Here is a 44,997-nt window from a genome sequence, read left to right on the forward strand (position 1 = left end):
AATAAACGGTGGGAGCAGAAGCAACTCCTTCGGAAATAAGCCGAAATTCACAAAAATTTGAAAAGCAATTTTCGTTAATTTCTTCTTATTTCTCGGAGTTAAACACTTCTGTCCCAACCTCAACCTCCGTTGATCGTGAAATCGTCTTGATTTTAGGATCAACGGGTTATTTGCGTTTACCACTACTAAATCGGGGGCATCGATGTACTAAATGTTTTTTTAATTGAGTTTCATGTGGAACGCATTTCTTTTGATTTATAAAAAACGGAGTGTTATGTTTGAATTGTTTAGAATAATTCTAAATAATTGGACAAGGAGGTTTCATCAATGGAAAAAACTAAAGTTATCATTGTCGGTGCATCACACGGAGGACATCAATCAATCTTAGAATTGTTATCTAGGTATGGAGAAGATGTCGATATTACTTTATTTGAAGCGGGTGATTACGTTTCATTCATGTCATGTGGAATGGAATTATATTTAGAAGATCAAGTAACAGATGTCAATGACGTACGAAATTTCAGACCAGAAAACTTTCCACAATCAAATGTTCATATTTTAAACAATCATCAAGTGACAGCAATCAATGCGGATAAAAAAACTGTGTCAGTTGTTCGTTCATCAGATGATCAAACAAAAGACTATGCATACGATAAATTGATTTTAAGCTCAGGTGTGACACCAAATTCATTGCCTGTTCCAGGAACTGATTTAGAAAACGTATACTTAATGCGTGGCTACGATTGGGCAACGAAAATCAAAGCAAAATTAACCGATCCGAACGTGAAGAAAGTTGCGGTAATCGGTGCAGGCTATATCGGGATCGAAGCAGCAGAAGCTTTTTGTAAAGCAGGCAAAGAAGTGACTCTATTAGATGTGATCGATCGTCCATTAGGCACTTATTTAGATAAAGAAATGACAGATATTTTAGAAGACCATCTAAAAGAAAAAGGAATCAACGTGGTAACTGGAGCGAAAATCAATGCGTTTACTGGTGAAGGTCAAGTAGCTGCTATCCAGACAGAACAAGCAGAGATCGCCACAGACCTCGTCATTCAAGCAGCTGGTGTCAAAGCCAATACGGAGTGGTTAAAAGGAGTAGTCGATCTAGACGAGCGTGGATGGATCATTACGGACGAGTATCTTCAAACAAATCTGCCAGATGTTTATGCAGTTGGAGATGCAACATTGGCTTACTCTGTTCCTGCACGTACAAAAATGCCAATTGCTTTAGCAACAGTAGCAAGAAGAGAAGCCCGCTATATCGTTCAGCATTTGTTTGAAAAAGTGCCAAACAAACCGTTTGGTGGCGTTGTTGGCTCCTCTGCATTAAGTGTATTTGATTATCATTTTGCTGCTAGCGGATTGAATAGTTTTACAGCATCAAAAGCAGGAGTCGCTATCCGTTCTTCTTACTATGAAGATACTTTACGTCCAAAATATGTTCCTGAAAAATTTGGCAATCCAAAAGTATCTGTCCAATTATTCTTTGATCCTATGACACATCAAATCCTTGGTGGTGCCGTCTTATCCACTTATGATGTCACAGCCCAAGGAAACGTTTTGGCTTTGGCTATCCAACAAAAACTAACGATCGAGGATCTAGCGGAAGCAGATTTCTTCTTCCAACCAGGTTTTGATCGCCAATGGAGCGTGCTTAATTTAGCAGCCCAACAAGCTTTAGGAGAAGAACCATTTGTTGAGTAGCTTAAAAAATTAGATTTTTTTCAAAGAAGCGCATTCAATAAAAAAAGTACAGAAGTTGCTAGACTTCAAGAACTACGAAGAGGTTTTTAATTAAGGAAGAGGATGAGACAAGAGTGAGGTTACTTTTGTTTCATCCTCATTTGTTTTCTAAAAAAATCTGGAGTTTGACCAGTTTCTTTTTTAAATAGTTTGAAAATAGAGGGAACGCTTTTATATCCGATTTTCAGGGCAATTGTGCTTAAACTATCTTCGGTTTCGTTCATGAGCCGTTTTGCTTCGGATAACCTTTTTTGATCAATAAGTTCTTGAAAACTACTCCCTGTTTTATCTTTAAGCAGATTACTCAAATAGTTTTTATTATAACCAAAAGTTTCACCTAATTTTTCTAAGGTAATATCTGTATAGTGATTGTTCAGGTGCTGAAGAATTTGGATCAATGGTTCATTTTTTGTTACGTTCTTATTTGTTGCCAAGACAGGTGCTTGGGTGCTTTCAACCATCAAGGCAGAAAACAAGAGGTTTCTCAGTAATGGGTTGGTTGCATTATCTGTTTGTTTGATTGTTAAAATCAGGCTTTCAATGATCTTTTTTGCTAATAACTGTTCAGACAAATCAAGTAAAATATAATTTGTGTGTGCTTCATCTCTATGAGGTGAGTGAAAGAAAAAATCGGTAATCAAATTTGTTGATTGAGGTAGATTAGGGAGTAACTCACTTTGCACAGAAGCAGAATCAATCAAAAAATTTACGAGGATATCTTCTTGTCCTACATAATCAATCTGTTGGATGACTTTTCTATCCAGCAAGAGTAAGTTTCCTTTTTTTAAGTGAAAGGTTTCGCCATTTAAGCGTTGCGTACAATTTCCATTGAACATATAATTCAACTCAATAAAATGATGGGTATGTGCAGGTGTGTAAGAATACCTTGCGTGTTTGGTGACAGCAATATTGCTCACTTGAAAAAAATCAGCTTTAGGAATTTCTGGAACTATCGAACGATGGTAATTCAAATTCATTGTATTGATGTTCTTTCCAGTCAATTTTTGTAATTTCTCTACTTCTGTTTCTTGAAATAATTCTTTTTTCCAGTCCATCCATCCTCCTATATTTATTAGAACTCTCGTTTAATTTACCACAAAAACCTGTAGATTTGATATAAACATTCTAGATTTTAGAAATTGTTTCCCTCTTATGAAAACGGTTAATATAAATGTGTGGAATGAAGGGGGAGACAAAATCAATGAGAAAAATAGGTTCAAAGAATTCATTGACTAAAGAATATAGCCAATTAGCAACGGCTGCTGGAATAGGTTCAATGTTAGGATCAGGATGTATTGTCGGATTGTCCGCAACGATTCCAATTTGGCAGAAAGGGTTAGAACTATCAACGGCACAAGTTGGTTTTATCTCTGGAGGCTTAACTTTCGCTATTGCTTTTGGGTCATTGTTTGCTGGAAAGCTATCGAAAGGAATGGGTCTATTTAAAGCATTTAATTGGATCAATTTGTTTTATGCCATTGGCTCTGCCATTTGTATTTTTTCAGTAGATTTTTACACTTTACTAAGTGGCGTGTTGATTATGGGGTTAGCTTCCGGGGCGGATCTACCCATCAGTTTGACTGTTGTTTCTCATGATGCACCTGACGAGAAGACTTCAGCAGAACTAGTATCTGCTACACAGATTTTTTGGCAAGTCGGTATTTTTATTTCTTATATTTGTTCTTTTTTACTGTCAGGGATCAGTGGTGTCTTAGGCGCTAGGATCGTTTTCTGCATATTATGTGTTTTTGCTATCATCACTTGGTTATGGCGGACATTTTCACAGAAATTCAAATACTTCCATTTAGAAGGAATCAAACGGCAAAAGGAAATAAAAAACGAGGCTACACAAGCTCAAACAGTTTCAATAAAATCGGTATTATTTGGGCAACAAAAGGATAAATATTTGAAATTCTTTCTAGCAATTCTTTTGTTTTATGTTTGTTGGAATTTGTTAGCGAATACATGGGGACAGTTCCAAACATACGCATTGACGAATGCGGGTGCTAGCCAAACACAAGCAACGGGGCTAGGAATTGTTTTAAATATCATTTCATTATGCACTACGATCTTATTTGCTTCAGTATCAGGAGGCAAGTATCGGAACAAGGCATTTTTTGTAGGGGCTATCGTTCAATTTGGCGCAATGCTCGGAATGGCATTGATTGGTGGAGGAGCTGGTTTTATCGCACTAGCTGTGACAATTGGATTTTATAATTTCGGTAATCCAATGGCAGGCGAGGCGATTTACAAAGTTTGGACACAAGAATCATTTCCAACGGAAGTTCGTGCTTCCATCCAGGGATTTATCAATGGTTTTTCTCGACTTTGTTGTGGATTATTCGCATTTATCACTCCTTTCTTAGTAGCACCTGGAAAAATTCAGACGTCCATGTATGGATTTGCAGGAATCGTAGTGGTTGCAACTATGGCGGGTATCTTCATGATGAGAACTCAGAAGAAAGAAGATAAGAAGGAAAACAGAGAACAAGGATCGTTGAACGCAAAAAGAGCATAGGAGTGAGGAAAATGATCGAAAACAATCAAGCAAGATGGTTATGGTATCCAGGCGATTTTGAAATACGACAAGGGTTACTACAAAATTTTTCGAGAGAAGAACGAGGTTATGATTGGCCAGCATATTGGAACATGGACGATTGCCATAGAAATGTGAAATTCAAACGTTATTATGAATTATCAGAAGAGACTTCTTTTATTGTTTATGTAACGGGTATCGGCTATGCAGAACTCAATGGGAAAAAATATTCTCTAGGTAAAGAAATTACATACCAACCAGGAAAAAATAAAATACGTGTATTTATAGGAAATACAGAAGGGTTACCTGCTGTTTTTATTGAGGGAGAAATAATCAAAAGTGATCTAGGGTGGGTAGCAAGTAATTTTATTGATGAGTCACCTGCTGGATGGAGTTCTTTGTATTTAACAAAAGACCATGATCCAAACCGTGTCTACTATGAATGTAAAGTAGTTTCAGCAGTTTCACAAGTTGAAAGACAGGGTGGGGTTCTAATCGACTATGGAAGAGCAATCTTTGGCACACTGGCCATTAACAAATTAGCTGTAAATGAACCTGTGACCATTTGCTATGGAGAATCAGAATCGGAAGCCTTGGACATCGAGATGTGTTATTACAAAGAAAACCAAGCAACAAGTAAAACTGTCCCAAGAAAACGCGCGTTTCGTTATTTGTTTATTCCAAATGTCACAAGTGAACAAGTTTCGATTGATGCAATACATGAGTATCTTCCATTACAAAATAAGGCGACTTTCCATTCAAATGACGAATTGTTGAATAAGATATGGTCTATTTCAGTTGAAACATTTACTTTGTGTAGTGGCTTATTCTTTATTGATGGAATCAAAAGAGACCGTTGGATCTGGTCAGGCGATGCGTATCAAAGCTATTTTATTAACCAATATCTCTTTTTTGATGAAGAGATCAATACACGAACAATGTTAGCTTTGCGTGGACAAAATGAGATGAAGCAACACATGAATACAATTGTTGACTACTCGATCTTGTGGGTTATAGCAATTGAAAATCACTATATGATGTCTGGAGACAAGACTTTCTTGAAACAGATTTATCCTAAAATGCAATCAATGATGAGTTATTTAGAAGCACAAACGAATCAACTTGGATTTATTTATGGGCGAAAGAAAGATTGGCTGTTCATTGATTGGAGTGAAATGGATCGTGAAGGGACATTAGCTGCTGAACAAATTTTACTACTCAAAGCCTATCAAACGATGCAACATTGTGCAGATATCTTGGGTGAAGAAAATGGCTACACAGAAAAATATGAACAATTAAAAGAAAATGTCATGACTTATTTTTGGGATAACGACAAACAGGCATTTATTGATTCCTACGAATCAGGAAACCGAAACGTGACTCGCCACGCCAATATCTTTGCTATTTTATTTGACTTAGTAGATCAAGAAAAGAAAGAACAAATTTTAGAGAATGTGTTGTTAAATGACGAAATCACTGAAATTACAACGCCTTATTTTAAATTCTTTGAACAAGATGCGCTTTGTAAAATGGGGCAAACAAATCAGGTATATCAAATCATGTGTGATTACTGGGGCGGAATGGTCGAAAAGAATGCTGTGACTTTCTGGGAAGAATATATTCCAGAGGAAAAGGGCGATGCAATTTATGAGATGTATGGGGATCCTTTTGGAAAAAGTCTATGTCATGCTTGGGGAGCAAGTCCAATCTATTTATTAGGCCGGTATTTTGCAGGGATCAAACCAACATCTCCAGGCTATCAGACATTTGCCGTTGAGCCGAAACTAGATACATTTACTACTTTAGATGTACAGTTTCCAATCAAAAACGGACTAGTGAAAATCAAAAAAGAAGAGACACAGTTGATTGTTAGTGCTACGAAAGCGGGAGGCATACTGAAATTTGATGGTAAAGAATATCCATTAGAAGTAGCAAAAGAATGTGTCGTGATGCTAGAGCCAGAGACAATCTGAGGAAGATTTAAGATGAGGTGGACAAAATGCAACGTACAAAAATCAGCCGACTTGAGAAAGTAGGATTTGCATTAACGAATTTAGGGAATATTCCGATCATGACATTGCTAAATACGTATCTTTTGATTTTTTATACAGATGTGATTGGTATAGCGCCTGCCACGGTTAGTACACTTTTCTTAGTTTCAAGATTACTTGATGGAATTAGTGATCCACTCATAGGCTTCTTTATTGATCGCTTTCCAACAACTAAATTTGGAAAATATCGACCTATTCTTATTATCGGAACGATGATCTGCTGTATCAATTATCTACTTGTCTGGTTTTCTCCACTTCTTTTTACGAGTCATAAAATCATTGCAATCAGTCTTTCTTACATTTTACTAGGTGTTACCTTTGACTTGATGGATATTCCTTTGAATAGTCTGCTTCCAGTTTTAACGAATCAAGAAAATGAGCGTAACATTCTTTCCTCAATAAAAGGAATTGCTTATACCGTTGGGCCAACACTTTTAAATGTGATTGCACCATTATTGCTTTCAATATATAGTGATGGCATTTCTGGTTACCTGGTGTTGATTACCGGTGCAGTGATCGTCGTTTTATTCTTTACGATAATAGGTACACTCGCCTTAAAAGAAAGAGTGAATAAAGAAGTTGTGGATTCCGTAAAGGAAAAAAACTATTCTTTAAAAGAAGTTCGGAACATTTTGAAGATCCGCCCGGTTGCAATCCTTTTTGTCAGCATGCTTTTTATTACAGCAGCAAGTAATATCTTCAATGGTTCACTGTTGTATTATCTAAATTATATGTTAAAGGATCCACGTTTACTAAGCGTTGCCAGTCTTGTTGGGCTCTTTGGCGCTTTAGGTGCAGGAATGATCGTACCTAAAGTTTCAAGAAAGCTAGGAAAGAAAAATCTATATACCTGTGCATTAGTGCTACTTAGTATAGCAATGGTATGTTTGATCAGTTTTCACGAGTCAAAAGTAATTTTTCTAATCGCATACGTTATGGTCCAAATAGGACTCGGTTTGACAAATACACTTCAATACAGTTTGTCAGCAGATAATGTAGATCTTATAAGGAAAGAATTGAGGATCGAATCGGCTGCTCTCATGGCCTCCTTCAATTCTCTGATCATGAAATTTGCAATGGCAGTGGGAGGAGCAGTACCTGGTCTGATTTTGACTTACACTGGATATGTCGCAAATAAAGAACAGATTGCCAGTGCTTCGATGGGAATTATTCTCACAACGTTTATTGTACCCTTGATATTGTATCTATGTACTGCGGCTATCTTTTATCTCGGATATTCTCCGTATCTATTCGCCAGAGTATCCAAAAAAAAATCTTCACTGGGTTAGGATGTTCTTCTTTTAGCTTTTGGATGTTAGAAGTATAAGAAAAAATTTTTATTGCCATCGGCATCGCTATCGTGGAAAATAGAATCCAGGGAGGCGGTGCCGATGTTTACATTTATCCAGTTAAAAGAATATCTGATGACAGATAATGAAATTGAGTGTCAACAGCGTCTAGATGGTAAAAATATCAACGACCAACATCTTCCTTATGAAGAAGTAGCAGTACCTAAAATGCCAAAAAAACAATTTTTCTCTGAAGGAAATATTTTTATCAATAAGCATCATCGCTACGCAGAAATGCCTGCACACACCCATGAATTTGTGGAATTTAATTATATGTTATCTGGTTCTTGTGTGCAGTATGTAAACGATAAAAAAATTGTGTTATCTGAGGGCGAGCTGTTGTTATTAGATAAAGAAATCGTTCAACGGATCGATCCATTGAATGAGGATGATCTTTTGATCAACGTTTTGTTAAAAGAAGAATCGATCACCACAGAAATTGTCATGAATATGGTGAAATCGCGTGGACTTGTGAATGAATTTTTACTAAATGCTTCACAAAAAGGGGGAAAACACGATGCGTTTATCCACTTTCATTGTGGGGATAACACAGAAGTGCAAGTTCTGTTGCATAAGATGATTATAGAATACTATAATAAACAAGATTATTATATGCGCGCACTCAATTTATTGTTGTCCTTATTATTGATCGAATTGACGCGTGATCTAGAAGAAGAGTACGTAAGTAATCGTGAAAATCATGAATTAATTGCTATTTTGCGCTATATCGATAGTCACTTTAGACATTTGACCTTACAAGAATTGGCAAGACATTTTGGGTATAATGCGAATTATTTGAGTAATAAACTAAAAAAAGAAACTGGCAGTTCTTTTCAGGAGTTAGTCAACTCGTTACGCTATAAAACAAAGATCGAATTGATGAGAGAAACGGATAAAAGTTTTGAAGATATCTCATACGAGATTGGGTTTGAAACAATTGCTTCCCTTTATAAATTAGTCGGAAAGTATACAGATCTAACGCCCAAAGAATTGCAGAAACGCCTTTTAAAGAAACAGTAAGTTATAAAATAGTGGGAGAATAAAATCAGTAATGTCTGATTTTATTCTCTTTTTTTGTAACTTTTCGTTTAGGTATTCTGTGATTTGGATAAAAAATCCTGTTTTTTTGCTATAGTCCAAATGACAGAATCCGTTTACAATTCAAAGTGTTCGAACAATCAAAATTATTAATAAGGAGTGTTCTACATGGTAAATCAAAAAAAATCAGCGACAGCTACGGTGAAAGAATATTCACCATTAGCAGTAGCGGCCGGTATTGGGTCGATGCTTGGCTCGGGTTGTATTGTTGGATTATCTGCTACGATTCCCGTTTGGCAAAAAGGATTGGAGTTAACGACTGGTCAGGTAGGGATCATCTCAGGTGGACTCACTTTTGCAATCGCTTTCGGTTCGTTGTTTACTGGACAGATTTCAAAGCTATTTGGACTTATTCGTGCATTTAACTGGATTAATTTATTTTATGCAATTGGCGCTGCTATCTGTATCTTTTCTTCTAGTTTCCCGATGCTATTGTTAGGAGTGATCATTATGGGAGTCGCATCTGGGGCTGACTTACCACTAAGTTTAACTGTGGTTTCTCATGATGCACCAGATGAACAAACTTCAGCACGATTGATCTCATCTACTCAAATTTTTTGGCAAGTTGGTGTATTTATTTCGTATATTTGCTCTTTTCTTTTATCAGGAGTTGAAGGTGTTTTAGGTGCACGGATCGTTTTTGCTATTTTATGTGCATTTGCTGTTTTTACTTGGATTTGGCGTGTTGTTTCTCCTAAATTTAGAAAATTCCATGAGGATGGGGAAGCTCGTCAAGCAATGATCAAAGTAACTGGCGAAACTAAGGATGTTTCGTTCAAAACAATTTTATTTGGTAACAATAAACAAAAATATTTAGGGTTCTTCGCTGCAATTTTAGTTTTCTATGTATGTTGGAATTTGTTAGCCAACACTTGGGGACAATTTCAAACATATGCATTGACAAATGCTGGTGCTAGTCAAGCCCAAGCGACAGGATTGGGAATTGCATTAAATGTGATTTCTCTGGTTACGACAATTGCTTTTGCCTCTGTAGCAGGGGGGAGATTTAGAAACAAAGCATTCTTCATCGGGGCGATTGTCCAATTTGGCGCAATGCTCGGCATGGCGTTGATTGGCGGTGGCGCAGGATTTATCGCTTTAGCCATCACAATCGCTTTTTACAACTTTGGTAATCCTTTAGCAGGAGAAGCAATTTATAAAGTTTGGACACAAGAATCATTTCCTTCAGAGGTTCGAGCATCACTGCAAGGATTTATCAATGGCTTTTCACGGATGTGCTGTGGATTATTTGCATTTGTGACACCGTATTTGGTAGCACCCGGACGTATCCAAACTTCAATGTTTGGTTTTGCAGGTATTGTGTTAGTTGCAACGATTTCAGGAATCATCATGATGCGCTTACAGAAAAAATATCCTGTCCTTCCAACGACTATCAAAGAAGAACAACACGAACAACAAGAAAAACTCACAGTATAAGAGCGCGAAGCAAAAAAGGGGAGCAGGAAAATGGCATTTACATTTCAAATAAACAATGACGTGACATGGAATCGAGAAGAACGGTTATTGAAAAAAGCACAAGAAAATCTACCAGAAATTTTAAAAACGGACATCCAACCAGTTGCTATCACGGAAATCATTGAAGATGAACATGGCTTGAATGGTTATTCAGCCGTAGTTAGCGAAAAGAAAATCAGTGATTTAGCGAAATATGGCTTAGGAAGAGATCAAAAAATTATCTTAGATCTAGGAGATCACTACGTTGGTCATTTTAGCATCGATATTACTTCAGTCGGTTCGCCTATGGATGCACCATTATATTTACGAGTGAAATTTGCTGAAGTACCGGCAGAAGTAGTTGCAGACTCCAATGACTATGATGGATGGTTATCAAAATCTTGGATCCAAGAAGAGTATATCCATCTAGATGTCTTACCTGCACGATTGGAATTGCCTAGACGCTATAGCTGTCGATTTATCGAACTAGCGGTAATTGATACGTCACCAAAATGGCAAGCAAGTTTTTCTAACCCAGTGTTTGTGGCAGAAAGCTGTGTAGCGATGGAACAACTTACATCGTTTGAGATCCAAGATGACGAGTTATCTACTATCTACGATATTTCAGTAAAAACTTTGTTTGACTGTATGCAAGAAGTTTTTGAAGATGGTCCGAAAAGAGATCGGCGTTTGTGGATAGGAGACCTACGTTTACAGGCCTTAGCAAATTATGCTACCTTCGGGGATTTAGCATTGACTAAACGTTGTCTATACCTGTTTGGAGGAATGACTACGACAGATGGAAAAATCCCTGCGAATGTTTTCACGGCTCCAAATTTGATTCCTGATGATACGTTTTTATTTGATTACAGCATATTTTTCGCTGTGATTTTAGCTGATTTTTATTATCAGACAAAGGACCAAGAAGTATTAAGTGATTTGTACCCTGCAGCAAAAAAACAAATCGATCAAGCTTTGACGTTAGTAGATGATGAAGGACGCCTGAATTTGTTAGACGAATGGCCTGTATTTATTGACTGGTCGAATGAATTTGAAAAGAGTACCGCAGGGCAAGCTGTCTTGATCTATGCACTGAAACGCTTTATCCAACTAGCAGAATGGATGGAAGAACCTGATCTTATCAGCTACCAAGAGCAACTAGCAGAATTAACAGTGTTTGCTCAAACTCAGCTGTTTGATGAAGAGAAAAATCAATTTATCATCGAGCAATCAAAGGAAATCAATGTAGCAAGCCAAGTATGGATGGTACTAGCAGAAGTATTTGACCAAGAAAAAAATAGCAAAATCATGGAAGAAATGATCTCTACACAATTTCCTATCACTGGGATTGCGACACCGTACATGTATCACCATGTTGTGGAGGCATTGTTTGTAGCGGGTCTGAAAGAAGAAGCGATTCAATTATTGAAAAATTATTGGGGGAAAATGATTGAACTGGGTGCTGATACATTCTGGGAAGCTTTTAAACCAGAAGAACCAGATTTTTCTCCATATGGAAGTCCGATCATGAGTAGTTATTGTCATGCGTGGAGCTGTACACCAGCTTATTTGATCAAAAAATATATTTAGCGAAGAAAAGAGGAAGGATCATGGATTCTCTAGAAATGAATACGATGAATAGTAAGCCGATTTCTAAATGGCGGTAGAGAATTGGGTACGGTGTTACAGATTTTGCTTGTAATTTGATCTGGCAAATGATTTCTTTGTATCTACTATTCTTTTATACAGATATTATGGCTTTGAACGCCGCTGCGGTAAGCCTGATGTTTTTATTAACTCGTTTTTTCGATGGGATAACTGATTTACTCGTAGGTTATTTGATTGATCACACCCATACACGTTGGGGAAAATCACGACCTTACTTTCTTTTTGGGGCGATCCCGTTTGCTTTGTTTGCGTATCTTTGTTTTAGCGTACCAGATTTTTCTGCTAATGGTAAGTTGATCTATGCCTACGTTACGTATTTTGGCTTATCACTTTCCTATACGATCGTCAATGTCCCAATGGCATCCATTTTGCCTAGCTTGACGGCAGACACAGATGAACGAACAGCATTATCAACAACGAGGAAATTCTTTGCTTTTCTAGGTGCCACAGTTGTCAGTGCCACTGCATTACGATTTGTTGCTGCGTTTGGTGAAGGGAACCAGGCGAAAGGCTTTAGAATACTGATGATCATTTTTGGTTTCATTAGCTGTCTCGTTTTCTTATTCACTTTTTTCAACGTGAGAGAGATCCCGACAAAACAAGAAAATATTTCTTTAAAAAAGGTTCTTTCTTCACTAAAAATGAACCGTCCGTGGCTCATTTTTGCTGTGAATATCCTATTTATGTGGACTGGCTATTTTATCCAAACAAGCGCGTTGGTCTATTATTATACAGTAGTAATAGGAAGCCAAGCCTTATCGGTTTCCGTAGCTACCATTATGTCAGTTGTTCCAATGCTTGCTAATTTTTTAGTGCCGACTTTAGCCAAGCGTTTAGGAAAACGAAACCTATATATTCTTTCATCGCTCATTCAAGCTGTGGGACTTGTTTTTATTCTTCTGGCTAAACAAGAGCAGCTGCTTATTTTAGCTGGTGCGGTAATTTCAGCAATTGGCTACGGTATGAAAGAAAGCATCTATTTTTCAATGCAAGCTGATCCAGTGGATTATGGAGAATGGAAAACAGGAATTAATGTTTCAGGTTCACTGTCAGCAATCAACGGCTTTTTGGGAAAAGTAGCACAAGCAATTGCTGGCGCTCTTGCAGGATTTTTATTGGCTTGGGGAAACTACCAAGCAGGAGTAACGCAACAAAGTGAACAAGCGCTATTTGCCATTAAAATCATGTATGGCTATCTGCCTTTGCTTCTAATTGGCTTATCGATCCTGACAATGTTTTTTTACGATTTAGACAAACTATATCCACAAATAAAAAAAGAATTGAAGGAACGACGGATCAATTCGTGAAAAAGAATTGGGAATATTCGATAATATATGAATGATACAATCGAGACAAATGTCGTCTCGGCTTGAGAAATTGAAGAAAAAACGAACAATACGCTTTTTGTATTGCTCGTTTTTTTTTTGAACTTTCCGAAAAACCTAACCGTGGGACGCCGTTTATTTGAGAGAGGCTAGGACAGAAGTGTTTAACTCCGAGAAATAAGAAGAAATGAACGAAAATTGCTTTTCAAATTTTTGTGAATTTTGGCTTATTTCCGAAGGAGTTGCTTCTGCTCCCGCCGTTTACTCGAGAGTCTGTAGCAGAGATGTTTTTTAGATTTTTCCCATGTTCATAGTTTTCTATAAAAGAGAGTCGTGTCGACTACTGGCGAAGTAGTAGGATTTTTTATACAATGCTATCTTCTTTGAACCTCCACACTAGGCAGATGACGCCATGCTTTTTCATAGTAATAGAAGTAATTAAGTGGCTGAATTAGAAAAGTAATATTAATAAACTAGCAGTACAGAAAATCCCAGTAGAAAAACGAATTCAGCATGTATTACTGATAACTCTGGTGTTTCTATTTGCGTTTGTTTAGTGATTTGATATACAGGGATAATATAAATTTATTGAAGGTCATTACTCTTGTTCCCACAACTCTTTTAATGCATTTGGTTGATAGAAAAAGTTCATTTTCCTACTTTTTTTTACTCATTACTCGATTCAGCTGTGTTCGTTTTCCAAATGTAAAATATCTTCCCAAAATTGAAAATATTGATCCGTCAACTGGATTTCCAGAACATCTGTCCAAGAAATAAACTGTTCCTCTAACATGAAGCCTTTTTCTGTGAGATTAGGCTGGACAAACCCATGATATGTTTGTCCATTTTTACAGTGGACAATGATGAGTTGCTTGGCTATAAAAGTAGTAATGACAATAGTTTCAAAATGTTTATCAGCAGTTTTCAATAGAATCACTTCTTTCTAAAAAATGGGAGGAAACGAATAATGATAAGCAATGAAGAGAGAAATAAAAAATTCACTCCTCTTCAGGGAATTGTTGATAAAATTCATCTTTGATCTGTTCCAATTCTTGGATGTTCTGTTTTGAGTGTAAGGATGGTTGTATGGATGCATCGTCAGAAAAAGCGACCGTGAACCATTTTTCCTCCTCTTTTTTCTCAATATGACGAATATCTGACCAGTAGATCTTAGTATCTTCAAGAACTAAGTAATCATCGTAAGCTTCACCAGTAAATGTGCCTTCAATATTTTCTAGGTATCTGCCAAATTCGTCTTTTGTGTTTCGTTGAAGGGTGATTTTTTTATGGTAAAGAAAAGATTCTAATAGTACGGCATCGATTTCCTCACGAGACATCGGAGTTAGCGGCTGGATTTCTTTGATAGCCCATGCTTCGTTTTTTTTGATCCCACTCATCAGTTCATCCATTGCAAATGCTGTGCCCCATTTCAATCCAAAAGGGCGGTCGCGGTATTCATTGTAATCGAGAAATTCCTTTTTCGTTCGACGCATGACCTTCACCTTCTATACCGGCTAATCCACCCGCATGCCCACCTACAAGAGAACTTCGTGCAATTGCTCGACCACCTTCTAACAAGCTATGGGCATGGACGATCGATCTGAATCCATATTTTTGTCGGATCTTATCTACAACAAAATCGACTTTTGCATTTGCGACTTGCACTTCAGGCTCATCAAATAAATTTAATTGTAAGCTATCTGTGTGTGCCAAATGGGAGCAATTCACGCCAATACTTCGAATGTCTTGCCGGCGATAATGTTTGTGAAAGAGGTCCAACAAGACAGCCGCTAATCGTTGACTTGAATTTGTCGCTTCGACGGTGGTTTGTTGATGAAATCCTGTCTTGCCTTGGCTATCTTTATACCCCAAAGAAAATCCTACCCAGAGACTAACGACTTGCGCTTTTACATGTTCGCGACGCAATCGGGTACCTACTTGATCCGCCATTTCTTTGATGACGATCTCGATTTCTTCTTGACGCGTGTAGTCACGATTTAAAATTTGACTGTTGCCGATACTTTTCGATTTAGGCACATATTTTTCTCCTAAAAAACTTCGATCGATTCCCCAAGCATGTGCAAACAGTTGCGTACCGATGACTCCCATATTTTCTTTTAGCCGATAATAGTCGGCATGTGCCAAGTCGTAGATCGAAGTGATACCCATACGGTTGAGGCGTTTAGCTGTTCGGTGACCGATCCCCCAAAATTCGGTCAGTGATGGGATGTGCCAAACCTTATTTGCCACATCTTCGTAGCGCCATTCAGCGATTCGCTCTGGGTTATCTTTGGCTCCGTTATCTAGAGCTAACTTTGCGAGCAATGGATTATCACCGATACCGACAGTCGTGTAGATACCAGTTTGCTGATAAACATCCTCACAGATGATTTTTGCTAGATCCCAAGCATTTTTTACTTTAAAAAGTTTCAGACTATTCGTGACATCAAGAAAACTTTCATCAACGGAGTAGACGTGATGGTTCGATTCATCTGCATAAGTTTTGTAGATGGCATTGATTTGTTGATTTTTTTTCATGTAATAGGCCATTCTCGGCGGTGCAATATATAAATCACGCGGATAGGGGAAAGGCAGATCTCTTGCTCTGCTGATATTTGTGATACCATAGGCTTTTTTTGCAGCCGGACTAGAGGCTAAAATCAATCCGCTTCCTCGCTCTTCTAAGCGATCAGACGGATAAGACATAACAACAAGTTTGGCCGTTAAAGGATCTAGGTTACGCTCTACACATTCAACAGAAGCGTAGAAAGATTTGCAATCAATGCAAAGGATATCCCTGGAAGGTTCTTTTGTATAATCAAATTTAGGGTTTTGATTTTTAAACATAACAGTCACCTCTCATTAGTAATTAGAACACATGTTCGCGTTTTGTGTCAATGAAAAAATCACATAGCTTACTTCTAAAAATAGTTATTCTTTTGAAGAAATGTTTTGTTTATGATTGCTGATAGAAATGAAAAGCGCTATACTAGCGGTAATAAATAGAAGAAAACTGATCATTTCATGGAAAAGTGTTAAATGAAAAGTTATTTTTACTTTTGCCTTAGATATTGCCAATGAGCACGAAATCGATTCGACAGGGAGGCTGAATGCCTCAAGTATGAATGATTTGTAAAAGAATACATTGAATAGGATAAAGAGATTTAATTTACTTTTTCGACTTGTTTTACAGAATGAAAATAGAGTTGATTACTAAAGAAATGAGGGAAAATAAATGTATATGCTGAATATTGGAACGAAAGATGCGATGTTAGCCGTTGCTATTATTATTATTCTCGGATTGACGATTTTTTATCATTGGTCGGTAGCGGCATTTATTATTACTGAATGTACTGTATGTTTTGCTTTTTGGGCGGGAAGTAGAAAACAAGATAAAAGGTTAGAAAAGTAACTATAAACAAATAGTGAAAAGGATCAAAATATACGAAGGTTTGCAGCTGGATTTGTTCGTATATTCTCTAGATTGAAAAATAAAAAAGAAAATCATGAAAAAGATATTGACATCTTTCAGAAACAAATCTATACTAAGTTCAATCTTAAATCAGTTTGGAGCGGTTTTTTATGAAAATGACCCTATGTACACAACTGAATAATTATTACTTTAGCTATTTTAGATAGGTTTGTATTCATGAGGTTATGGGTACAAACATCAGCGCTTGTTTGTATCTATGATGGCTAAGGATGTTTGAGATGACTTGCTCGCCGCATAGATGAAAAATCTATAGTGGCTTTTTTCTTTGATTTATTCATGGCCCACTGTAGATTTTCTACGGTGGGCTTTTTTAATACATAAAGGAGGAGCAAAGAGAAGCGAACATGTAGGTCGTTAGAAAGCAAACTGAATATCTATCGATTCTATTGAATAAAAAAGCCATGAAGCAATTGTAAACTAAAAAATAAAGAGCAGAGGATGTTATTTTATGATTTTGATTATTAAACCAGGTATCAAAGAAAATGAGTTACTACCCGTTATTTCACGTATTAAAGAAGAGGGGCTAGATGTCCAAATCAATCATGGAAAAGATCGCTTTGTTCTAGGACTTTTAGGCGATCCAAAAGTTATCCATGATGTTCCTTTTGAAAGATACGACATTGTGGAACGAGCAGTACCTATCTCAAACACGTATAAATTAACTTCACGTGAATTTCATCCACAAGATACGATCGTTGATGTGGACGGGGTCAAAATCGGTGACGGTAGTTTTGTGACAATGGCTGGACCTTGTTCCGTTGAAGGAGAAGAACAAATCATGGAAACGGCACGCATGGCAAAAGCTGGTGGTGCAAAAATTTTACGTGGTGGTGCATACAAACCAAGAACTTCACCTTACGCTTTCCAAGGATTGGGTGTAGAAGGATTGAAGATGATGCGTAAAGCAGCGGATCATTACGGTATGAAAGTCATCACCGAAGTAATGGATGAAGCACATATCGACGTTGTTTGCGAATACGCAGACATCATTCAGATTGGTGCCCGCAACATGCAAAACTTCCGTTTGTTAGAGGCTGTTGGTAAAACAGGTAAACCAATTGGCTTGAAACGAGGAATTTCAGGTACAATTGAAGAGTGGTTAAATGCAGCAGAATACATTGCTGTCCAAAATAATTTCAACGTCATCTTCATTGAACGTGGTATCCGTACTTACGAGCGTGCGACGCGAAATACCTTTGACTTGAGCGCTGTCCCAATCATCAAAAAATTAAGCCACTTCCCGATCATTGTTGATCCAAGTCACGGTACAGGGGTTTGGGATCTTGTTTCTCCAATGGCTAGAGCTGGTGTAGCAAGTGGTGCTGATGGAATGATCGTAGAGATCCATCCAGATCCTCTTCATGCTTGGTCAGATGGACAACAATCATTGAATGAAAAGAACTACTTGAAGATGATGAAGGAAGTAGATATTTTAGTGGAAGCAATGAAAGAGATCAACGCTTTATAGAAAAGAGGAGCGGAAAATGTTAGAAGTTGTCTTACCAGAAAAAAGCTATGAGATTGTCATTAAGCGAAATTCTCTCGAACAAATCTCCGAATGGATCGGTGGTTTATGGGGAAATAAAAAAATTGCTATCATCAGCGATACAAATGTATTTCCGATTTATGGAGAACAGATTCAAAAACAATTGGAAGCAACCTATGAAGTAGTCCACTATGTGGTACCGGCTGGTGAAAAAAGTAAATCCCTTGAAATGGCAGCTGTGCTCTATGATTTTCTAGCGGAAGAACAATTCACTAGAAGTGATGGGATCATCGCATTAGGGGGAGGCGTAGTCGGCGATCTAGCTGGCTTCGTCGCATCTACTTATATGCGGGGGATCGCCTTTGTCCAAATACCGACTTCTTTGTTGGCACAAGTTGACTCCAGTATCGGTGGAAAAACAGCGGTGAATGGACCAAAAGCGAAGAATATGATCGGGACATTTGCGCAACCAGATGGGGTGCTGATTGATCCAGAAACATTGCAGACACTTCCTGAAAAACGAATCCAAGAAGGTATTGCAGAAATCATCAAGTGCGGAGCAATCAGTGACAAAAGTTTATGGGATGATTTAGCTGCTTATACAGGTATCGCTGATCTAGTGGCACATAGTGAAGCAGTCATTGAAAAAGCTTTACGTGTAAAGAAAAAAGTAGTTGAAGAAGATCAATATGATAATGGCAGTCGGTTGCTACTAAACTTTGGACATACGATTGGTCATGCCATCGAGAATACCGCGGGATATGGGAAAATCAGCCATGGAGAAGCGGTAGCAATCGGGATGGTCCAAATCAGTCGGAAAGCAGAGGCAAGACGAGAAATGCCAGAAGGAATCACCGCACAAATCATTGCAATGAATCAAAAATATCATTTACCGACTGCTTATACACCTTGGCAAGAAGATGAATTGTTCCAAGCAATCACACATGATAAAAAAGCACGTGGACAAAATTTGAAAATCATTTTATTAGAGAAGATCGGTCAAGCGAAGGTGCAGACGATACCAATCAAAGAGATGAACGACTATTTAAAAGAAGGTGATTAGATGCGTTATTTAACTGCAGGAGAGTCTCATGGACCACAACTAACTGCGATTATCGAAGGTGTGCCAGCTGGTCTGGCGATATCAGTCGACCAAATCAATCAGGAACTTGCAAGACGGCAAGGAGGATACGGCCGAGGCGGGCGAATGAAGATCGAGAAAGATCAAGTACAACTTACGTCAGGTATCCGTCATGGCAAAACATTTGGCTCTCCAATCACGATGATCGTTGAGAATCGCGATTGGAAAAATTGGCAAACAGTGATGTCTGTAGAACCGGTTTCTGAAAAAGATGAACAATTACGTCGTGTGGCAAAACCACGTCCAGGGCATGCAGATCTAGTTGGTGGTATGAAATACCAACATCGTGATCTTAGAAATGTATTGGAACGTTCTTCTGCCAGAGAGACAACGATGCGTGTCGCTATTGGGGCTTTGTCGAAGCAGCTTTTAGCCGCACTGGATATCGAGATTGCGAGTCATGTTGCTGTTTTGGGCGGGATCAAGGCAGAAGTACCGATGACACTTTCGGTCGCTGAAATCAAAGAAAAAACAGCGATATCAGAAGTCAACATGGTTGATTTGACCATTGAGGACCAAGTCAAAACACTGATTGATGAAACCAAGAAAGCTGGAGACACTTTAGGTGGTATTGTAGAAGTTCGAGTGGAGAACGTACCAGCTGGGTTAGGCAGCTATGTCCAATGGGATAAAAAACTAGATGGGAAATTAGCACAAGCGATGTTAAGTATCAATGCATTTAAAGGGGTAGAGTTTGGGATCGGTTTCGAGTCGGCTTTTCGTCCAGGATCAAAAGTGATGGATGAAATCACGTGGAATCAAACAAACGGCTATCAAAGAGCAAGCAATCACTTAGGTGGCTTTGAAGGTGGGATGACTAACGGAGAGCAGATCATTGTTCGAGGAGTCATGAAGCCTATCCCGACTTTGTACAAACCATTGATGAGTGTGGATATTGATACAAAAGAACCTTATAAAGCAAGCGTTGAACGTTCGGATAGCACAGCTGTCCCAGCAGCATCCGTGGTTGCAGAACACGTGATTGCTACAACTTTAGCTATGGAAATCCTCGACCATTTTCCGGCAGATAATCTAACTGAGCTGAAAAAGGCAGTTAATGACCATCGACAAATGATCCAAGAATTTTAATGGAGGCAACCATGAAAAAAGTATTGGTAATAGGGTTAGGATTGATCGGTGCATCATTGTGCCGGGCAATCAAAGGGCCCAATGTCACTCTTTACGGCTGGGATTATTCAGAGGAAACAAGGGAAATAGCCAAAGAAGTCCAACTAGTGGATCAGGTCGTTTCTGGGATTGAAGTAGCAAGTGAGATGGATATCATCTTGCTGGCTGTACCTGTTCAAGTCAGTCTGGAATATCTGAAAATATTGGCAAATCTTCCTCTTAAAAATTCGGTGTTAATGAGTGATACAGGAAGCACGAAAGCAAAAGTAATGGAATTAGCAAAAGACTTACCGTTTACATTTATTGGTGGCCATCCAATGGCGGGGTCGCATAAGTCCGGTGTTCGAGCGGGCAACCCTAATTTGTTTGAAGAAGCATATTATATCTTTACGAATGACCTTGAGAGTGATCGTATTGACGAATTAAAAGAGCTTCTGCAGCCAACGAGAGCGAAGTTTGTCGTCTTGGATGCTTCTAGCCATGATGAAATCGTTGGCGTATTGAGTCATCTGCCACATATCGTTGCAGCTGGCTTAGTGCAGGCATGTGAAACGCTAAGTCAAAAATATCCACGTGCTTCGCAACTTGCAGCTGGCGGTTTTAAAGATATTACTCGGATTGCCTCTTCAGATCCTAAGATGTGGACAGATATTTTGATCACGAATCAAGAGATTTTATTGAAATTGCTGGAAAACTGGCAAATATCTATGGGAAATCTGAAAAATGAATTAGCAGCTAATAATCAGCAAGCTGTTTATGATTTTTTTACACAAGCAAAACAGACCAGGGATCATCTACCACAGAAAAAACAAGGAGCAATCCCTGCCTTTTATGATCTGTACGTCGATATCCCCGATATCGCTGGGGCAGTCGCAAAAGTCACTACTTCTTTGAGTCATGCAAGCATTTCGATCATCAATTTAAAGATCCAGGAAACAAGGGAAGATGTTTTTGGCGTATTAGAATTGTCATTTAAAAATCAAGCCGACTTGCTAAAAGGAAAAGCGTTGATAGAAGCAGAAAATTTTCATTGTCGGGTAAGGAGTTGAGTGAATGAAGTTATTGACCACAAAACATGGCATCAATGGGGAATTAACCATTCCTGCTGACAAATCGATTTCTCACCGCAGTATCATGTTTGGTGCGATTAGTCAGGGGCAAACAATCGTGAACAATTTCTTAAAAGCAGAGGATTGCTTGAGCACGATTGCTGTATTCAGACAATTGGGCGTCACCATCACAGAAAAAAATGAAAAGATCTATATTGATGGCAAAGGATTTAGCGGATTGACAGCCCCTGCTACTCGATTAGATGCAGGAAATTCAGGGACAACGATGCGTCTTGTCTTAGGCATCTTGGCAGGAAGCGACTTTACTTCTGAAATCGCTGGCGACGCTTCGTTAAATCGCCGTCCTATGGAACGTGTGATGAAACCACTTCGAGAGATGGGGGCTGAATTACAGGGAATCGAACATGCCGAGTTTCCGCCACTAAGAGTATCTGGTCATACATTACATGAAATTGAATACCAGATGCCGATTGCGAGTGCGCAAGTAAAATCGGCCATTCTTTTTGCAGCGTTACAAGCAAAAGGGACAACGAAAATCATCGAGAAAGAAAAATCAAGGAATCATACAGAAGAAATGATCAAGCAATTTGGTGGACAAATCGACATAGAGGGCCGAGTAATCACTTTGAAAGGTGGACAAACTCTTAGCGGTCAAGAAGTAACAGTCCCAGGAGATATTTCTTCTGCTGCATTTTATCTAGTCGCTGCAAGTATCTTGCCAAATAGTGAAGTTATCCTTAAACAAGTCGGTATCAACCCGACACGTACAGGAATCATTGATGTGTTGAAACAAATGGGTGCAACAATCGAACAAATTCATGAAGATGAAAAAAATCAAGCTGCTGATCTGATTGTTCGTTCGGCTACATTGAATGCCTGTGAGATTAAAGGAGAAATCATTCCGCAATTGATCGATGAATTACCAGTCATCGCTTTAGCAGCAACTCAGGCAAATGGCACCACAATTATCAAAGATGCACAGGAACTTAAAGTCAAAGAAACGAATCGGATCGATGCCACTGCCGCTGAACTAACGAAAATGGGTGCTTCGATCGAGGCGACAGATGACGGATTGATTATCCATGGTCCTACGCCTTTGCATGGGGCAAAAGTCGACAGTCATGGGGATCACAGAATCGGTATGATGTTGCAGATTGCAGCTTTATTGACAGAGGAACCTGTGGAGCTGGAAAATCCAGAAGCGGTAAATATTTCTTATCCAGCATTCTTTCAGGATCTTGCACAACTGATCAAGGAGGAGCAAGCATGACGGCCATTGTTTTGATTGGCTTCATGGGTGCTGGCAAGACGACAATCAGTAAAAAATTAGCCGCTTGCTTGGAGCAACCCGTGATCGACATGGATGAAGTGTTGGTGGCTCGTTTGGGGTGTTCTATCAATCATTATTTCACGGAGTTTGGTGAAGCAGCTTTTCGGGAGCAGGAGACCGCTTTATTAAAAGAAGCATTAAGTAATGATGCCATTATCGCAACTGGTGGTGGTGTGATCTTACAAAAAGAGAATCAAAAAGTATTGCAAGATCAGTTCGTGATCTATTTAAAAGGACAAGCAGAAATTCTGATCGACCGTATACGGCAAGACAAAGACAATATTCGTCCTTTGGCTGTAGAAAATAGCGATCAGAAGCTAAAAATGATATTGGCAACACGAGAAAAAATGTATGAAAAATTAGCAAAACTAACGATTGAGACAACTGCAAAAACGCCAGAAGAAATCGTAAAAGAAATCATAAAGCAGGTTGGATGATGATGAAAATCGGTTATTTAGGTCCGAAGGGATCATTTACTTATAGTGCAGTAACTAGCTATTTTAAAAATGGTGAGTGGATATCGTATGACTCGTTGATTGATTTGATCGATGCACAGCTGAATCAGGAAATAACTTATGCGATGGTGCCCATCGAAAATTCAATCGAAGGCTCTGTCCTGCCGACATTAGATCATGTCTATGAAACGTTGCCTTCTATTCAAGGGGAAATCATTCTTCCGATTCGTCAACAATTGATGGTTCACAAAGAGCGACAAAAAGAGTGGAGACAGACAAAAAAATCTGTAGTCATCCCCAGGCGTTGGCACAGTCACAGCTTTTTCTAAGAACTCATTTTCCAAAAATCGAGATCGAATAAGTTGGTTCAACCGCTCAAGGCGCGCAACAAGTAGCAAACCATCCTGAGCAAGCATTAGCGGCAATTGGCCCGTTATCTGCAGCAGAAGAGTTTGGACTCGTTGTCGTTCAAAAAGATATCCAGACGATCGTAAATAATGAAACTCGTTTTTGGCTACTTGGTTCAAAACCAAGCGCCTCAAATCTAGAGGCAGTCGATTATAAAGCAACGTTATTTGTTGATCTGCCAGAAAATCGTCCGGGGGCACTGTATCAGGTATTAGCTGTTTTCGCCCAGAAACAATTGAATTTGACAAAAATCGAATCTCGTCCGCAAAAAACGCAGTTAGGGGAATACTTTTTTGTGATCGACGTAGCAGTCAAAGCACAAGCAAAAGAATTACAAGAAGCGATAAGCTTACTCCAAGAGCAACAATTTCCAGTACATTTGATTGGTCAATACCCAGTGTATCAAATCAATCAAGTGAAACCAGCACAATAAACAAAGGACGATTCGGTCAGAATGCTTTATTACACCCTATTACTATTAGTATAAACAGATTAGTTGCACACTTTCTTCAATTCCTTTAGGCTTGAATTAAGCGATAAGAAAGGAAGAGGATAAATGACAAAAAAAGTTGCAGCAATCGTTACTGATTTGGTGGAAGATGTAGAATTATCATCACCAAAGGAAGCTTTGGAAAAAGCAGGTCATTCTGTTACTTTGATTGGATTTGAGGCAAATCAAACGATCAAAGGGAAAAAAGGAACTGAATTTACGATTGAAAAAAGCATCGATGAAGTGTCTCCTGAAGACTTTGACGCGCTATTGATACCAGGGGGGGTTTCACCGGATCAACTACGAGCAGATCAACGATTCGTTGATTTTGTTTCTTATTTCTTAAAAAATGATCAACCATTATTTGCAATCTGTCACGCACCACAATTGTTCATCCAGACAGGCTTAACAAAAGGGCGTACGATGACTGCCTATGACACCGTTCGACCAGATATTGGTTATGCCGGAGCCGTAGTGAAAGATGAAGCAGTAGTAGTGGATAAACAATTAGTAACTAGTCGTAATCCAGATGATCTACCTGAATTTGATCGTACGATCGTTGAAATGTTAGCTAAGTAAGCGAAGGGTATTTTTCAACAAATTGAACCAAAATCTACAATAACGACAATAGTACAGAAACGACAATAGTACAGAAATAGTCGACCAAGAAACTTGGTCGATTTTTTTGTTTAAAAGAGTGTATTTGTAGCTAGAAATCAAGTGATGACAACTTGTGGGCACTCCATGATGATGTTCATTGCTTTTTTTCTTGTCATCACCTAAACAAGCGACTGGGAAACAAAATAAGCCATTTTTGAACAAAAAATAGACTACCACGAAAGGATCTTCGCAATAGTCTATTCAACACACAACTTTTAATTAGAAAGTAAATATAAATGGCTATTTCCTGAGTTTAATCGAGAAGCATTTGTATGTAAATGTTCACCATCGAAAACTTGATAAGAGTCATCTTTTGTTTTACAAATTTCTTTGATACGTCGAACGGTATTAGAACCTTCGATTAATACACCAAAGTCGTGTTCACAGGAGTAGTTATATACTACAGCTGAAGGATGCTTAGTGATTCCCATCTCACGAGCAATTTTTTGATCGGAGAAAAAGGCTTCTTTGACAAATTCTGATTGACGATCTTCTTTGAACATTTTTAGATCGCCCCCGATTTCGGCAAAGAGGGATTCAGCAAGCGCTGGAGAATATGGTAACTTTCTACAACCCACTGCTTCTTGCAATTTGATCAAGAACTGCCGTCCCTTTTTCTTTCCTTGGAACTGTGCGGCTTTACAATCTAATGCAGCAGAGTAAGTCATTGAAAATAGTTGGTTCCGTTCGGTTAGATTTTTTTGAGAAATTCCGTTACTTTGCATGACATCCCCAATTGTCTGCAAATTAACCAGTGGAAGAAAGCGAAATTGTATCTTGTCTTTCGATTTTTTTCCGTATTCTTCGCCAATAAATTGTAACAATTGTTGTTCTAATTTAAAGCAGCGTTTCCCCAAAGGATTAACAAATAGATAAATTTCGATCATATGAATCTCCCCCAAAATAGATTCTATACAACTAGTGAATTCTTTCATTCACAACCTATAACTTAACAGAAAAATGATAAAAAATGAACTCAAGTGCCTTGTGAAAATGATAGAATTTTAATCTTTAGATTCAATCATGCGTTGGATCTTATTTTTTGCTGGACGATAAGGTAAAAAATGGGCTTCTAAAAACTGTTCAAAAGCTATTTTTCCAACAGTAGCGTCAGCGACCTCTAGTTCTAATTCAAAGTCATGTAGATTTTCTCCAAAGCTTTGGTCAATCGCTAAAAGACCTTCTGCTACTTTGAATTCTGCACGTTTAGTCGTTAATTTTCCAGTTTCGATCAATAGTTTTGGATCGATGTTTAATTCAGAAAGTTTCTGAAAGACAGCCCCTGATGTAGGTAGAACATGTTGATTCAAGTAGGAATCGACCTTTTCCATTGTCAATGTATCGGTTGTTTCAAGCCGACCTGCTACTTCAGGAGTTTTTAACGTATATTCTGCATATGTATCTAAAAGGCGGATACGCAGCCCACAATTTTTTTTCGCCAATTGAAAATCAGGTGTATCAAAATAAATATTTGTTTGGACGGTAAAATCTTTTGGTTCTAATTGATAGTGTTGGATCAACTGATCGTATTCTTTTTCAGTTAACATAGATTTATATTCGATCTCTAACATTTTAGACATATGTAACACTCCTTTTATCTATTCTGCCTAAAATTTCTTTTTTGGTCAATACAAAAAGGCGAGAGGTACAAAAAAACTACATTTATATGGTAAAATGAAAAAGAATGTTAATGAAGTAGAGGGATCAGCTATGGAATGAGACTGGGAAGAATTTTTAGCACCATATGAGCAAACAGTATCAGAATTAAAAGTAAAACTACGTGGGATCCGTAAACAATTCAGAGAACAGAATCGTCATGTTCCGATTGAATTTGTGACGGGAAGAGTGAAGCCGGTTGACAGCATCGTCACAAAATCACAGTTACGACATATCCCCATGGGACGTTTAGAAGAAGAAATGTCGGATATTGCTGGTTTGAGGATCATGTGTCAATTTGTTGAAGATATCCATCAAGTGGTAGAGATCATTCGTAATCGTAAAGACATGAAGGTTATCCAAGAAAGAGACTATATCACGAATAAAAAAGCAAGTGGCTATCGTTCTTATCATTTGGTCATCGAGTATCCAGTCCAATTGATCAGTGGCGAAAAGAAAATACTCGCTGAAATTCAAATTCGGACATTAGCAATGAATTTTTGGGCAACGATCGAACATTCATTAAACTATAAATACCAAGGCGTATTTCCAGAAGAAATGAGTGAACGACTTCAACGGGCGGCAGAAGCAGCCTACCAACTAGATGAAGAGATGTCGAATATACGAGAAGAAATCCAAGAGGCGCAACGCCTATTTTCTCATGGCAGAGGAAAATCGGATGATATCTATTATCGGACATTACTCACCAGAGAAAAGCTGAAAGAGGAGGCAAAAGATGAAGGTAGCGATCGTTCATAATCAAGAAAGCAAAACCTTAGAAGTAACTGAGCGATTGAAGCATCTTTTGGAACAAGCGGGGATCCAAACAGATGAACAACAGCCAGAGTTAGTGATCTCTGTTGGTGGAGATGGCACCTTACTATCGGCTTTTCATCGGTATACGCATCTGTTGAACGATGTCCGTTTTTTAGGTGTGCATACCGGACACTTGGGTTTTTATACCGATTGGCGAGATTACGAATTAGAAGAACTTGTGGACAGCTTGCAGACCAATCGTGAGCAGAGTGTCAGTTATCCCTTGTTGGATGTCCGTATCAGCTACGTAGATGACAAGCCAGATCAACATTATTTTGCGTTGAATGAGTCGACGATCAAGCGCTCCAATCGAACGATGGTGGCGGATGTCTACATTAAAAACGAACTTTTTGAAAGTTTTCGAGGAGACGGTCTAGCTGTTTCAACGCCTACTGGTTCAACAGCGTATAATAAAAGTATTGGTGGCGCTGTGATCCATCCAAGTATCAATGCCTTTCAATTAGCAGAAATTGCTTCATTGAACAACCGAGTGTTTCGAACATTAGGCTCACCGATGGTTATCGCACAGGATGAGTGGGTAGAAATAAAACTTGAAAATACAGAAGACTATCTTGTGACGGTCGATCAACTCGATATTGCAGAATCAAATATCCGTTCCATCTACTATCGAATCGCGAAAGAACGGATCCATTTTGCGTCGTATCGTCATATGCATTTTTGGCATCGTGTAAAAGATGCCTTTATTGGTGAGGGGTAGTATGGAATTTGAATGGAGATATGAAAAAGAGCAGCCACAGCAATTAAAATACTTTTTAAAAGAAAAAGGTATTTCTAAAGGTTTGCTAGCTAAAATAAAGTTTCAAGGTGGAACGATCAAAGTAAATGACAAAAGAGAAAATGTCTTGTTTTCTCTTTCAGACAATGATAAGGTAACCATTGTGATTCCTGCTGAAGGTGAGCATGAAACGGTACTCTTAGATGAGACACCGATTGACATTATATATGAAGATGAGCATCTTCTGGTGGTCAATAAACCAGCTGGTATTTCTTCGATTCCAGCACAATACCACCCGAATGGAACTATGGCGAATCGCGTAAAAGCATACTATAAGCGACAAGGTTATGAGGATCAGGTCGTTCATGTTGTCACGAGGCTTGACCGCGATACCTCTGGTTTGATGCTGTTTGCAAGACATGGTTTTGCACATGCGAAATTAGACGTTCAGCTTAGGGAAAAAAAGTTTATCAAAAAATATCAAGCACTTATTAGTGGAAGTTTAGATGATTTAAAGGAACATGGTTGGATCGATTTACCCATTGCCCGGGACTATTCATCATTGTTGAAGCGTCAGGTCCATGTCGATGGTCGAAGTGCGCAAACCGAATACTGGTTAGAAAAAAGAGACTCTGAAATTGCATTGGTGGATATTCAGTTGCATACTGGAAGAACCCATCAGATCAGAGTTCATTTTTCTGAGATTGGTTGTGCCCTTTTAGGTGACGAAATGTATGGCGGACGAATGGATCTAGGTATTGAACGGCAAGCATTGCATTGTTATGATCTACGCTTTTATCATCCTTTCACACAAAAATTATTAGAATTTAAGCAGCCTTTGGCACAGGACATGGCAGCTATCGTTCAACGGTTTGAAGATTAAGGTGAGGTGAGATTGGTTTGGATGAAAATCAAGAATTAGAGGAAAGATTTGCCCAGTTATCTCAGGATTTGAGAGAGAATAATATTCAGGAATTTAGAAACAGCTTCTTGGAGATGCATATTTATGAGCAGGGGCAATTTTATCAATCCCTTAACGAAGAAGATCGCCAACTGATCTACACGTATTTGTCTCCTAAAGAATTAGCGGATATGTTTGATGTGATCGAAGAAGACAATGAGCACATGAAAGAGTATTTAGACGAAATGCGTCCGAGCTATGCAGCAGAAATGTTGTCAGAAATGTATACGGATAATGCCGTCGACTTATTGAATACACTAGATAAAAAACAAATCGCGAAATATTTAAGCTTGATGTCGACAGATGATGCCAGCGAGATCAAAGAATTGCTGCATTACGAAGATGAAACAGCCGGTGCGATCATGACCACTGAGTTTGTTTCGATCGTTGCTAATCAAACCGTACGTTCTGCAATGTACGTGTTGAAAAATGAAGCAGATGTTGCAGAAACGATTTACTATATCTATGTAGTCAATCAAGAAGGCCAGTTAGTTGGTGTTATTTCTTTACGTGATTTGATTGTGAATGATGATGACACGATGATTTCTGACCTCATGAGTGAACGGGTCTTGTCTGTTCATGTAGGTGATGACCAAGAAGATGTCGCTCAAACTTTCCGTGACTATGACTTTCTGGCATTACCAGTCACAGATTATGATGATCATCTATTAGGGATCGTTACAGTCGATGATATCATTGATGTTATTGATGATGAAGCAGCGAGTGACTATTCTGGTTTAGCAGGGGTCAACGTAGAGGAAATCAATGAGAACCCTGTTAAGGCAGCTTCCAGGCGTTTGCCATGGTTAGTTACGCTTCTTTTTCTAGGGATGTCAACAGCTTCACTTATCAGTCATTATGAAGATTTAGTCAGTGAAGCAAGTATTCTAGCTGTCTTTATTTCACTGATCACTGGTACAGCTGGAAATGCTGGTACACAGTCCTTGGCGGTTGCTGTAAGGCGATTAGCTATCTCAGATGAAAAAGATCATGGTTTTGTTCGTTTGATCTTGGCAGAGGTATTAACTGGACTAGTGACTGGAGCTATTACCGGATTAACGATTTTCTTGATCGTTGGATTTTGGAAACACAATTTCATTCTGGGTTTTGTTATAGGGATCGCAATGCTGTTTGCGATTACGGTTGCTAGCTTAGCAGGTAGTCTGATCCCTATGTTGATGGACCGACTTGGCTTTGATCCGGCAGTTGCAAGTGGACCATTCATCACAACATTGAGTGATTTGACAAGTGTATTGATTTATTTCAATATCGCTTCATTATTTATGGGATATTTTATGTAGAAATGATTCTGTTCAAAGTATTTTGATGGATGCTCGAAGTGAAATGACTAGAATGCTATTTATATAAACAGACAATCATGGAATGAATCAAAAAACAAGGTTGGGACAGAAGTGTTTAACTCCGAGAAATAAGAAGGAATTCATGAAAATTGCTTTTCAAATTTTTGTGAATTTCGGCTTATTTCCGAAGGGGTTGCTTCTGCTCCCACCGTTTATTCGTTTTTAAAGCGTGGGACAAAAGTGTTTCTTACTTTTGTCCCACGCTCGTTTTTTTAGTCTAATGGTACGATTTTTGTGCCGTGGACTTCAGTAACACCTAGCGCCGTTGCTACAGATTCGGCGTTTTTATAATTGACTTTTCCGCCGGGAAGAATGATCAAGCGCCCATCAGCGTGAGCAATCAATTGTTTGAGATGGTCAAAATGAGCTTCAATTGGGTCACTTGCATCTCCACCATGAGTCAGAATACGATCAACACCATGTTCTGCTAACCAGTCGATTGCTGCAAACTGGCGGTCTTTAGGGATACTATCAAATGCCATATGGAAAGTGGTCTGTAATCCTTCCGCTGTTTCAAGCAATAATTCCATTGCTTCTTCGTCGATCCAGCCAGAAGGAGTTAAACAGCCCAAAACGACACCATCAGTTCCTAATTTTTTTGCTTCAATCAAATCGTTATGCATGATTTTTAATTCGATATCGTTATAGATGAAGTCGCCTCCACGCGGACGGATGATCGTCATAACCGGTATTTCCTTTTCCCCTGCGTAACTTAACGCTTCCTCAATGACACCTGTGCTGGGAGTTGTTCCTCCAACAGCTAAGTTGTCACATAGTTCAATACGGTTTGCTCCTCTTGAGATTGCTAAAGGGATCGCTGTATAGTTCTCTGCGCAAAATTCTTTGATCATTTTCTTGCTCCTTTATATTCGCCTTAGTCATGGAGATTGTAACATATCTTTTGTAGTTGCTAAAGTTTTGTTCTAACGGTAAGATGAAAGTGTAAAATCAACGTTTACTATTTGAAACGAGAAATGAGCGGGAAAATGTTAAAAAAAATCGACAAAGGACGCCAGTTTTTGCTGGAGAATAAAGGACTATTTCGTTGTCCGCTGTGTCACACAAAGATTGAAACAACGAATAATGGTTTGGTGTGTCAGCAGAACCATCATTTCGATCTCTCCAAAAAAGGCACGCTATATTTCTTATCCCATGCTGTGAAGACAGAATATGATCAAGGAATGTTCGAACCTAGGCGCAGAATGATCCAATCTGGAATGTATCAGCCGGTTCTCGAATTATTAGCACAAGAATTGCCTCAAGAGGCAGATGTGTTAGATGTTGGATGTGGAGAGGGAAGCTTTTTGTCCGTTCTCGACCAGCTACATCCGTTAAACCGCGCTGTGGGTTTTGATATTTCGAAAGAAGGGGTGTACGCAGCAACAGAGCATCCTATCTCTGCATTTTGGTGTGTGGCAGATTTGACGAATCTTCCTTTTGAAGATCAGCAATTCAATACGATCTTGAATATCTTTTCACCTTCTCATTACCAAGAATTCCAACGGGTACTGGCCGATGATGGAGAAATCTTAAAAATCGTCCCTCAAGAAAATTATCTAAAAGAACTACGACAAGCTTTTTATCCGGATCAACCAGAAAAACAACAGTATTCAAATGAGCGAGTAGTAGCCAAATTCGCTGATTCTCTGGAGTTAGTTGGACGTCAACGTGTGACATATGAATTTGAGATACCTGAAAAAAATCAGCAAGATCTCTTAGCAATGTCACCTTTAGAATGGCAGGTCAGCCCAGCGATAAAAGAGCAATTAGCGCAGGATCCTTTGAAAAAAATTACAATTGATGTAGAATTATTAAAAGGAAATAAGAGAAAACGATTCCAATAGAAATATTGTTTTTGAAAGGTTGCAAAAAGAGTTTATAGGTGGTATAGTAGCCACAAGTTGTTTTTTCATTGGTTTTTATCAGGTTCCTGTTCTGATAAAAGTTAGTGAGAAGAGCTTCACTAACGTAACGACTCGCAGTGACTGACACCGAGTTGATACGTTTTTTTTTATGCCAAAATAAAGAGAGTAATGAACTAACATATAGATGAGAGGATTGATCCTTATGAACCATATCGTTTTATTTGAACCATTGATCCCTGCCAATACTGGAAATATTGCAAGGACTTGTGCTGCAACGAATACACCACTCCATTTGATTGAACCTCTAGGATTTTCGACAGATGATAAACATTTGAAACGTGCTGGATTAGATTATTGGAATGACGTGAACATCACGTACCATCCTAATTTGGACGCTTTTTTGTCTTATCTAGGTGATCGAAAACTTCATTTGATTTCAAAATTTGCCCATAAGGTATACAGTGATGAAAATTTTGCAGATGGAGAAGAACACTTCTTCTTATTTGGGAAAGAAACAACGGGCTTGCCAGAAGAATTCATGCGTGAAAATGAAGAAAAATGTTTAAGAATCCCGATGAATGATGAACATGTCCGTTCATTGAATCTGTCAAATACTGCGGCAATGATCGTCTACGAAGCATTGCGACAACAAGGATTTCCAAATTTAGAGTTAACACATCACTATGAAAATGATAAGCTAGACTAGAGGCTATTTAGCAAATGTCCTGGCTCAAGCATTAAGCAAAGAAAAAGGAAAAATAGCTTTTCATATTTTGTCTTTTTCGGCTTAATGTCGCAGAGACAATTTGAGAAATGCCGTTTACACTAGAGGCTATTTTACAAATGCCCTGGCTCAAGCATTAAGCAAGGAAAAAGGGAATACCCTTTACTAGCAATTTTATTTATTCAGCAGAGCCATTATTCTATTAATTAGCAGACACTACTTTTAAAAAGTGACAGCAAGGAGTCCGATGCAAATGGAACTATATTTTACAAGACATGGAAAAACAGAATGGAATCTTGAACGCCGTTTTCAAGGCAGCAACGGAGACTCCCCCCTTTTAGCAGAAAGCTATGAAGAAATCAAAGCGTTTGGTAAAAAAGTGAGATATGTGCCGTTTAAAGCAATCTATTCCAGTACAGCGAAACGTGCACGTGATACAGCAGAAGGGATAAATAAAGAGCTAGCCCATCCAGTTGAAATCATTTATACAGATAAGTTGAGAGAACTAGGATTAGGAGATTTAGAAGGGCAGCCAATTGATGAAATGTATCAAAAATATCCTGAAACACTGCCTAATCTACGGCAACATCTCGATAAATATGATCCTACCATTTTTAGAGGAGAAACAATCGAGTCTGCGATTACGCGAATCAAAACAGTAGTGGCAGATGCTGTCGCACAACACGAGGGACCGATTCTTTTTGTCGGCCATGGCGCATCATTGACTGCTGCTATTCAATGGATGGTCGGAAAAGAATTGAGTCAATTGCGAGAAATGGGCGGACTCTTCAATAGTAGTCTTACGATTTTAGAGACAGGAGAACCGTATAATTTACTCCCTTATGAATTAAAAGTATGGAATGAAATTTATTTCTTAGGGAAAGATACGAAACCAGAACCACTATTATAATTGAAGGAGGCGGCAAAATGCAGCCAGAAGAAATGCCTTACTTTGTTGGCACAGTTGCCGCAATTTTTTATCAAAATCCTAGTAATTTTTATAAAGTCTTACTGGTTCGGGTCACTGAAACAACTGCTGATTATCGTGAAAAAGAAATCGTTGTGACAGGAAGCTTTGGAGATGTCCAAGAAAATGAGTTGTATCGGTTCTACGGTGAATTAGTAGACCATCCTAAATATGGTAGACAGCTAAAAGTTGAGCGGTATGAGCAAGAAAAGCCTACTACAGCCAACGGTATTGTTGGTTATTTGTCTAGTGAGAAATTTCCGGGTATCGGAAAGAAAACAGCAGAAAAAATCGTTGAGTTATTGGGTGAAGAAGCGATTGAAAAAATCATTGCTGATCCTTCAGTGCTAAAACAGATTTCTGGTTTGACTAAGCCAAAAAGAGAAATGATTGCGGAAACGATTCGCTTGAATCATGGAATGGATCAAGTGATCATGGGGCTGAACCGCTATGGTTTTGGTAGTCAGCTTGCATTTAGTATTTACCAAACTTATAAAAATGAAGCACTAGATATCATTCAAGAAAATCCGTATCAACTGGTTGAAGATATTGAAGGAATCGGCTTTAAACGTGCAGATAACTTGGCAGAGCAACTAGGGATCGCCGCCGATTCTCCAAGACGTATCCGGGCAGCAATCTTACACCAAATTTTTCAGCATGCGGTTCAAACTGGCGATACATATGTTCCTGCTGAGATGCTTCTTAGCCAAACCATCAGGATTTTGGAAACAAGCCGACCGATTGAAATTCAACCAGATCAAGTGGCAACAGTGATCATCCAACTTGTCGAAGAGGGAAAGATCCAACAAGAAGGAACCAATCTCTATGAGAACAGTTTGTTTTTCTCTGAATGGGGGATCGGTAATTCGATTCAACGGTTGCTTAGTCGAAAAAAAGAAATCAAGTATCCAGAAAAAGAAGTGAAAAAAAATATTCGTCGTATCGAAAAAGTTTTTGGTATCCAATATGGAGAGTCCCAAGAGAAGGCCATTTCAGAAGCAGTCCGTTCGCCATTATTCATTTTAACTGGAGGACCTGGTACAGGGAAGACGACAGTTATCAATGGAATCGTCAATTTGTTTGCGGAATTGAATGGGTTGGAATTAGATCCTACGAAATATACACAGGAAATTTTTCCAATATTGTTGGCAGCGCCAACTGGTCGGGCAGCAAAGCGAATGAATGAAACGACAGGACTTCCGGCAAGCACGATCCACCGATTGCTTGGATTGAATGGACGTGAAAAATCACCAACAGTCAGTACGAAAGAGCTGGAAGGTGGTTTATTGATCATCGATGAAATGTCGATGGTCGATACATGGTTAGCGAACACTTTATTTAAAGCTATTCCTACAAATATGCAAGTTATTTTAGTTGGGGATAAAGATCAATTACCCTCTGTAGGTCCTGGTCAGGTTCTGCATGATTTGTTGGAAATCGATCAGATTCCTAAAATGGAATTGAATCAGATCTATCGTCAAGGAGATGGCTCAAGTATTATTCCACTTGCTCATGAAATCAAAGAAGGACAATTGCCAGCTGATTTTACAAAGAATCAGAGGGATCGATCCTTTTTCAGAAGTGATGCATATACGATTGAACCGCTGATTGCGAAGATCGTGGAAAAAGCGAAAAACAAAGGATTTACTGCACAAGATATCCAAGTATTAGCTCCAATGTATCGTGGTCCAGCAGGAATCGATGCGCTGAATAAGATGATGCAAAATATCTTTAATCCGGGAAGGGATGGACGCAAAGAAGTTCATTGGAACGATACAGTCTATCGGATCGGAGATAAAGTACTCCAGTTAGTAAATACGCCAGAATTAAATGTGTTTAATGGCGATATGGGAGAAATCACGGGAATTGTATTGGCAAAAGATTCTGAAGATAAGATTGATGAATTGGTGATTCAATTTGATGCCAATGAAGTCACGTATAAACGGAATGAGTGGAATAAGATCACGCTCTCTTATTGTTGCTCGATCCATAAATCACAAGGTAGTGAATTCAAAATGGTCATTTTGCCAATGGTTTACCAATATCAGCGTATGCTCCAGAGAAACTTGCTTTATACTGCAGTTACTCGAAGTAAAGAATTGCTGATACTTTTAGGGGAAGAACACGCTTATGCTACATGTGTGAAGAATGAATCAGCGAGCCGAAAGACAACCTTGAAAAAAAGAATCGAAGAAAATGAGCAGATGACGATCGCTACCCGAACGAAGCTAGTAGCTTACGAGGACTCATTGAGTGGAAGTGATCCGTTTGAGGATGGTTCATACACTAGCGTGGGTGAAACAGCTAAGACACCAACTGAAAAAAATGAGCACAACGAACAAGAAGAGTCTGTCCAGGAAAAGGAACGTAATGTTAATCTATTCTCATCGGTTGAAGAAACAAAAGAGCAGATGAAAGATGAAGAAAAGGAAACAGAAACGACTCGATTACCTCAGACGTATATTCTGACAACAGAAGCAATTGAAAAACAACTGATTGATCCAATGATTGGTATGGAAAACGTAAAACCTTAAAAATAGAAAGCGAGCGGGACAAAAATCAGGTTTTTTCTGATTTTTGTCCCGCTTTTTTGATTTAAGGTACACTCATAATAGACATAATCAATACTATAAAGAGTATTTTTTTTCAATGCTGTTTATGAAAGGTGCATTATTGATATTTTTCATTTTTAAAGACAAAGTGTCAATTTAAGACTAAAAATCGTCTTTTTATGATATGTTGCTTTTTTTGCTGATAAAATTCCCTATAATATTTTCAACAAAAACGCTTACTTTTTTATATAACTAATTTGATTAATTATAAAAGACAAATTAGGATAGCAAGTTAGTAAGTATTTTTTGTATTGATATTTAGCATTAAAAATTGATAGAATAAGGAGAGGATACGTATGGAGTTAAAAGTTTTAAAAGAGTCTAAATTTTTTTGTTTGGGAATGACATTGCTAATGATTTTGGGAATTTTTATTAGTACTGGATCAGCTATTTATGCAGATGAAAATGTGAATGAAGAAACAAGGCTTGAAGAACAAAAAAAGTAAGCTGTAGAAGAATTAAAATTTTATTTGGAAGAAGAAGGCCATATTGATCCAACGACAAAACAGTATATCCCAACTGATTTTGTAGCGATAAAAGCAAAATCAGAAATTCCAGGTGAAGAAGGATTAGCTGGAAAATTTGTTTTTGATAATTACGTGATTCCTAGTATGACTCGTGATCTTACAAAATATGCTACTTGTATCGTTGTAAATTCCTTACCTTTTGGAGGAGTCATTTGGGATGCGCTGCAAGGAGAAAATGCGATGCAAATCTTGATTAATGCCCTTGCGTCAAAGGACTATGATAAAGCTGTAGATATTTTGCTTGAAAAAGCTAAGAAAACTTTGAGCTCTTCACAACTTTTGGAATTTAATGTTGCTACAATCGCAGCTGGTATAGCTATTAATGCAATTTCTTGTTGGGGGAATTAAAAATGTATACGGATATTATTCTGGAACAAAAAGCGGAAAATTTTATGAGGCATTTAGGGCTTACGCCTAAAGGTAATTATTTTAGTTGTTATGAATATGCACATCCGTTTTTAGTAGTATTACCTCTTCACCCAACAGTAAAGATAATCGTCACTAAAATAGTTTTGGTTATTGCGACTGAAGAAGAGTTAATAATCAAGAAAATAGGAAGCGGGTTATCACCTGTTGACATAAAAGAAGAAAACTACGATGAGAATATTATCCGTATACCTAAATCTAGCATTGTAAACTTTGAGGTGAAAGATTGGGAGGTTTTAGGATTTGATTTAGGCTATCTTTTAACGATCGAAACAGAAAAAAAGTATTATTTACAAGTGGCTAAGGTGACTGGCTATGATTTTTCGACAATTAATTTTTTTAATCTAAAAGCCAATAATTTTTTTGACTTAGTGACAGAGAACAATACCAAATAACTAATAGTAATCACCCTGAAAATAGTGGCTCTTCGTCAAATTGTGTTGGTGGAGACAAATTTGGATAAAACTTAGTCCGATATGCGACGTGTTCTGTGCGTGTCGTATATGAATCGTTGCGGATAACGAGAACCAATTCGCAGTGTTCGCAATGGGAAGGCGAGTCATCCATTTTTCATCAAAAAAATGAATGTTTATCTGTTAATCCGAGTAATTTTCTAATATGATTATCCATAGAGAGACTCCTTTGGTAGGGTAATGTTTTTGTCGACTAAATTTTACCAAATGTGAGTCCCTTTTTGGATTGAAACAAAGAAAAAAGTGTTGCTAGAAAATTGATTTCGATTTCCACCAACACAAAATATTATAGTACCTTTTCTTTTTAAGAAGGACTATTATCCTATGCTCTTTGCTCTTATAACTATATGCCTATCAAAGCGTTAAATTACACCAAAATAGTTGTTTTTTTGTGGACAACTGTAGATCGAATGGTTGCTTCTCAGTGTCTTCACCATCTTCTTGACCATATTGTGATGTAGTCGAAACGATACGCAATTTACTAGTGGTAAAGTGGTGAAAATTTTTAGAATGGAGTTGCTTTTTTTGTGTCAGTAAAAGAGCAATCCACAGGATCTTGAATAGATTGATCCGCTCCACGACAACAAAATCAATCGTTGGTTTGGCGATATCAGCGGTGGGAGCGATGGCTACACCGCCTCCAAAGTATGGGTGATTCGTTGCTGTACATAAAAAAGCTTTTTCAAGACTGACCTGTTTTCCACTAGTTTCTACTAAAATAGGGAATCCTTTTTGAACAAAGAAAACACGCAAGATCGAAAAAATATAAGAAAGCGATCCTAATTTATACTTGTTCAATTGTGTTTTCGCATTCGAATGATTTGTCGCATGGACGATTGCCGCATCCAAACCAATCCCAAAATTATTTACGACAACCCCTTGTCTATCGCTGATTTTTTCTTCATAGCTTAATAGATTGATTTCCTGAGGTTCAGTTGCAGCAAGCACATTTTCTAATGCTTTTACAGCATTCCTTGATAATCCGATACCTCTAGCAAAATCATTACCAGAACCGGCAGGGATATAAGCAACAGGAAAATTAACTTTCAGTTGGTGAAAAGTATTCAATACTTGGTGCAGTGTTCCATCACCGCCGACAATTACAAGTAGAGGAAAAGGAGCTTCTTGCTCACGGGTTTCTTCAGTCCATTCTTTCAGCGTATCTTCTGCTAATTCCTCAGCGATTTGGGCATCATGGCCTTTCCACTTACTATAATAAACAGAATAGGTCAGATTCTTTTCAGCAAATAGCGGGATGATCTTGTCCGCTACCTTTTTACCAGAGCCGCTTCCAGCCGCTTGGTTGATTAATAAATAATAATGAAACTTCATTTTTGCCTCCTGCGAAACATTTCAGAAGTTGAGCTGGCTATAGACTCAATCATAAAATCAGAGAACTTCTCAATTTTTCGCTTAACGCTCCAATGGTTAGCGACTGAAATATTCATTGTTGAATATCAAAATTTATTTTAAAAAGAGAAAAAACAAATCATAAGTTTTTATTCTTGGTTATTATAGCAGAGGAGTGCAGAAATGAAAAAGAACAGATTTCAAAAAAATAAAAAAATCTAGCAAGCGCTCGATCCGTTCGTTTGAAACGGAGAAGAAATCTAAGGTTCGATATGTCCACTTAGTTCTTCAGCTACTTGCTAGATCTTGTTCAGGTAAGAGGTTATTCAAACTCCCACTTCCTTTTTTCTTTTTTAGATACACAACAATTCTTTTCTTGCAGAACCTGCTTCGTCTGCGCTACTGGGAATCCTTATGCCTCTTACACCTATTTTATAGCATAATTTCTTTGTTTTGGCAAACGTTTACATTCGCTCTTTAGATACTATTTCAATTCAAAGAATTCTATGGTTTTAAATCTATAGATTGTCTGCTATAATGATTCTTTGTTTAAGATAACCGCGGTTCATCAACCATCCCGCGTTAAAAAAACTAGGAGAAATGAGGGCTTATATTATGCAAAAGACACAGGAACAAAAACGACTAATGGTCGTCGTAGTGAATGGGATCATCATGGCTTTATATTTAGCGTTAACGATTTTAGTTGCACCAGTATCATCTGGACCAATCCAATTTCGAATCTCTGAAAGTTTGAATCATTTAGTGGTTTTTAATCGGAAATTACTCTGGGGTGTACTAGGAGGAGTCATCATCTATAACGCATTCTTTGGCTTTGGAATACTAGACGTTATTTTCGGTGGCGGACAAACATTGATTTCTTTAGGCTTAACAGCAATTTTGCAAAATAAAATCAAAAATATAAAAGTACGTTTAGCACTGAATACGCTCTTCTTTACGATCAGCATGGGATTGATTGCGTACATGTTAGTACCAACAGGCGGCAAGGCCTTTTGGACGACTTATGGCACATTAGCAGCAAGCGAGTGTATCATCATGGCTGTGTCAGCACCATTGATGTATTATTTAGACCGGGCATTAGATTTTAAAAATCGCGTATAGGAAGAGCGAGTTGAAAATAGTTTATATAAAGATAGAGGCTAGAATCAATCAAGGTTGATTCTAGCCTCTAGTTCTGTTTGGCTAATTATCTGTTTATCGAAGCTTATTCTGCGTGTTGTAGATTTTCGATCTCGATTACTTTATAGTTTTTCTTTTCAAGTTGGTTAACAATCGTTTCACATACTTTTTCGTCTGTGTCAGCAGGCAAAGTGATCAGTGTACGACGGATGAATTCATCCTTTTCGATATCAAGTGTAATACAGCTGGCAATACTGCTGTATTTAGAGATGATTTTTGAGATCGTTGCTAAATCGCCTTGTTTACCAGTAGACGCAATCGTTAACACGTAGCTACCTTGTTCGACACTCCATGATTGTGAGAGCATAGTTAACAAGGTACTATGTGTCAAAATTCCATAGAAGTGATTTTCATTATCAAGTACGGCGATATAAGGTAGCTCTTTGATCGTGAAAAATACTTTAAAGAAAGATGTGTCTAAATAGATGAATTTTGTGGCATTCTTCAATAGATGTGTAACTGGTAGTGTCATATCCCCGCCGTTAGCTTTATGGCGATAGATGTGCATCTTATAAATATTTCCACGGAAAATATTTCCAGAAGCATCTAAGATCGGCACGCAACGATAGCCAGAACTTTCTAAAATCTCTAATGCTTCTTCTAAAGTGCTGGTCTCAGTAACAGTTGTTAAATCTTTTTTCTTATATACAAGTGTTTTTAATAGCATAATTTTACCTCCATATATCTCATTTTTACTTCATTTCAAATTAATCATATCATAATTAATTGCAAAACAATAGACCGTTTAAATGCGATTTGACAGAAAAACTTTTCCATGATACTGTAAAAGTGTATAATTTTGATTTTCAGTAAGGGGGGACAACGAATGGCAAAGAAAAAAGCAGCATTAGCTTGTTCCGTTTGCGGTTCTAGAAACTACACAAAATCAATCAGTGAAGGAAAAAGCGGCGAACGTTTGGAGATCAATAAATTTTGTAAATATTGTAATCAATACACATTACATAAAGAAACAAAATAGAACACAGGAGGATAAAGGATGAAGTTTCTAAAAAGTGTCAAAGCAGAAATGAAACAAGTAACATGGCCATCTCGTAAGCAATTACGTAAAGATACATTGGTAGTTATCGAAACGTCGATTATTTTTGGTGTGATGTTTTTCGTTATGGATACAGCAATCCAAAGTTTATTTGCTTTCTTATTAAAATAAGGCGCTAGTAAAAATCGCAAAATAGTGCTATAATCAGGTTGAAGGAAAAACTTCGGGCAACTGGGGTTTTTTTATTTTACAATGAAATGAGGAGCCCTTAATGGAATCTTTTGAAAAAAATTGGTATGTATTGCATACATACTCAGGATATGAAAACAAAGTAAAAGCAAACATCGAATCTCGTGCGCAAAGTATGAAAATGGCTGACTTTATTTTCCGTGTAGTTGTTCCAGAAGAAACTGAAACAGAAGTAAAGAACGGTAAAGAAAAAGAAATCGTTCATAAAACATTCCCAGGTTATGTATTAGTCGAAATGATCATGTCGGATGCTTCTTGGTATGTCGTTCGTAATACACCGGGGGTAACTGGATTTGTTGGTTCTCATGGTGCAGGAAGTAAACCAGCGCCATTATTGCCAGAAGAAGTGAACCATATCTTGCGTTCAATCGGTATGAGCTTACGCCAAAATGATTTAGAAATCGAAGTAGGCGAAGTAGTCAAAATCATCGAAGGTGCTTTTGCTGGACTAGAAGGTCAAGTAACAGAAGTAGATGAAGAAAAAGAAAAATTAAAAGTGAATATCGATATGTTTGGTCGTGAAACAAGTACAGAACTTGATTTTGATCAAGTAGACAAAATCGATTAATACGTTGCTAGAAGTGTTTTAAAAAAGCATATCGCCGGAGCAACAAGTAAGACGGAAAGATTGTTACTCAACTCTTTTCGTCTTTTTTTGTTATTCATTAGTAGGAGGACAGATCATGACAAAATGGCGTAAATTTATAATGACCAGTTTTTTGATTGGATTAGGGATGGTTTTGTTGGCTGGCTGTCAGTCTAAAGCAACCAATGAGCCAACCACTGGAACAAAGAAGGCAGAAACGACACAAACAACAGAAGAAAAAATTGAAAAAACGACTACACCTACGCTGTTTCTCCATGGCTATAGTGGAACCGTCAACTCCTTTAAAGGAATGATCCAGCGATTAGAAGATAGTACACAAAAAGAGTTGACATTGACGGTGGATGTCAATGGTCAAGTACAGGCTGATGGAGAATTAACAAAGAAAGCGGACAATCCGATCGTCCAAGTATTATTTGCGGATAATAAAAACAATGAATGGAATCAAACTGAATGGATCAAAGCGTGTCTAACATATCTACAATCTGCCTATGGCATCGATAAAGTGAATATCGTTGGTCACTCGATGGGAGGAGTCAGCGGGATGCGTTATCTTGCTACTTATGGCCAAGATCAATCGTTACCACAAGTCCAAAAGTTTGTTGCATTAGGGGCGCCATTTAATGAATTTGAAGAAAACAGTACTCAAAGCTTAAATGATATGCTGAAAAATGGCCCAGCTGTGACAACTAGTCGGTACCAAGATTACCAACAACTGATAGGCAACGTTCCTACAACTACCCAATTCTTGCTAGTTGGTGGACAATTGAGTGAAACGGATGCTAGTGATGGGACTGTTCCATTGAGTAGTGCCTTGGCGGTGTATGCTTTACTCAAGCAAAATGGAAATCCAGTTGAGGAAAAGGTCGTCGAAGGAGAAAATGCTGCACACAGTATGCTTCATGAAAACCAGGAAGTGGATCGACTGGTCCAACAATTTGTTTGGAATCTGAATGAATAGAATCGACTAACATTCGAAAAAAGTACTGCTACTTGCTATTTAACTGTATTCTTTTGTTTAAAAGAGTGTAACTCAAGTGAAGCGAGCGTGGGACCAAAGTAAGAAATACTTTTGTCTCGACCTCCTTGTGAGTGACACTTTTTTATTTTAAACTCAAACCGAGTATAAATGTTTGCTTACTTTTAGTAAGAGTAATATGATGAGTTTGTACTAAAAAAGAAAGAGGGATTTAGTTATGGCTTATCAGGCAAGTACAGAAGAACATTCAATTGATATCGTAAATATTGCTTCACTTGAAGGAAAAGTAAAAGAGCGCATGGAAGCTGGCGCATTTGGGTATATCCGTGGTGGTTCAGAAGATGAATGGACGATGAAAGAAAATACGACATCGTTCAATACGAAAAAAATCATGCCTCGAGTGTTGAGAGGAATCGATTCGGCTGATTTAAGTACATCGATTTTTGGGATTGATTTGAAGACGCCGATCATTCAAGCGCCATCTGCTGCGCAAGGCTTAGCACATGAAAAAGGAGAGGCGAATACAGCGAAAGGTGTTGCTGCAGCTGGTTCGATCTTTTCTATCAGCACGTACGCCAATACAACTATCCAAGATGCGGCAGCGGCAGCGCCTGGTGCGCCACAATTTTTCCAATTATATATGAGTAAAGATGACGGCTTTAATGAATTCATCTTGGACAAAGCAGTTGAAGCTGGTGCAAAGGCAATTATCTTAACCGCTGATTCGACATTAGGTGGGTATCGAGAAGAAGATATCATCAATCATTTCCAATTCCCATTACCAATGCCTAACCTTGCAGCGTATAGTGAACAGAGCGCAAGTGGAAATGGTGAAGGAAAAGGGATCTCTGAAATCTATGCAGCGGCTAAGCAAGGATTGACACCAGAAGATATCAAAAAAATCAAAGATTTAACGAATCTACCTGTGATCGTAAAGGATATCCAATCACCAGAAGATGCCGAAGTAGCAATTTCTGCCGGTGCAGATGGTATTTGGGTTTCGAATCATGGAGGACGTCAACTTGATGGTGGACCCGCTTCTTTTGAAGTTCTGCCTAAAGTAGCAGAAGTTGTCAATAAACGTGTTCCTGTTATCTTTGATTCAGGCGTACGCCGTGGAGAACATGTCTTCAAAGCTCTAGCGAGTGGGGCGGATCTAGTTGCCATTGGTCGTCCAGTCATCTACGGCTTGAACCTAGGTGGCGCACAAGGTGTTACTTCTGTATTTGATCATTTGAATAAAGAGTTATCGATCACTATGCAATTGGCTGGTACTAGAACAGTGAACGAAATTAAAAACACTAAGTTGCTAGATTAAAAGAAGTCAAAAAAAATAGCGCGTATCGACAGAGCCGTCGATACGCGCTATTTTTTTGAAGGAACGTCTAGTACACCACTAACGACAAAACAGGTAAAACTAGTCATTTTTTTTGAAATTACCGAAAAACCTACTTTTGAACGACGGTTATTCGAGAGTCTGTAGCAAACCTGATTTTTAGATTTGTCCCACATTTGTTTTCCGCCTCTAATAAAAGAACATTTCCACGTTTTATTTTAAAATCTCTTTTGTTAGTCGTTTAGCAGTTGGAGTTGCTGCTAGACCACCTT

At 38.3% G+C, this 44,997-nt stretch carries 41 protein-coding genes, 4 pseudogenes and 1 riboswitch; of the genes and pseudogenes, 34 read left to right on the plus strand and 11 right to left on the minus strand.

What is annotated here, in order from left to right; all coding sequences use genetic code 11:
• A pseudogene (locus tag ED2_RS16530) lies at positions 1–123 on the minus strand (DUF3788 family protein); the annotation flags it as partial.
• Between the two features lie 204 nt (positions 124–327).
• On the opposite strand from ED2_RS16530, the gene ED2_RS08345 reads away from it, so the two are divergent.
• Positions 328–1,707 (plus strand): FAD-dependent oxidoreductase, encoded by a 1,380-nt coding sequence (locus ED2_RS08345; protein WP_016177874.1) that lies wholly within the window; start codon positions 328–330, stop codon positions 1,705–1,707.
• Positions 1,708–1,826: 119 nt separating this feature from the next.
• Here the strand turns inward: ED2_RS08345 and ED2_RS08350 are convergent, their stop codons facing one another.
• Positions 1,827–2,801 (minus strand): AraC family transcriptional regulator, encoded by a 975-nt coding sequence (locus ED2_RS08350; protein WP_005879033.1) that lies wholly within the window; start codon positions 2,799–2,801, stop codon positions 1,827–1,829.
• A gap of 146 nt (positions 2,802–2,947) precedes the next feature.
• Here ED2_RS08350 and ED2_RS08355 point away from each other — a divergent pair, with 146 nt between their 5' ends.
• From ED2_RS08355 to ED2_RS08385, 7 genes are all read left to right on the plus strand, one after another.
• Entirely contained in the window at positions 2,948–4,264 is a 1,317-nt protein-coding gene (locus tag ED2_RS08355) for an MFS transporter (protein WP_005879032.1), read from the plus strand.
• Positions 4,265–4,275: 11 nt separating this feature from the next.
• A complete protein-coding gene (locus tag ED2_RS08360) occupies positions 4,276–6,255 on the plus strand; it encodes an alpha-L-rhamnosidase-related protein (RefSeq protein WP_016177875.1) in 1,980 nt (659 codons plus the stop codon).
• A gap of 26 nt (positions 6,256–6,281) precedes the next feature.
• A complete protein-coding gene (locus ED2_RS08365; RefSeq protein ID WP_005879030.1) occupies positions 6,282–7,622 on the plus strand; it encodes an MFS transporter in 1,341 nt (446 codons plus the stop codon).
• 102 nt (positions 7,623–7,724) lie between these two features.
• Positions 7,725–8,702 carry an AraC family transcriptional regulator gene (locus ED2_RS08370; RefSeq protein WP_005879029.1) on the plus strand — a complete coding sequence of 326 codons (978 nt, stop codon included), beginning with the start codon at positions 7,725–7,727 and terminating at the stop codon, positions 8,700–8,702.
• A gap of 186 nt (positions 8,703–8,888) precedes the next feature.
• Complete coding sequence (locus tag ED2_RS08375) at positions 8,889–10,217, plus strand: MFS transporter (protein ID WP_005879028.1); 1,329 nt, start codon at positions 8,889–8,891, stop codon at positions 10,215–10,217.
• A 30-nt stretch (positions 10,218–10,247) separates the two neighbouring features.
• Positions 10,248–11,825, plus strand: coding sequence for an alpha-L-rhamnosidase-related protein (locus ED2_RS08380; RefSeq protein ID WP_016177876.1), 1,578 nt, complete (start codon positions 10,248–10,250; stop codon positions 11,823–11,825).
• 80 nt (positions 11,826–11,905) lie between these two features.
• Positions 11,906–13,210, plus strand: coding sequence for an MFS transporter (locus tag ED2_RS08385; protein WP_227645022.1), 1,305 nt, complete (start codon positions 11,906–11,908; stop codon positions 13,208–13,210).
• 700 nt (positions 13,211–13,910) lie between these two features.
• On the opposite strand, the gene ED2_RS08390 is transcribed toward ED2_RS08385, so the two are convergent.
• From ED2_RS08390 to ED2_RS08400, 3 genes are all read right to left on the minus strand, one after another.
• A complete protein-coding gene (locus tag ED2_RS08390; RefSeq protein ID WP_005879025.1) occupies positions 13,911–14,156 on the minus strand; it encodes a hypothetical protein in 246 nt (81 codons plus the stop codon).
• 70 nt (positions 14,157–14,226) lie between these two features.
• The gene (locus ED2_RS08395) at positions 14,227–14,721 is read right to left on the minus strand and encodes a hypothetical protein (protein WP_005879024.1); all 495 of its coding nucleotides are present in this window, start codon (positions 14,719–14,721) and stop codon (positions 14,227–14,229) included.
• A complete protein-coding gene (locus ED2_RS08400; RefSeq protein WP_016177878.1) occupies positions 14,684–16,075 on the minus strand; it encodes a Y-family DNA polymerase in 1,392 nt (463 codons plus the stop codon). The genes ED2_RS08395 and ED2_RS08400 overlap by 38 nt, the downstream gene beginning before the upstream one ends.
• 388 nt (positions 16,076–16,463) lie before the next feature.
• Here ED2_RS08400 and ED2_RS15675 point away from each other — a divergent pair, with 388 nt between their 5' ends.
• From ED2_RS15675 to ED2_RS08445, 9 genes and pseudogenes are all read left to right on the plus strand, one after another.
• Positions 16,464–16,640 (plus strand): hypothetical protein, encoded by a 177-nt coding sequence (locus ED2_RS15675; protein ID WP_005879022.1) that lies wholly within the window; start codon positions 16,464–16,466, stop codon positions 16,638–16,640.
• 529 nt (positions 16,641–17,169) lie between these two features.
• Entirely contained in the window at positions 17,170–18,189 is a 1,020-nt protein-coding gene (aroF, locus tag ED2_RS08405) for a 3-deoxy-7-phosphoheptulonate synthase (protein WP_016177879.1), read from the plus strand.
• 16 nt (positions 18,190–18,205) lie between these two features.
• The gene (gene aroB, locus ED2_RS08410; protein ID WP_005879020.1) at positions 18,206–19,270 is read left to right on the plus strand and encodes a 3-dehydroquinate synthase; all 1,065 of its coding nucleotides are present in this window, start codon (positions 18,206–18,208) and stop codon (positions 19,268–19,270) included.
• Positions 19,271–20,437 (plus strand): chorismate synthase, encoded by a 1,167-nt coding sequence (aroC, locus tag ED2_RS08415; protein WP_060789745.1) that lies wholly within the window; start codon positions 19,271–19,273, stop codon positions 20,435–20,437.
• An 11-nt stretch (positions 20,438–20,448) separates the two neighbouring features.
• The gene (locus tag ED2_RS08420; protein ID WP_016177881.1) at positions 20,449–21,525 is read left to right on the plus strand and encodes a prephenate dehydrogenase; all 1,077 of its coding nucleotides are present in this window, start codon (positions 20,449–20,451) and stop codon (positions 21,523–21,525) included.
• A 4-nt stretch (positions 21,526–21,529) separates the two neighbouring features.
• Positions 21,530–22,816, plus strand: coding sequence for a 3-phosphoshikimate 1-carboxyvinyltransferase (aroA, locus tag ED2_RS08425; protein WP_016177882.1), 1,287 nt, complete (start codon positions 21,530–21,532; stop codon positions 22,814–22,816).
• On the plus strand, positions 22,813–23,313 hold the full coding sequence (locus ED2_RS08430; protein ID WP_016177883.1) for a shikimate kinase: 501 nt from the start codon (positions 22,813–22,815) through the stop codon (positions 23,311–23,313). The genes aroA and ED2_RS08430 overlap by 4 nt, the downstream gene beginning before the upstream one ends.
• Before the next feature lie 2 nt (positions 23,314–23,315).
• Positions 23,316–24,172, plus strand: a pseudogene (gene pheA / locus ED2_RS15680) (prephenate dehydratase).
• Between the two features lie 123 nt (positions 24,173–24,295).
• Positions 24,296–24,808 (plus strand): type 1 glutamine amidotransferase domain-containing protein, encoded by a 513-nt coding sequence (locus ED2_RS08445; RefSeq protein ID WP_060789746.1) that lies wholly within the window; start codon positions 24,296–24,298, stop codon positions 24,806–24,808.
• 296 nt (positions 24,809–25,104) lie between these two features.
• Here the strand turns inward: ED2_RS08445 and ED2_RS08450 are convergent, their stop codons facing one another.
• Together ED2_RS08450 and ED2_RS08455 are read right to left on the minus strand one after the other, a co-directional pair.
• Positions 25,105–25,776, minus strand: a complete 672-nt coding sequence (locus ED2_RS08450; RefSeq protein WP_005879013.1) for a ClpXP adapter SpxH family protein — start codon at positions 25,774–25,776, stop codon at positions 25,105–25,107.
• A 117-nt stretch (positions 25,777–25,893) separates the two neighbouring features.
• Positions 25,894–26,469, minus strand: a complete 576-nt coding sequence (locus ED2_RS08455; RefSeq protein WP_005879012.1) for a CYTH domain-containing protein — start codon at positions 26,467–26,469, stop codon at positions 25,894–25,896.
• Between the two features lie 139 nt (positions 26,470–26,608).
• On the opposite strand from ED2_RS08455, the pseudogene yjbM reads away from it, so the two are divergent.
• From yjbM to mgtE, 4 genes and pseudogenes are all read left to right on the plus strand, one after another.
• A pseudogene (gene yjbM / locus ED2_RS08460) lies at positions 26,609–27,304 on the plus strand (GTP diphosphokinase); the annotation flags it as partial.
• Positions 27,282–28,079, plus strand: coding sequence for an NAD kinase (locus ED2_RS08465; protein ID WP_005879010.1), 798 nt, complete (start codon positions 27,282–27,284; stop codon positions 28,077–28,079). The pseudogene yjbM and the gene ED2_RS08465, both read left to right, overlap by 23 nt.
• A gap of 1 nt (position 28,080) precedes the next feature.
• Positions 28,081–28,980 carry an RluA family pseudouridine synthase gene (locus ED2_RS08470; RefSeq protein WP_005879009.1) on the plus strand — a complete coding sequence of 300 codons (900 nt, stop codon included), beginning with the start codon at positions 28,081–28,083 and terminating at the stop codon, positions 28,978–28,980.
• A gap of 17 nt (positions 28,981–28,997) precedes the next feature.
• Entirely contained in the window at positions 28,998–30,359 is a 1,362-nt protein-coding gene (gene mgtE / locus ED2_RS08475; RefSeq protein ID WP_016177885.1) for a magnesium transporter, read from the plus strand.
• 272 nt (positions 30,360–30,631) lie between these two features.
• Here mgtE and ED2_RS08480 read toward each other — a convergent pair whose 3' ends face one another.
• Positions 30,632–31,270, minus strand: coding sequence for a copper homeostasis protein CutC (locus ED2_RS08480; RefSeq protein WP_060789747.1), 639 nt, complete (start codon positions 31,268–31,270; stop codon positions 30,632–30,634).
• A 135-nt stretch (positions 31,271–31,405) separates the two neighbouring features.
• Here ED2_RS08480 and ED2_RS08485 point away from each other — a divergent pair, with 135 nt between their 5' ends.
• The 7 genes from ED2_RS08485 to ED2_RS08510 all read left to right on the plus strand — a co-directional run bounded on the left by ED2_RS08485 (position 31,406) and on the right by ED2_RS08510 (position 37,935).
• Positions 31,406–32,263, plus strand: coding sequence for a methyltransferase domain-containing protein (locus ED2_RS08485; RefSeq protein WP_016177886.1), 858 nt, complete (start codon positions 31,406–31,408; stop codon positions 32,261–32,263).
• Between the two features lie 223 nt (positions 32,264–32,486).
• Complete coding sequence (gene trmL / locus ED2_RS08490) at positions 32,487–32,990, plus strand: tRNA (uridine(34)/cytosine(34)/5-carboxymethylaminomethyluridine(34)-2'-O)-methyltransferase TrmL (RefSeq protein WP_005879005.1); 504 nt, start codon at positions 32,487–32,489, stop codon at positions 32,988–32,990.
• A gap of 271 nt (positions 32,991–33,261) precedes the next feature.
• On the plus strand, positions 33,262–33,918 hold the full coding sequence (locus ED2_RS08495; RefSeq protein WP_005879004.1) for a histidine phosphatase family protein: 657 nt from the start codon (positions 33,262–33,264) through the stop codon (positions 33,916–33,918).
• Between the two features lie 17 nt (positions 33,919–33,935).
• On the plus strand, positions 33,936–36,509 hold the full coding sequence (recD2, locus tag ED2_RS08500; RefSeq protein WP_016177887.1) for an SF1B family DNA helicase RecD2: 2,574 nt from the start codon (positions 33,936–33,938) through the stop codon (positions 36,507–36,509).
• Between the two features lie 374 nt (positions 36,510–36,883).
• Positions 36,884–37,033, plus strand: a complete 150-nt coding sequence (locus tag ED2_RS15685; protein WP_016177888.1) for a hypothetical protein — start codon at positions 36,884–36,886, stop codon at positions 37,031–37,033.
• 24 nt (positions 37,034–37,057) lie between these two features.
• A complete protein-coding gene (locus ED2_RS08505; protein ID WP_016177889.1) occupies positions 37,058–37,462 on the plus strand; it encodes a hypothetical protein in 405 nt (134 codons plus the stop codon).
• A gap of 2 nt (positions 37,463–37,464) precedes the next feature.
• Positions 37,465–37,935, plus strand: a complete 471-nt coding sequence (locus ED2_RS08510; RefSeq protein ID WP_005879001.1) for a hypothetical protein — start codon at positions 37,465–37,467, stop codon at positions 37,933–37,935.
• A gap of 70 nt (positions 37,936–38,005) precedes the next feature.
• Here ED2_RS08510 and ED2_RS15390 read toward each other — a convergent pair.
• Positions 38,006–38,170, minus strand: a pseudogene (locus ED2_RS15390) (ISL3 family transposase); the annotation flags it as partial.
• A 197-nt stretch (positions 38,171–38,367) separates the two neighbouring features.
• Entirely contained in the window at positions 38,368–39,345 is a 978-nt protein-coding gene (locus tag ED2_RS08515) for a diacylglycerol/lipid kinase family protein (protein ID WP_005879000.1), read from the minus strand.
• A gap of 572 nt (positions 39,346–39,917) precedes the next feature.
• Positions 39,918–39,964: riboswitch (PreQ1 riboswitch) on the plus strand.
• A gap of 14 nt (positions 39,965–39,978) precedes the next feature.
• Between ED2_RS08515 and ED2_RS08520 the strand changes: the two genes are divergently transcribed.
• Positions 39,979–40,482 (plus strand): QueT transporter family protein, encoded by a 504-nt coding sequence (locus tag ED2_RS08520; RefSeq protein ID WP_005878999.1) that lies wholly within the window; start codon positions 39,979–39,981, stop codon positions 40,480–40,482.
• Positions 40,483–40,585: 103 nt separating this feature from the next.
• On the opposite strand, the gene cbpA is transcribed toward ED2_RS08520, so the two are convergent.
• Positions 40,586–41,227, minus strand: coding sequence for a cyclic di-AMP binding protein CbpA (gene cbpA / locus ED2_RS08525; RefSeq protein WP_005878998.1), 642 nt, complete (start codon positions 41,225–41,227; stop codon positions 40,586–40,588).
• A 159-nt stretch (positions 41,228–41,386) separates the two neighbouring features.
• On the opposite strand from cbpA, the gene rpmG reads away from it, so the two are divergent.
• The 5 genes from rpmG to ED2_RS08550 all read left to right on the plus strand — a co-directional run bounded on the left by rpmG (position 41,387) and on the right by ED2_RS08550 (position 44,707).
• The gene (gene rpmG, locus ED2_RS08530; protein WP_005878997.1) at positions 41,387–41,539 is read left to right on the plus strand and encodes a 50S ribosomal protein L33; all 153 of its coding nucleotides are present in this window, start codon (positions 41,387–41,389) and stop codon (positions 41,537–41,539) included.
• Positions 41,540–41,557: 18 nt separating this feature from the next.
• On the plus strand, positions 41,558–41,728 hold the full coding sequence (secE, locus tag ED2_RS08535) for a preprotein translocase subunit SecE (RefSeq protein WP_005878996.1): 171 nt from the start codon (positions 41,558–41,560) through the stop codon (positions 41,726–41,728).
• A gap of 100 nt (positions 41,729–41,828) precedes the next feature.
• A complete protein-coding gene (gene nusG / locus ED2_RS08540; RefSeq protein ID WP_005878994.1) occupies positions 41,829–42,374 on the plus strand; it encodes a transcription termination/antitermination protein NusG in 546 nt (181 codons plus the stop codon).
• A 115-nt stretch (positions 42,375–42,489) separates the two neighbouring features.
• On the plus strand, positions 42,490–43,371 hold the full coding sequence (locus tag ED2_RS08545; protein WP_005878992.1) for an alpha/beta fold hydrolase: 882 nt from the start codon (positions 42,490–42,492) through the stop codon (positions 43,369–43,371).
• A gap of 235 nt (positions 43,372–43,606) precedes the next feature.
• Positions 43,607–44,707, plus strand: a complete 1,101-nt coding sequence (locus ED2_RS08550; protein ID WP_016177890.1) for a lactate oxidase — start codon at positions 43,607–43,609, stop codon at positions 44,705–44,707.
• The last annotated feature ends 290 nt before the right edge of the window (positions 44,708–44,997 follow it).

Origin of the sequence: Enterococcus durans NBRC 100479 = LMG 10746 (genome assembly GCF_001544215.1) — a bacterium.
Classification (GTDB): domain Bacteria; phylum Bacillota; class Bacilli; order Lactobacillales; family Enterococcaceae; genus Enterococcus_B; species Enterococcus_B durans.

What these genes read in the sequence shown, in the direction of transcription:
- ED2_RS08545 (WP_005878992.1), top strand. Translation starts at nt 42,490, where the DNA reads ATGACAAAATGGCGTAAATTTATAATGACCAGTTTTTTGATTGGATTA.
- ED2_RS08350 (WP_005879033.1), bottom strand. Translation starts at nt 2,801, where the DNA reads ATGGACTGGAAAAAAGAATTATTTCAAGAAACAGAAGTAGAGAAATTA.
- ED2_RS08375 (WP_005879028.1), top strand. Translation starts at nt 8,889, where the DNA reads ATGGTAAATCAAAAAAAATCAGCGACAGCTACGGTGAAAGAATATTCA.
- recD2 (WP_016177887.1), top strand. Translation starts at nt 33,936, where the DNA reads ATGCAGCCAGAAGAAATGCCTTACTTTGTTGGCACAGTTGCCGCAATT.
- ED2_RS08445 (WP_060789746.1), top strand. Translation starts at nt 24,296, where the DNA reads ATGACAAAAAAAGTTGCAGCAATCGTTACTGATTTGGTGGAAGATGTA.
- ED2_RS08550 (WP_016177890.1), top strand. Translation starts at nt 43,607, where the DNA reads ATGGCTTATCAGGCAAGTACAGAAGAACATTCAATTGATATCGTAAAT.
- ED2_RS08370 (WP_005879029.1), top strand. Translation starts at nt 7,725, where the DNA reads ATGTTTACATTTATCCAGTTAAAAGAATATCTGATGACAGATAATGAA.
- secE (WP_005878996.1), top strand. Translation starts at nt 41,558, where the DNA reads ATGAAGTTTCTAAAAAGTGTCAAAGCAGAAATGAAACAAGTAACATGG.
- ED2_RS08455 (WP_005879012.1), bottom strand. Translation starts at nt 26,469, where the DNA reads ATGTCTAAAATGTTAGAGATCGAATATAAATCTATGTTAACTGAAAAA.
- aroA (WP_016177882.1), top strand. Translation starts at nt 21,530, where the DNA reads ATGAAGTTATTGACCACAAAACATGGCATCAATGGGGAATTAACCATT.
- aroC (WP_060789745.1), top strand. Translation starts at nt 19,271, where the DNA reads ATGCGTTATTTAACTGCAGGAGAGTCTCATGGACCACAACTAACTGCG.
- ED2_RS08465 (WP_005879010.1), top strand. Translation starts at nt 27,282, where the DNA reads ATGAAGGTAGCGATCGTTCATAATCAAGAAAGCAAAACCTTAGAAGTA.
- ED2_RS08495 (WP_005879004.1), top strand. Translation starts at nt 33,262, where the DNA reads ATGGAACTATATTTTACAAGACATGGAAAAACAGAATGGAATCTTGAA.
- ED2_RS08355 (WP_005879032.1), top strand. Translation starts at nt 2,948, where the DNA reads ATGAGAAAAATAGGTTCAAAGAATTCATTGACTAAAGAATATAGCCAA.
- ED2_RS15685 (WP_016177888.1), top strand. Translation starts at nt 36,884, where the DNA reads ATGGAGTTAAAAGTTTTAAAAGAGTCTAAATTTTTTTGTTTGGGAATG.
- ED2_RS08420 (WP_016177881.1), top strand. Translation starts at nt 20,449, where the DNA reads ATGAAAAAAGTATTGGTAATAGGGTTAGGATTGATCGGTGCATCATTG.
- ED2_RS08450 (WP_005879013.1), bottom strand. Translation starts at nt 25,776, where the DNA reads ATGATCGAAATTTATCTATTTGTTAATCCTTTGGGGAAACGCTGCTTT.
- aroF (WP_016177879.1), top strand. Translation starts at nt 17,170, where the DNA reads ATGATTTTGATTATTAAACCAGGTATCAAAGAAAATGAGTTACTACCC.
- ED2_RS08510 (WP_005879001.1), top strand. Translation starts at nt 37,465, where the DNA reads ATGTATACGGATATTATTCTGGAACAAAAAGCGGAAAATTTTATGAGG.
- trmL (WP_005879005.1), top strand. Translation starts at nt 32,487, where the DNA reads ATGAACCATATCGTTTTATTTGAACCATTGATCCCTGCCAATACTGGA.
- aroB (WP_005879020.1), top strand. Translation starts at nt 18,206, where the DNA reads ATGTTAGAAGTTGTCTTACCAGAAAAAAGCTATGAGATTGTCATTAAG.
- ED2_RS08485 (WP_016177886.1), top strand. Translation starts at nt 31,406, where the DNA reads ATGTTAAAAAAAATCGACAAAGGACGCCAGTTTTTGCTGGAGAATAAA.
- ED2_RS08470 (WP_005879009.1), top strand. Translation starts at nt 28,081, where the DNA reads ATGGAATTTGAATGGAGATATGAAAAAGAGCAGCCACAGCAATTAAAA.
- ED2_RS08360 (WP_016177875.1), top strand. Translation starts at nt 4,276, where the DNA reads ATGATCGAAAACAATCAAGCAAGATGGTTATGGTATCCAGGCGATTTT.
- ED2_RS08430 (WP_016177883.1), top strand. Translation starts at nt 22,813, where the DNA reads ATGACGGCCATTGTTTTGATTGGCTTCATGGGTGCTGGCAAGACGACA.
- nusG (WP_005878994.1), top strand. Translation starts at nt 41,829, where the DNA reads ATGGAATCTTTTGAAAAAAATTGGTATGTATTGCATACATACTCAGGA.
- ED2_RS08520 (WP_005878999.1), top strand. Translation starts at nt 39,979, where the DNA reads ATGCAAAAGACACAGGAACAAAAACGACTAATGGTCGTCGTAGTGAAT.
- cbpA (WP_005878998.1), bottom strand. Translation starts at nt 41,227, where the DNA reads ATGCTATTAAAAACACTTGTATATAAGAAAAAAGATTTAACAACTGTT.
- rpmG (WP_005878997.1), top strand. Translation starts at nt 41,387, where the DNA reads ATGGCAAAGAAAAAAGCAGCATTAGCTTGTTCCGTTTGCGGTTCTAGA.
- ED2_RS08515 (WP_005879000.1), bottom strand. Translation starts at nt 39,345, where the DNA reads ATGAAGTTTCATTATTATTTATTAATCAACCAAGCGGCTGGAAGCGGC.
- ED2_RS08400 (WP_016177878.1), bottom strand. Translation starts at nt 16,075, where the DNA reads ATGTTTAAAAATCAAAACCCTAAATTTGATTATACAAAAGAACCTTCC.
- ED2_RS08345 (WP_016177874.1), top strand. Translation starts at nt 328, where the DNA reads ATGGAAAAAACTAAAGTTATCATTGTCGGTGCATCACACGGAGGACAT.
- ED2_RS15675 (WP_005879022.1), top strand. Translation starts at nt 16,464, where the DNA reads ATGTATATGCTGAATATTGGAACGAAAGATGCGATGTTAGCCGTTGCT.
- ED2_RS08395 (WP_005879024.1), bottom strand. Translation starts at nt 14,721, where the DNA reads ATGCGTCGAACGAAAAAGGAATTTCTCGATTACAATGAATACCGCGAC.
- ED2_RS08365 (WP_005879030.1), top strand. Translation starts at nt 6,282, where the DNA reads ATGCAACGTACAAAAATCAGCCGACTTGAGAAAGTAGGATTTGCATTA.
- ED2_RS08480 (WP_060789747.1), bottom strand. Translation starts at nt 31,270, where the DNA reads ATGATCAAAGAATTTTGCGCAGAGAACTATACAGCGATCCCTTTAGCA.
- ED2_RS08380 (WP_016177876.1), top strand. Translation starts at nt 10,248, where the DNA reads ATGGCATTTACATTTCAAATAAACAATGACGTGACATGGAATCGAGAA.